At 27.5% G+C, this 57,671-nt stretch carries 47 protein-coding genes (1 of these 47 running past the window's edge); 4 read left to right on the plus strand and 43 right to left on the minus strand.

Annotation, left to right across the window (positions count from 1 at the left end; translation table 11 throughout):
* Positions 1–130: 130 nt before the first annotated feature.
* The 3 genes from pepT to I2E83_RS13700 all read right to left on the minus strand — a co-directional run bounded on the left by pepT (position 131) and on the right by I2E83_RS13700 (position 3,803).
* Entirely contained in the window at positions 131–1,363 is a 1,233-nt protein-coding gene (pepT, locus tag I2E83_RS13690; RefSeq protein WP_279325329.1) for a peptidase T, read from the minus strand.
* A 250-nt stretch (positions 1,364–1,613) separates the two neighbouring features.
* The gene (locus I2E83_RS13695) at positions 1,614–3,311 is read right to left on the minus strand and encodes an FAD-dependent oxidoreductase (protein ID WP_195430460.1); all 1,698 of its coding nucleotides are present in this window, start codon (positions 3,309–3,311) and stop codon (positions 1,614–1,616) included.
* Positions 3,312–3,482: 171 nt separating this feature from the next.
* Complete coding sequence (locus I2E83_RS13700; RefSeq protein WP_195430461.1) at positions 3,483–3,803, minus strand: rhodanese-like domain-containing protein; 321 nt, start codon at positions 3,801–3,803, stop codon at positions 3,483–3,485.
* 257 nt (positions 3,804–4,060) lie between these two features.
* On the opposite strand from I2E83_RS13700, the gene mnmH reads away from it, so the two are divergent.
* Positions 4,061–5,167 (plus strand): tRNA 2-selenouridine(34) synthase MnmH, encoded by a 1,107-nt coding sequence (gene mnmH, locus I2E83_RS13705; protein WP_195430462.1) that lies wholly within the window; start codon positions 4,061–4,063, stop codon positions 5,165–5,167.
* A gap of 74 nt (positions 5,168–5,241) precedes the next feature.
* Here the strand turns inward: mnmH and I2E83_RS13710 are convergent, their stop codons facing one another.
* The 6 genes from I2E83_RS13710 to I2E83_RS13735 all read right to left on the minus strand — a co-directional run bounded on the left by I2E83_RS13710 (position 5,242) and on the right by I2E83_RS13735 (position 13,171).
* Complete coding sequence (locus tag I2E83_RS13710; RefSeq protein ID WP_195430463.1) at positions 5,242–6,111, minus strand: 2-oxoacid:ferredoxin oxidoreductase subunit beta; 870 nt, start codon at positions 6,109–6,111, stop codon at positions 5,242–5,244.
* A complete protein-coding gene (locus tag I2E83_RS13715; protein ID WP_195430465.1) occupies positions 6,111–7,790 on the minus strand; it encodes a 2-oxoacid:acceptor oxidoreductase subunit alpha in 1,680 nt (559 codons plus the stop codon). The genes I2E83_RS13710 and I2E83_RS13715 overlap by 1 nt, the downstream gene beginning before the upstream one ends.
* Before the next feature lie 84 nt (positions 7,791–7,874).
* Positions 7,875–9,446, minus strand: a complete 1,572-nt coding sequence (locus I2E83_RS13720; protein WP_195430467.1) for a hypothetical protein — start codon at positions 9,444–9,446, stop codon at positions 7,875–7,877.
* On the minus strand, positions 9,439–10,941 hold the full coding sequence (locus I2E83_RS13725; RefSeq protein ID WP_347708068.1) for a YncE family protein: 1,503 nt from the start codon (positions 10,939–10,941) through the stop codon (positions 9,439–9,441). Before I2E83_RS13725 ends, I2E83_RS13720 begins: the two co-directional genes overlap by 8 nt.
* A gap of 62 nt (positions 10,942–11,003) precedes the next feature.
* Positions 11,004–11,273, minus strand: coding sequence for a DUF3343 domain-containing protein (locus I2E83_RS13730; protein ID WP_195263544.1), 270 nt, complete (start codon positions 11,271–11,273; stop codon positions 11,004–11,006).
* Positions 11,274–11,371: 98 nt separating this feature from the next.
* Positions 11,372–13,171 carry a hypothetical protein gene (locus I2E83_RS13735; RefSeq protein ID WP_195430470.1) on the minus strand — a complete coding sequence of 600 codons (1,800 nt, stop codon included), beginning with the start codon at positions 13,169–13,171 and terminating at the stop codon, positions 11,372–11,374.
* A 295-nt stretch (positions 13,172–13,466) separates the two neighbouring features.
* On the opposite strand from I2E83_RS13735, the gene I2E83_RS13740 reads away from it, so the two are divergent.
* Positions 13,467–14,231 carry a hypothetical protein gene (locus I2E83_RS13740; RefSeq protein ID WP_195263542.1) on the plus strand — a complete coding sequence of 255 codons (765 nt, stop codon included), beginning with the start codon at positions 13,467–13,469 and terminating at the stop codon, positions 14,229–14,231.
* A 257-nt stretch (positions 14,232–14,488) separates the two neighbouring features.
* Here the strand turns inward: I2E83_RS13740 and I2E83_RS13745 are convergent, their stop codons facing one another.
* The 10 genes from I2E83_RS13745 to I2E83_RS13790 form a co-directional block, all read right to left on the minus strand.
* A complete protein-coding gene (locus tag I2E83_RS13745) occupies positions 14,489–16,216 on the minus strand; it encodes an NAD(P)/FAD-dependent oxidoreductase (protein WP_195430473.1) in 1,728 nt (575 codons plus the stop codon).
* Between the two features lie 56 nt (positions 16,217–16,272).
* Positions 16,273–17,412 carry an aminotransferase class V-fold PLP-dependent enzyme gene (locus tag I2E83_RS13750; protein WP_195263540.1) on the minus strand — a complete coding sequence of 380 codons (1,140 nt, stop codon included), beginning with the start codon at positions 17,410–17,412 and terminating at the stop codon, positions 16,273–16,275.
* 344 nt (positions 17,413–17,756) lie between these two features.
* Positions 17,757–18,302 (minus strand): DUF4489 domain-containing protein, encoded by a 546-nt coding sequence (locus tag I2E83_RS13755; protein ID WP_195430475.1) that lies wholly within the window; start codon positions 18,300–18,302, stop codon positions 17,757–17,759.
* A 168-nt stretch (positions 18,303–18,470) separates the two neighbouring features.
* Entirely contained in the window at positions 18,471–19,082 is a 612-nt protein-coding gene (locus I2E83_RS13760) for a DUF4489 domain-containing protein (protein ID WP_195263538.1), read from the minus strand.
* A 208-nt stretch (positions 19,083–19,290) separates the two neighbouring features.
* A complete protein-coding gene (locus I2E83_RS13765) occupies positions 19,291–20,052 on the minus strand; it encodes a hypothetical protein (protein WP_195263537.1) in 762 nt (253 codons plus the stop codon).
* 214 nt (positions 20,053–20,266) lie between these two features.
* Positions 20,267–20,449 carry a DUF1858 domain-containing protein gene (locus I2E83_RS13770; protein ID WP_195263536.1) on the minus strand — a complete coding sequence of 61 codons (183 nt, stop codon included), beginning with the start codon at positions 20,447–20,449 and terminating at the stop codon, positions 20,267–20,269.
* A 63-nt stretch (positions 20,450–20,512) separates the two neighbouring features.
* Positions 20,513–21,064 carry a hemerythrin domain-containing protein gene (locus tag I2E83_RS13775; RefSeq protein WP_195430477.1) on the minus strand — a complete coding sequence of 184 codons (552 nt, stop codon included), beginning with the start codon at positions 21,062–21,064 and terminating at the stop codon, positions 20,513–20,515.
* Positions 21,065–21,075: 11 nt separating this feature from the next.
* Positions 21,076–21,711, minus strand: a complete 636-nt coding sequence (locus tag I2E83_RS13780; protein ID WP_195263534.1) for a hypothetical protein — start codon at positions 21,709–21,711, stop codon at positions 21,076–21,078.
* Positions 21,712–21,807: 96 nt separating this feature from the next.
* Positions 21,808–22,581 carry a histidinol-phosphatase gene (locus tag I2E83_RS13785; RefSeq protein WP_195263533.1) on the minus strand — a complete coding sequence of 258 codons (774 nt, stop codon included), beginning with the start codon at positions 22,579–22,581 and terminating at the stop codon, positions 21,808–21,810.
* 165 nt (positions 22,582–22,746) lie between these two features.
* A complete protein-coding gene (locus I2E83_RS13790; protein ID WP_195263532.1) occupies positions 22,747–23,643 on the minus strand; it encodes a hypothetical protein in 897 nt (298 codons plus the stop codon).
* A gap of 131 nt (positions 23,644–23,774) precedes the next feature.
* Here I2E83_RS13790 and ltaE point away from each other — a divergent pair, with 131 nt between their 5' ends.
* Positions 23,775–24,821, plus strand: coding sequence for a low-specificity L-threonine aldolase (gene ltaE, locus I2E83_RS13795; RefSeq protein ID WP_195430479.1), 1,047 nt, complete (start codon positions 23,775–23,777; stop codon positions 24,819–24,821).
* Positions 24,822–24,973: 152 nt separating this feature from the next.
* On the opposite strand, the gene I2E83_RS13800 is transcribed toward ltaE, so the two are convergent.
* The 14 genes from I2E83_RS13800 to I2E83_RS13865 all read right to left on the minus strand — a co-directional run bounded on the left by I2E83_RS13800 (position 24,974) and on the right by I2E83_RS13865 (position 40,690).
* Entirely contained in the window at positions 24,974–26,035 is a 1,062-nt protein-coding gene (locus I2E83_RS13800) for a HAMP domain-containing sensor histidine kinase (RefSeq protein ID WP_195430480.1), read from the minus strand.
* Positions 26,032–26,706 (minus strand): response regulator transcription factor, encoded by a 675-nt coding sequence (locus tag I2E83_RS13805; protein ID WP_195430482.1) that lies wholly within the window; start codon positions 26,704–26,706, stop codon positions 26,032–26,034. The genes I2E83_RS13800 and I2E83_RS13805 overlap by 4 nt, the downstream gene beginning before the upstream one ends.
* A gap of 116 nt (positions 26,707–26,822) precedes the next feature.
* A complete protein-coding gene (locus I2E83_RS13810) occupies positions 26,823–29,174 on the minus strand; it encodes an ABC transporter ATP-binding protein/permease (protein WP_195263528.1) in 2,352 nt (783 codons plus the stop codon).
* 207 nt (positions 29,175–29,381) lie between these two features.
* Entirely contained in the window at positions 29,382–29,900 is a 519-nt protein-coding gene (locus I2E83_RS13815; RefSeq protein ID WP_195263527.1) for a hypothetical protein, read from the minus strand.
* Between the two features lie 20 nt (positions 29,901–29,920).
* Positions 29,921–30,640: an ABC transporter ATP-binding protein gene (locus I2E83_RS13820; protein ID WP_195263526.1), complete on the minus strand. Its 720-nt coding sequence runs from the start codon at positions 30,638–30,640 to the stop codon at positions 29,921–29,923.
* 5 nt (positions 30,641–30,645) lie between these two features.
* Positions 30,646–31,020: a GntR family transcriptional regulator gene (locus tag I2E83_RS13825; RefSeq protein ID WP_195430485.1), complete on the minus strand. Its 375-nt coding sequence runs from the start codon at positions 31,018–31,020 to the stop codon at positions 30,646–30,648.
* Between the two features lie 2 nt (positions 31,021–31,022).
* The gene (locus tag I2E83_RS13830) at positions 31,023–31,796 is read right to left on the minus strand and encodes a hypothetical protein (RefSeq protein ID WP_195430488.1); all 774 of its coding nucleotides are present in this window, start codon (positions 31,794–31,796) and stop codon (positions 31,023–31,025) included.
* The gene (locus I2E83_RS13835; protein WP_195430491.1) at positions 31,790–32,650 is read right to left on the minus strand and encodes an ABC transporter ATP-binding protein; all 861 of its coding nucleotides are present in this window, start codon (positions 32,648–32,650) and stop codon (positions 31,790–31,792) included. Before I2E83_RS13835 ends, I2E83_RS13830 begins: the two co-directional genes overlap by 7 nt.
* Positions 32,651–33,140: 490 nt before the next feature.
* A complete protein-coding gene (dpaL, locus tag I2E83_RS13840) occupies positions 33,141–34,355 on the minus strand; it encodes a diaminopropionate ammonia-lyase (RefSeq protein ID WP_195430493.1) in 1,215 nt (404 codons plus the stop codon).
* A 15-nt stretch (positions 34,356–34,370) separates the two neighbouring features.
* Positions 34,371–35,303: a carbamate kinase gene (arcC, locus tag I2E83_RS13845; protein WP_195430495.1), complete on the minus strand. Its 933-nt coding sequence runs from the start codon at positions 35,301–35,303 to the stop codon at positions 34,371–34,373.
* Positions 35,304–35,426: 123 nt separating this feature from the next.
* Entirely contained in the window at positions 35,427–36,620 is a 1,194-nt protein-coding gene (gene ygeW / locus I2E83_RS13850; protein ID WP_195263520.1) for a knotted carbamoyltransferase YgeW, read from the minus strand.
* Positions 36,621–36,675: 55 nt separating this feature from the next.
* Positions 36,676–37,992, minus strand: coding sequence for a YgeY family selenium metabolism-linked hydrolase (locus I2E83_RS13855; RefSeq protein ID WP_195430496.1), 1,317 nt, complete (start codon positions 37,990–37,992; stop codon positions 36,676–36,678).
* Positions 37,993–38,290: 298 nt separating this feature from the next.
* Entirely contained in the window at positions 38,291–39,625 is a 1,335-nt protein-coding gene (locus I2E83_RS13860; protein WP_195430498.1) for an FAD-dependent oxidoreductase, read from the minus strand.
* Positions 39,626–39,709: 84 nt separating this feature from the next.
* Positions 39,710–40,690, minus strand: a complete 981-nt coding sequence (locus I2E83_RS13865) for an alpha/beta hydrolase (protein WP_195430500.1) — start codon at positions 40,688–40,690, stop codon at positions 39,710–39,712.
* Positions 40,691–40,852: 162 nt separating this feature from the next.
* Here I2E83_RS13865 and I2E83_RS13870 point away from each other — a divergent pair, with 162 nt between their 5' ends.
* Positions 40,853–41,962 carry a GerMN domain-containing protein gene (locus I2E83_RS13870; protein ID WP_195430501.1) on the plus strand — a complete coding sequence of 370 codons (1,110 nt, stop codon included), beginning with the start codon at positions 40,853–40,855 and terminating at the stop codon, positions 41,960–41,962.
* A 293-nt stretch (positions 41,963–42,255) separates the two neighbouring features.
* On the opposite strand, the gene I2E83_RS13875 is transcribed toward I2E83_RS13870, so the two are convergent.
* The 10 genes from I2E83_RS13875 to I2E83_RS13920 form a co-directional block, all read right to left on the minus strand.
* A complete protein-coding gene (locus I2E83_RS13875) occupies positions 42,256–45,630 on the minus strand; it encodes an AAA family ATPase (RefSeq protein WP_195430502.1) in 3,375 nt (1,124 codons plus the stop codon).
* Between the two features lie 126 nt (positions 45,631–45,756).
* Entirely contained in the window at positions 45,757–46,923 is a 1,167-nt protein-coding gene (locus tag I2E83_RS13880; RefSeq protein ID WP_195430503.1) for an SAM-dependent methyltransferase, read from the minus strand.
* 427 nt (positions 46,924–47,350) lie between these two features.
* Positions 47,351–48,184: a deoxyribonuclease IV gene (locus tag I2E83_RS13885; protein WP_195430505.1), complete on the minus strand. Its 834-nt coding sequence runs from the start codon at positions 48,182–48,184 to the stop codon at positions 47,351–47,353.
* Between the two features lie 511 nt (positions 48,185–48,695).
* Positions 48,696–49,067: a hypothetical protein gene (locus tag I2E83_RS13890; RefSeq protein WP_195430506.1), complete on the minus strand. Its 372-nt coding sequence runs from the start codon at positions 49,065–49,067 to the stop codon at positions 48,696–48,698.
* 82 nt (positions 49,068–49,149) lie between these two features.
* Positions 49,150–49,938 carry an SDR family NAD(P)-dependent oxidoreductase gene (locus I2E83_RS13895; protein WP_195430508.1) on the minus strand — a complete coding sequence of 263 codons (789 nt, stop codon included), beginning with the start codon at positions 49,936–49,938 and terminating at the stop codon, positions 49,150–49,152.
* A 70-nt stretch (positions 49,939–50,008) separates the two neighbouring features.
* On the minus strand, positions 50,009–51,976 hold the full coding sequence (locus I2E83_RS13900) for an acyltransferase family protein (protein ID WP_195430509.1): 1,968 nt from the start codon (positions 51,974–51,976) through the stop codon (positions 50,009–50,011).
* Positions 51,977–52,395: 419 nt separating this feature from the next.
* Positions 52,396–54,246 (minus strand): glycoside hydrolase family 13 protein, encoded by a 1,851-nt coding sequence (locus I2E83_RS13905; protein WP_195430510.1) that lies wholly within the window; start codon positions 54,244–54,246, stop codon positions 52,396–52,398.
* Positions 54,247–54,362: 116 nt separating this feature from the next.
* Complete coding sequence (locus I2E83_RS13910; RefSeq protein WP_195263508.1) at positions 54,363–55,643, minus strand: maltose ABC transporter substrate-binding protein; 1,281 nt, start codon at positions 55,641–55,643, stop codon at positions 54,363–54,365.
* 36 nt (positions 55,644–55,679) lie between these two features.
* Positions 55,680–56,504: a sugar ABC transporter permease gene (locus I2E83_RS13915; protein ID WP_195263507.1), complete on the minus strand. Its 825-nt coding sequence runs from the start codon at positions 56,502–56,504 to the stop codon at positions 55,680–55,682.
* Between the two features lie 5 nt (positions 56,505–56,509).
* Positions 56,510–57,671, minus strand: the 3' portion of a protein-coding gene (locus tag I2E83_RS13920; RefSeq protein WP_195430512.1) for a sugar ABC transporter permease. 176 nt of this gene lie beyond the right edge of the window; 1,162 of the gene's 1,338 nt are visible here — the last part of the coding sequence; the start codon falls outside the window, past its right edge — the gene reads right to left on this strand; it ends in the stop codon at positions 56,510–56,512.

Below are 57,671 nucleotides of genomic sequence, written 5' to 3' on the forward strand. Positions count from 1 at the left end.
TAAGACAATAAATCTTACTTGAAATTGAATAAATCTTATAATAATTATATTTATGAGACTATACCCTAATAAAAATTTTATTAGGATATTTTCATAAATTATATTAAAATATTTTACTTATAAATCTTAATTATTTACTGTATCTTTTTATTATATTAATTATAACCTCAACTGCCTTTTCCATTGATTCTATTGGAACATACTCATACTTTCCATGGAAATTTTCTCCACCTGCAAATATATTTGGAGTTGGTAATCCCATAAATGAAAGTCTTGCACCATCAGTACCGCCTCTTATTGGTCTAACATTTGGTACAACATTAGCTTCTATCATTGCTTCTTTTGCATTTTCTACTATATGCATAACAGGCTCAATTTTTTCTTTCATATTTTTATATTGATCCTTTATACTTACAACTACAGTTCCTTCTCCATATTTAGCATTTAATTCTTTTTCTATAGCTTTAAACTTTTCTTTTCTTGCTTCAAAAGAATCTGCAAAAAAATCTCTTACAATATAATTTAATGATGTATTTTCAACAGTTCCTTCTATATCTGCAAGATGTGAAAAACCTTCATATTTATCAGTTTTTTCTGGAACTTCATCTAAAGGAAGACTATTTATAAACTCATTAGCAACCATTATTGAATTCAACATCTTATTTTTAGCATAACCTGGATGAACATTAACTCCTTTTATTTGAACTTTTACTCCTGCAGCATTAAAGTTTTCATATTCAAGTTCTCCAATTCTTCCACCATCCATTGTATATGCAAAATCTGCACCAAACTCTTCAACATCAAAATGATCTGCACCTTCTCCAATTTCCTCATCAGGTGTAAAGCCTACTTTTATAGTTCCATGTTCAATTTCTGGGTGATTTACTAAGTACTCCATTGCAGTCATAATTTCTGCAAGTCCTGCTTTATCATCGGCACCTAAAAGTGTAGTTCCATCTGTAGTAATTAATGTTTTTCCTACATATTGTTTTAATTCAGGTGAAAACTTAGGAGATAATATTACTGAATCATTTAGCTTAATATCTTCGCCATCATAGTTTTCTACAATTTTAGGATTTACATTTTCTCCACTATAATCTGGAGCTGTATCCATATGAGCTATAAAGCCTATAATTGGTAAATCCTTATTACAGTTTTTTTCTAGTGTAGCATAAACATACCCATTTTCACTTATCTTTGCATCTTTTAGTCCTATTTCTTTTAACTCATTACATAGTTTTTCTGCTAAAGTTAATTGTCCTTTCGTACTTGGAGTTACTCTAGTTGTTTCATCTGATTTTGTATTTATTTTTACATATTCTAAAAATCTTTCTTCTACTCTTTTCATAACTTCACTCTCCATTCTTATATTGTTTTTTTACTTATTAAAATAAAATATACTATATATAAAGTTAATTTAATATAAATTATTTTTACATATTTTATCTCATACTCTATATTTTAACACATATAACTTTAAACTCTATAATTTTTAAATTTTATATGTATAAGTTTATATTAAATACACAAAATAACTATGTGATTTATCCCTTTATCTACTAAAACCTACTAATAGAAAAAGACTTCAAGAAATTTTCCTGAAGTCTTTTGAATTATTTAAAATTATATTGTGTAACTATACTTTCTCTTTCTGTTGTTTTATCATTAAAATATTCATAAAATGATACACCTAGAAAACTTCCAGTTATATTATGGACATTTCTATATCCTAAATTTTGTAATGCTAATACTGCATTATAACTTCTTTGACCAGTCCTACAATGTATGTAAACTGGTATATCCTTTGGTATTTCATTTATTCTTTCTCTAAGCTGACTAAGAGGAATATTCTTAGCCCCTTTTATATGTCCATTTTCATATTCTCTAATTTCTCTAGCATCTATTATATAAGCTCCACTTTCAACTAAATCTCTTATCTTATCAACATTAACTTGTTTAAAATCTCCATTTAATAAATTTGATGCTACATATCCAGCATAGTTAACTACATCCTTTGCTGTACTATATGGTGGCGCATAACATAGTTCCAAGTCTTTTAAGTCTTCGACAGTTCCTCCAAGTTTTATAATAGTAGCTATTATATCAACCCTTTTGGCAACATCACCTCTACCTATTGCTTGTGCTCCTAACACCTTACCTGTTGGAACTTCAAATATAAGTTTAAAATGAACTGGTGATGCATCAGGCATTATTCCAACTTTATCATTAGTTATAAGTCTTACAATATCATATTTTATATTCAGATTTAAAACTTTAATTAAGGACTCATTTAATCCTGTTGCAGCAGCATTATAATCGAATACCTTTATAGCAGATGATCCAATATAACCGTTATTTATTCCTCTTTTACCATTTATATGATCTGCAACTGATCTAGCTTCTTTTAGAGCTGGACCTGCAAGTGATAATTTTGTCATAGAATGTGTTAATGCATTATATACTTCAATTGCATCTCCTACAGCATAAATATCATCATCATTAGTTTTATAATTTCTATCAGTCTTAATAGCTCCAGTTTCACCAAGTTCTAAGCCTGCCTCTTTAGCTAATGATACTTCTGGAGAAACACCAATTGCCATAACTACTGCCTTTGCATTAATCTTCTTACCTGAAGCTAATACTACTTTACCTTCTTCAAAGCTTGAAACCTTATCTCCAACAATTAAATTTATACCATTATCATAAATTTCTTTATGTAATATTTGAACCATATCGTAATCAAATGGCTTTAATATTTGATCCATAGCTTCTATTAAAGAAACTTCATATCCTGCTTCTCTTAAGTTTTCAGCAGCTTCCACTCCTATATATCCACCGCCAATTACCGCTACTTCCTTTGTATTAAGCTCTTTAACAAATTTATTTAATCTATCTATATCTACAACATTTCTAATAGTAAAAATATTTACATTTTCAATTCCTGGAATATTAGGTACTATCGGTTTTGCTCCTGGTGATAAAATTAATTTATCATAATTTTCTCTATAAATTTCTCCTGTCTGTGCATTTTTTATTTCAAGTTCTTTATTTTTTCTATCTATTGATATTACTTCACTATTTACTCTAGCTTCTATATTATATTGAGCTTTAAACTTTTCTGGACTCATTAATACAAGTTTATCTGCTTCATCAATAATTCCACTTAAGTGATAAGGTAATGAACAATTAGAAAAGGATACATGAGGACCTTTTTCAAACATTATTATTTCATCTTCTTCACTTAATCTTCTTAATCTTGCTGCAGCTGAAGCTCCTCCAGCTACTCCACCAACTATTAATATCTTCTTCATACAAAATCCTCCTAGTGGCTGCTACGCAGCCAAATTGATACTTAACAATTAATAATGGATAATTTTTGTAAAAATTCATCGATTTTAGTTTTTATAATTAATACTTTTTATAATTCAGCATAGCTGAATTTTTTCCTTAATTATTCATTATCCATTAGAAAATAGCATTTGCTATTTTCTTTTGCTCCCAACATATGATCCAACTCCACCAGCAACATTAACTACATCAAATCCAAGGCTTCTTAGCTTATTACATGCAGTTGAACTTCTTCCTCCTGATTGGCATACTATATGATATTCTTTGTCCTTATTTAAATATTTCTCTGGATCGTTTAGAAGATCCCCCATTGGAATATTTTTTGCACTTTTTATACTTCCAGTTCTATATTCGTATGGTTCTCTTATATCAATTAAATCTATTTTACCAATTAAATTATCAATATCATTTACATTTATAACTTTTCCTGAATTTTTATTAAATAAACCAAACATTCTACATTCACTCCTATTAATAAATTTTACTATTTTGATTATGTGACTATTCTACAGTATATAAAACAATTTTTATGTGACTATGTCACATAACTCAATATATACTGTAATCATATTATTTATTTTTCTCACTTTAAACAAAATTTATTAAATTCAAAATCTTTATTGCAAATTATATACATAAAATTTTATAATATTGAATAAAGCCTACCAAAAATAGTAATAATTAATAAATATCAAAAATAAAAGGAAGAATTATGATTAATATGAAATATCCATTAATAAATGATTTTAAAAAAATAGTATTAGAAGACATACCACTTATAGATGTACGAGCACCTATTGAATATGAAAAAGGAGCATTTTTAAATTCTTTTAATTCACCAATTTTAAATAATGAAGAAAGACATATTATAGGAATTTGTTATAAAGAAAATGGAAATGAAGAAGCTACAAAACTTGGATATAAATTAGTATCAGGTAAAATCAAAGAAGATAGATTAAATTCTTGGATTGAATTTATAAAATCTAATCCATCTACTATGTTATATTGCTTTAGGGGTGGCTCACGCTCAAGGATTGCTCAAGAATGGATTACAGATGCTTTAGGCAGAGAAATTTATAGATTAGATGGTGGGTATAAGGCATTTCGTAATTATCTTATAGATTCGTTATCTAAAGAAAATCAAAAATATAAACCTATTGTTTTAACAGGCTTCACAGGTTCTGGAAAGACTATAGTTTTAAAAACAATAGAAAATTCAATAGACTTAGAAGGAATAGCTAATCATAGGGGATCCTCTTTTGGTTCCCATGCAGATCCTCAACCTACACAAATTAACTTTGAAAATAATTTAGCATATTCTTTAATTAAATGCACAGAACATGAATTTAAGCACATAATTTTTGAGGACGAAGGAAAAAACATCGGAAAGAATTTTATTCCTCAGGACTTTTTTAACTACTTTCATAGCGGAAGTGTAGTATTTTTGGAGGCATCACTAGAAGAACGTGTAGAAAATACATTAAAAGAATATGTTATAGACTCTCAAATAGAATATATCAACAAATTCGGTAATGAGTTGGGATTAAGCGAATGGTTCAATTACATATACTCAAGCATGGATAGATTAAAGAAAAGGCTTGGTGGAGATAGATTTAAAGAAGTTCTAAACGAACTTAATTTAGCCTATAAAAATCAATTATCTACTAATAATATTGATTCACATAAAGGTTGGATAGAAGTATTCCTTAAAGAATACTATGATCCTCTTTATAAATACTCTTTAGAAAAAATGAAAGATAAAATTATTTTTAGAGGTAACTCCAAAGAAGTTACAGAATTTTTGCAAACCTTAAAATAATTTACATAAAAAAATAGTAAGTAAAACTTAAATTTACTTACTATTTTAAAAAATTAATTTACTACTCATATCTTTTAATTATATAAAAACTCATCTATAAACTTTTCAGTATCTTTAACAGCCCATTTTCTATCTATTAAATTTACTCCACTCTTTAATACTGGATGCACTTCATGGTAACTTTCTTTAGTATCATCTTTGTATATTATACCTATTGGAATTCCTTCGTCACCAAATTCCTCAGCCTTTTTAAGCGCTTCTATTTTATTACTTTTATCATAGTTATCATCTAACTTATATATTCTATCCTTATACCATTTAAATGTATTTACTTTATTAAATACAACACATGGCTGCATTATATCTACTAATGCATATCCATTATGATTCATTGCTGCTTTTATCATCGATTTCAAATGCTCTTTATCACCTGAAAAGCTTCTAGCTACAAAGGTTGCTCCAGCACTGATAGCTACAGCTAAAGGATTTATTGGCTCTAAATATACACCTTCAAATTGCATAGAAGTAACCTGACCTTTTGCAGTTGTAGGAGAACCTTGTCCTTTTGTTAATCCATAAATTTGATTATCGTGAACAAGGTGGACCATATCTACATTTCTTCTTATATTATGAATAAAATGATTACCTCCTTCACCATATGAATCTCCATCACCACTATTTATAATTACTTTAAGATTCTTATTAACCATTTTTATAGCTTGTGCTGGTGGTAAAGCTCTACCATGAAGTCCATTAAATCCATTTACTTTTAAATAGTGAGGAGTTTTAGCGGCTTGTCCAATTCCTGATACTATAACTATATCTTCTGGTTTTAATTCAAGTTCTGCCAAAGTTTCTTTTAATGCTGCTAATATACCAAAATTTCCACAACCTGGGCACCAAGCAATCTCGTCATTACTCTTATACAAATTTAAATCTAACATTAAAGCTCCTCCTCTCTTAGTTTCATTACTATATCACTTCCACATATTTGTCTTCCATCATATCTCAAGATACTATTGGTCATTAATATTCCAGTTTCTTGAGTTACTAACTTACCTAATTGTCCTGTAAAGTTTTGCTCAACATTTATAATTTCTTTAGCTTGTTTTGAATATTTTTTTAATCTTTCTTGTGGTAATGGATATATGTCTCCAAAACTCAAAGCCCCAACCCTTTTACCTTGGCTATTTAATTCATCAACTGCATCTTTTAATGCTCCATAAGTTGATCCAAAACCTAATAATAAAATTTCTAAATCTTCCTTACCCATAAATTCTGGTTCTTCAATATCTTTTTTAATAAGTTCTAGCTTTTTCATTCTTTTTTCCATTTGCAAATTTCTAACTTCTGCTGATTCTGTTATATGTGCTTCTTCGGTATGCTCATCACTATCTACTAAAACTACTTGATGTTTAGAATTACCTGGAATCATTCTAGGAGATATTCCACTTTGAGTTACCTTATATCTCTTATATTCCTCACCTTCTTTTAGGTATTCTCCATTTGAAATATATCTTTCTATTTCAATATTATTTAAATCATATTTAGGAATTGTTATATTTGCATCAGCTAAATATTGGTCTGTCAATAAGATTACAACAGTTTGATATTTATCAGCTAAATTTAATGCTTTAACAGTTTTATAAAATGCATCTTCAGCATTTCTAACACTTATTAATATTCTTGGAAATTCACCTTGAGATGCTGTTAATAAAAAGCTTAAATCACTTTGCTCTGTTCTTGTTGGAAGCCCAGTTGCTGGCCCTGGTCTTTGTGAATCTATTATAACTATTGGTGTTTCTGTTATACCTGAAAGGCCAAAAGCCTCTACCATTAATGAAACTCCACCACCAGAACTTCCAGTCATAGCTCTTGCTCCTGCATATGAAGCCCCAATTGCAAAATTTATAGCTGCTATTTCATCTTCTGCTTGATCAACAACTATTCCTGTTTCTAGTTGTTTTTTAGATAAATAAGTCATTATACTAGTTGCTGGTGTCATTGGATATGCAGAGTAAAAATCTAATCCTCCTGCAATAGCCCCTAATGCAATAGCATTATTACCATTTATTAATATATAATTACTTAAATCATTTCCTTGCATTTTATACTTTGAGTCAATTAAATCATATCCTAATCTAACTGCTTCTATATTTTTATTTCTTATATCTTCTGATAACTTATTACTAAAGTATTTATCAATATTTTCTAAACCTATTGAAAAATACTTTAATATGACTCCTGCTGCTACTGATGTAAATGCCTTTGATAAGCTTAATCCCTTAGCAGTTTCTATCAGAGGCAACTTTATAACTTTTTCATCTTCAATTTTTATACTCTTATCTGATATTATAATCCCATCATTTTTTAATTTATATTTATGATATAAAATTGTATTTTCATCTAAAGCAAGTATTAAATCTACCTCATTCTTATGTGAAAATATTTTATTTTCTCCAAATCTTATTTGTATAAAGTTGTGTCCGCCTCTAACCCTTGACATATAATCCTTATTTGAAAAAACATAAAATCCAAACTTCTTTATTGATTTTTCTAAAAAATCGCTTAATGTATCAAGCCCTTGCCCAGCACTTCCACCAATTAAAATATTATATTCCACTCAATTCCCTCCTTTTTATTTTTTATATATTAGTTTTCTCAATTTCATACTTTATTCTTTAAATTTAAATATTGTTACTATATTTTATCCTTTATTATCAAAAATCCATTTTTTTATTGAGAATTTTTCTTCCCTAGTTTTATCTTTATTGTTAGAGTTTTTTTCATTTATTTCTTGTTTTAGATTTTCATTTTCCTTATTCTTTTCTATTAATCTCTTTTCAAGTGATAGTTTTTCTTTATCTTTTAATAATAATTTCTTTTCTAAAAACTCATTTTTTTCTTTTAAAATATTATTATCTTTATTAATTCTATAAGCTTTTTCCTTTTCTTTATTAAGGGTATATCTTAGACTTGCTAATTCATTCTTTTGTTTACCTATGGTATTATTTAATATTTTTATTTTATTATCTAACTTTATTATTTTTTCATTTTGACATTTAATTTCATTTTGTAATTTTTCTGTACTAGAAACTTCAATATGTTCATAATTATCTTTTACTTCTTTATCTAAACTAATTAAACCTCTGCTTTTACTATCTATATCTTTGTAACTTATTTCTATATTTCCATAAAGTATATCTTCAAAGCCTACATCTAGCTTGTTGCTATCTATATCTAAATCCACTTTAGCAATCAAAAGTTCATCTAAAAATAAATTCACTTCATTATTATAATTAATAATATATATTTCATTATCTATATATCTATTTTCTTCTATAAACTCTTTATAATAAGCTTTCGTAGGCATTATATCCTCAAAAATTTTGTATACTGCTGGATTACTAAAGTCTTGTCCATTGTTTTTAGAAAAACATCCATATAACTTTTTGTCACTTATCCATAATGCCCATAATACTTTATCTAAAGTTAGTATTGTACATGAATCAACTTTTTCATTTTCAAATAATATTAAATTTTTTTGTAACTCTTTTTGTTTGTCACTTAATATATCTTTATATTGATAAATTAATACATTAAGATTATTCTCTTCAGTAACAATAAGGTAATGACATCTATTTTCTAATATGCAAAAAGAAAAATCTTTATAAGGTAATCTAGATATATATATAATCATTTCTTTTTCCCAAAGATCTTTAGATATATTAAATACTCTTGAGCTCAGTTTATATATACCATATGACATAGTATTTATTAAAACTACACAATAATTGTAACTTTGAGAAATATAATAAGATAGATTTGAGTAACAGTCTAAGGTAATAAGAACCTCTGATGGTGCTAGATCATTTAATCTCTTATTATGTTGATGTATTATCATTTGAGTTTCATCATTTTCATTTATTAAATTATATAAAAGATGTATCTTTTTCCCTATAAAAAAAGCTTTTAATTCTATGGGCATTATTTCATTATATTTCATATGAAGTAGAGTTTTATACTTCCACCTACTATCATCTAATGTACATAAAACAACATCTCCACAAACATCCTGACATAGTACATTTACATTACCATTAAAATCTTCTATAACATAAAAAGTTTCAAAACTTTCTTTATAAATAATATCTTTTTCTTGCCATTTCCCATTTCTAAATGTCTGATAATATATTCCAAGACTATTGCTATATGAAAATCTTAGTAAACTGTTCATTTTATTTCTTACTAAAAAGCAATCACATTTTTTTTCATTCATAACTAATATCTCCCTTAAATTCCATACACCGATTACAAAATGGTATGACTACTAGATCCTCTATAATTGCATGTGTGGAAATTATAGAGCTAACATCAAACGTAATAAGGTTATCTTTTTTTATTGGAGAACTTATTAGCTTAGTTAATGATTTTACTACATATTCTACTCCGTTACCTTCCTTATAATCTGAAACATATAATCTGGCTTTTTGTTTTCCTTTAAGCTTTCCTTCAATTATATATTTTTCTTCATTTTGATTTTTACATTTTATATAGTATGGAATATAAAAGTCATACTCTAGTATTAAATACTTCTCTTTACTCTCTAAAATTTTTCTACTTTTGCTTTCTTCTATAACATTACAATTTTCAAAAATAATATCTTCTATCCTTAGACTTTCATCATCTTTCAATGATACTTCCATACATACTTTGGTAAAATTTATCTTTTCTTTGTAAGTTGATAAAACTTTTCTTGCTAATATAGTGCTTCCATTTTCATATTGCAACTTATCATTTGAATTCATAGAAATATAATTTTTTTCTTCTATCTTTTTATTTTCTATAACAATACCTATATCATATGGAACTATATTCTTTTCATCAAAAATGAAAGTATCTAAAATAACATTTTTAGAAATATCTATTCTATCAAGTACTCCTTTTCCTTCACTATTTTTACTAGTTACTAAAAGTAGTTTTTCATCAGGAGATAGCCTAATCCTCTGTAATTCTGGCAAAGTTGTACTAATACTCGCTATACATTTTTTATTTATTATATCTATAACTTCAATTCTATGTAATCCATTATTTGCTGCATATAAAAAATTTTCATTTCCATCTAAATCAATAATACTTGATCCTTCTTGGAAATTTATATATGAAATTTTTCCAGTTTCAAGATCTAATATAGAGATATTTCCACTATAAGAACCTCTATTTAATCCTTTATTTGAAATATATAAATATCGTTCGTTTTCTCCCATAAAAATATAGCTTGGAGTATTTCCAACTTCCTTGTATTCTTTAATTAATTTAAAATCTGTAGTATCATAAACTTTTATTTCATTTTGAAAAATATCAAGTACAAATAATTTTTTTCTACTCTTATCAAGTTCCATGCTATCTGCAGCAATAAATCCTGTTATTCTTCCAAGTATTTCTCCACTACTTATATTATAAATACATATTTCTTCTGTATTACAAACATAAATTTTTTGAGAAATGGAATCCAATTTTATACTTCCATTATTAGGCATACTCCAAGTTTTATTAGTATTATATAAATGGTCAATAAGTGTAACTTTACTATTTCTATCTGTTGCAATATAAACATTATTTTTTTCATCTACAACAATATCTTGAGGCCTAGAACCAACTTCAACTTCTTTTATAACACTATAACTATTTCCATCAATTATAGATACTTTATCAGCACCTAAGTTAGATACATAATAGATAATCTTTTTACTTACATTAACCAAGGATTCCACTTCCCCCCCTTTTAATTGCTTAATAATACTTAATTCTCTAGTTAAATAAAGTTATTTTCTCCTTATTCAATTAACTCATAAGTTTCTTTTTTTCCTTCTTTTATTACCTTAAATACTGCAGTTGGATATATATTATTCTTTGCTAATTCTTTTTCTATTTCCTCTTTATCTTTTTCTTTAAACTTTAATGCTTGTGTACAGCTAATATTAACCTTATTTGGTGCCGTAACTAATTTTACTTCTATTTTCTTTTGAGTTAATCTATCATACATATATACAGCTCTATAATGAGATGTAAATGCCATTACATAATCATAGTCTTCCAATCTCATAATTTTCTCCTTTAACTTCCTAGATTTTCATCGATTTTTCCTTATATTGTATGCTCTAAAATACTCTAGGTTACTCAGCGCTAATTTGCGCCATATATTTAAAAATTATTTTGATTACTACTAGCTCTTCTTCTTAGTAGCCTATCCATAACCGATTGGTTTCTCTCTAGATCTAATTCTACTTTTAATCTATTATTTTCTTCAGTTATTACCCTAGCTTCTTCTTTTATTAACAGATTTTCTTCTTCCAAGTATTTTAATTGATTTTCTATTTGCAGCTTATACTCCTTTTCTTCTATTAATTGTTTATTTTTATCTACTAATTCAGAGATTATTTTTTTATTTTCTTCCTTCACTAAAGTTATTTCTATCATGATTGAAGCATTTTCTTTTAGAATTCCCTTTAAATTATCTTCTACTATTAACCTAGCGTCTTTTTCTTCTTGATTTTTTTTATTTATTTCCTTAAGCTCAAATGATAATTTATAAATCTTATCATTTGCTAATTCTAATTGATTTTTAAGTGATATAATTTCATCTTCATAATCTTTCATACTTTCCTCAAGTTTTTCTTTTGATTCCCTCATCTCTAATAACTGACTATTTGTATTTTCAAGATCCTTTTGAATCTTTTTTTGTAGCTCCAAAAATACATTACAATTTTCTTCTGCCTTCCTTTTTTGCTCTATTGTTCTAGCTATTTGTTGTTCATATTCCTCCATAAACTTTTGATTTTTTTGCAACCTCAAATTTAGATGCGCTATTCTATTCACTAGGTTATTATTTTCTACTTTTTCTTTAGATAGTTCCGACTTTAAGCTTTCAACTAGTTCATTTTCAGAATAAGAATTTCCTTCATATTTACTTCTATCGTGTCTTAATGAATCTTTCATAGTAATTAAAAATTCACTTGGATCATATATCTTCATATCTAAATTATCAGTTCCATAAACCTTTTTTTCTTTAATATACCTATCATTATCAGTACAAATAAAAGCATTATATTTTCCCAATGTATCATTATTCCCTCTATCAAAGTAAACAGGATCTTCCCATTTATCTTTATTGAAAATCGAATAAAAAATCTTATCATTTTCTAACCAACAAGAACATAATTTATTACTTTCAATAAATAATAAAGGTTCTAATAAATTACTTTTAATTTCATATATTTTAAAGTCCTTCACATTCCCAATAGAGTCTATGTAAACATGATCTAAAGAATATATTAAACCTTCTCTGGATTTATTTAATATATGAATATCATGCTTATCAATAACAACTTCAAATCCTATATCTTCTCCCTGAATTCCATAGAGCCTTTTTGATTGTATCCATCTATTATTTTCAAAAGTACAATAATTTAAAGATATTTCATCTCCTTCATCTGAAAGGAAGAATACATAAATATCGCCCTTATAGTTTGTATTTATAGAATAGTATTCCTTTAGATTAGAAATTAAGATAATATCTGCTAATCTATTAATAGTTGTTTCTTGTCCACTCCATACGCAATGCATTAATACTCCATGATCACTTCCATCATTACCTACCAATAAATAGAAGATATGCATATTAGATCCTATAATTTCAACTTTCAAGTTTTCTATTTCAAAATCTTTATTATCTAATTGATATATAGTTTTTCCTACCCATTGTTTATTCTTCATTGTACAATATCTTAGTTCGCCTTTAGTATTGCTATAAACCAAATGTATTCCTTCATTTTCATCAATATAAATAGCAAATCCAAGAACCTTTGTATCAATTAAAATTTCCTTAGTCCATTTTCCTTCCTTATACATAATCCCATAGCTTAACTCTTTATTATTGTTTAAAGAAAACTTCCACAAGTTCTCTTTACAATCTAAATATATCCATGGATATATATCCCTCATATTCACTCTCCCCTTTATAGAATTCTAATACAAATCTATTTATTCTATTATCTTCGTATATAATAAGGTTTAATAATTATAGTTATAAAATGTAGCCAATTAATTCGTTTATTTTCTCTCTTACTTATACTATCTATAAGATTATATTTAAAATAAGCAATTATTATGCAATTTTATGGAGTAAAAAATTTATTTTATATATATTTTTTAATATCACCTCTTTTATCTTCTTACATATCATGTAATGTGAGTAAATAAATTTTTGTTTTTTATTATTTTAAAAGGAGGATATTATATGTCCATTAACTTCAAAAAATTCGTACCACGTCCAGGTCTAGTAAATAAGCAAGGACGTTTACCTGATCCTGCGGAGTTAGTTTGTATTGAAGTACCTAAGGTGTTTGATCAATGTTTAATTAAAAAATGTCTTGTATATTGTGGAGGTCCAGACACAAATACAACTGATTGTGAATTAAGAAGTGATCCCCTAGTTGCTCCTAAGAGATATATTTCTAGTAGAGACTTCAATGTAACACTTCTTTCAGTAGAAAAAATACCACTTAAAGGTAAACGTGGATTTAAAAAAGTAGTGCTTAAATACATGATTTCTTTCTATGCTGATTATCTTGATTGTGATGGTAAAACTAAGAGTGAATTTTATGAGATTAATAGAACTGATGTAATTGGAAAGTTCTATTGTCCTGATTCAATCGCTCAAATTTCAGCTAGTACTGACCTAGAAGAAGACTCTAACATTATAAGACTTGAAATGGTTGCAGAAGCACTACACGGCGAAATACTTAAAGATAAAAACGGGGATGAAGTTTTAGATATCACTTTAGGTTACTATATTGTAGTAAAATGTGAACTTCTTGTACAACTACTAATTCCTGCATATGATTATTGTCCTGTTCCTAAAGTTATTTGTGAGGATGAACCAGATGAAGATCCATGCGAAATATTCGATAAAGCTCCTATTCCTAAGTTCTATCCAGATCAAAATTTAGAACCACTATTCCCTGACTGCTATGATGATGACGATGATGATGTTGATGAATAAAAATTGTTCTCTTCAATATAACTAAAAGTGTTTAGTATGTCTACTAAATTTAGTAGTTATAAATGGTGATGACAGCTTAAATATCTTTATATATCTATTTAGTTTTATCTATCATCACCTTTTACAATATTTATATACTTTAATAAAAGTACTTAATAAATAGAAATAAAGTAAATTATTTATTATAAAAATAATGACCTTCACTCAAAGATGTAGGTCATTATTTTTATGATAAATATCAAAATTAATTAAAAAAACTATACTTTATCATTTAACAATATTTTTTCAGCAACTTCATTGGCTGCAATCATACCACTTTGAAGAGAACCTTGTTGAGTTCCATGTTTTTGAGATATATGCTCTCCTGCAAAAAATACTCTATTATTCATTTCTGGCATTTTTGCTCCATAAGAATATAATATTTTATCTTCAGGTTTTGATAATGCCCCTGATCCCCATATATATTGAACATCAGACCATATCAATGACTTATAGTCAATTAAATTATCATCAATATAATGTAATGGTAGATCATGAATTTTTTCTATATATCTTATAGCGTCACTAATTTGTAGTTCTGTGTTTTCACTTCCAAGCAACATTGATTCTTTACCCCAACTATAGCTTACAAGTAATACCCCAGGTTCCTTAGGACTTGTACCTGGTTTTAGTATATAGCTGCCAATCTTATCACTTACAGATTCTGAATGATCTGATGGATAATAAATAGAAACTAGTGGAATATCAGTAAATGTTCTTCCTCCTACTATTCCTTTTGATTTACCTCCCATCTCCCAAAACCTTTCCTTGAGATAAAAATATATTTTTTCTGATGTTTCATAATTCATTTCATTTATTGCACGTATTTTTTTAGAACTAAAACTCGGCTCTATATCCATACGTCTTAAACTTTGAAAAGGTGCTGTGCATATTACATAATCAAAACTTTCTAAAACTTCCCTATTCATTTCTCTTTCTACATACTTAAGAACAATTCTATCTTCTATTTCTAAACCATATATTCCTTCAACTGGTGTTCTCATTTTCACTTTTACTTTTCCTAATTTATCTTTATCAATATTCTTGTATATTTTCTCATTTTCATCGAACAGAGCTTCATATAAGGAAAGAGGTAAATTTATCATTCCATCTTTAATATAATAATTAAATTCTGAATCTGCTGTATAATATCTTTGTAACATTTCCATAAGACCAAGTTGAAAAAATTGTTTACTTACATCAAGATATCCTAGCATTGATATTGCTTCTTCACTAAATCCAGCATTTTCATATGCTTTTCTATAACTTAATTTATCTATTTTCACTATTTTTTCTGAATATTTATCTTTAATTTCTAGTAATTCTCTTCTCTCTTCAGGGGTAAGAGATTCTAAATACTCTTTATAAAATTCTTTATCTACTTGTTCTTTTAACTTCTTTTTATCACTATTTGATAACTCAAACTTTGGATATATATTTTTTGATACTTGTTTTCCCTTTTGATCATTTAATGCCTTTTCTCCTCTAATATAAAATAAAGAATTATTATTATTATTTACAAAAGGTTTAGTCTCAAGATTGAAAAGATTAATATAATGCCATGTTGTATAATGTGATATTGGTATGCTAAATTCTCCAAGTTCACCATATTTTCTATTTTTTCTATCAAAATAATAAGTGTAAACTTTCCCTCCTATTCTCTGGCTCGCTTCAAATAATGTAATATCACATCCTATCTTCCTTAATTCAAATGCAGCTGATAAACCTGCTTCTCCTGCACCAATTATTGCTACTTTTATGCCTTTTGCATAACCACTTGGGCATATATTAGTTATATCTGTAGGTGGGCTCATTAATTCGACTATATTATCTATATCATTTACTCTTTTTTGATTCTTTAGTATATATTCAAGCATATTATATCTTTCATCATCGCTAGGATTGTCTACTTGATTAATATACATTGAGTTATTGCAAGATTCCATAACTTTCACATCCTAATGTTTATTACATATATAATCATATATGTATTAGTTTTTTATTAATGTGACTTATATATTTTTCTAATAGCTTCTAATAATTCATCTATATCTTGAAGAATATTAAAACATCCCGGACTTACCCTAACTGTACCTGCATATTCAGTTCCAATAATATCATGTATTAATGGAGTGCAATGATATCCTGTTCTAACAGCAATTCCATACTCATTCAATTCTTCACCCACAACAGATGCATCAATTCCATCTATATTAAAAGAAATTACAGCACTTCTTTCATTTAAAGAATCACTTCCATATATTTTAATATAAGAAAGCTTTTTTATTTCCTTTAGAAAATATTCCATCAACTCATCTTCTGATTTTTTTATATTATCTATACCAACTCTTTGTATGAATTTTAATCCTTCACATAATCCTGCGATACCTGGAGTATTTAAAGTTCCACTTTCGAACTTATCAGGCATAAAATCTGGCTGAATCATAAAATGTGAATTACTCCCTGTTCCCCCTTCCTTAAAATTACTTAACTTTACTCCATCCCTTATAAATAATCCTCCTGTTCCTTGTGGACCAAGCAATCCCTTATGTCCAGGAAAAGCCAATAAATCTATACATGAATCTTCTACATCAATTGGTATAATTCCAGCACTTTGAGATGCATCTACCATAAATATAACTTCTTTTTCTCTTGATATCTTACCTATAGCAGTAATATCTTGAATACTACCTAATACATTAGAAATATGATTAATTATTATTAATTTAGTATTCTTTTTTATTTCATTTTTAATATCTAAAGGGTTTACATAGCCAGCTTTATCTACTCCAACTAAAGTTATTTCTACACCTTGCTTTTCCATTGAATTAAGGGGTCTTAAAACAGAATTATGTTCTATAACTGTACTAATAACATGATCTCCATTTTTTAAGATTCCCTTAATAGCTATATTTAAAGCTTCTGTTGCATTACTTGTAAAAATCAAATTAAATGGATCTTTTATATTGAATATTTCACAAATTAGTCTTCTTGTTTCAGTAATTTTTAAAGCTGATTTAATTGCCATATCATGAGAGCCTCGACCTGGATTTGCACAATAATTTTTCATGCAATTTAATACTTCTTCATAAACTTTAGATGGCTTTGGAAATGATGTAGCTGCATTATCTAAATAAATCATTTTACCCTCCTTATAAATGTGCTATATTTTTGCACATTTTGATTTTTAATTATATTTATCTTCTTCATTCTTTAATAATATAGGTTGATATACTTTATATATTATAAAGTCACTTACTATTCATTATATTAAAATAAAGAAAATTTCGTGCTTGCTAATATAAATATAAGATTACACTGATATAAACAAATTATAATTAATACTACAATAATCAACCCATAGGGTTTAAATATAAATAAAGCCCGGTATGGAAAAGCCATATCCGGAGCTTATTTAACTTTATATAATTATCTTATACCCTCTAATCAAAACATATTAAATCATATTTTATAATAATATCTTCATTATTTAGTACAATTTTTCCTACATTTATTTGAATGACATGTTGCTATTGCTCCAAGTGTAGCATTATAAATATTAATGTTTCCAAGAATTATAGCCCTTGTAACTGTTGCAACTACCGTATAAACACAGCATTCATCGCTACATAAGTTATCATCACAAATAAAAAATGATAAAGTACTAGAACCAGCTCTTGCATCTGTTGCTATTAACGCTGATATAAATGTCCATTCTGGCCCAACAGGAATAGGAGCTAATTGATTTCTACATTGTTTAAATATCCTTAAAGAAAATGCTCCTGCAGCTGAAACAGGAATAACAACATTACTTGCAAATTCCAACTTAATGATTGGATTGCATAAACAAGAAGTGTCTAGAGTAAGAGCTGCAAGTGTAAAAGTATCTCCTACTAAAGCACCTATTGGGAGAGTAATAGAACTTGGACAACTACATTTTATAATAGTTGGGCACGTTTCTTTCATTTTATAATTAGCAGTTTCATTACTTCCTACAAATAAATCATAAGATTCTTTTGATATTGAATCCATGAATTTTATACTTCCTTTCCAAACTATATATTATATAATTTTTTATTAGTTATCATAATAAATTTAATTTAAATAAATCCTGGAATGAAAAACTCATATCCAGGATTCATCTTAATTTATAAATTTAGTTTATATTATTTATAGTAAGCTTTTATTACTCAGCTTATTTTAATAAAAATCTCTTTCACATTTTCTATGACATTCTCTAGTGCATTCATTTGATTTACAAGTTATAGTTGCAGTTAATCTTGAGTTATTAAATGCAGCTCCAACTGCAGCAGTAAGAGGTCCAGTAACTGTTGCAACTACTGTATAAGTGCAGCAATCTCTATTTAAACAAGTATCTTCATCACAAATAGTAAATGAAGTAAATACTGATGGAATAACAAGTGCAACGGCTATAGCTGGAAGTACAGTGTATGAAGGTCCTATTGGAACTGGAGTTACTTGATTTCTGCATTGCTTAAATACTTGGACACTTAATCCGCCTATAGTAATAGCAGCTATTGTAGTAAATACACTTGAAAAATCTAACTTAATAATAGGATCACAAATGCAAGAAGTGTCTACAGTAAGTGATGTAAGTGTTACTGTAGCAGGTCCTACTGCTGCAAGAACTGGCAATGGAGTAGAAGAAGGACATCCACATTTTATAATAGTTGGGCACTTTTCTTCTTCTTTTTCATGATCTTTTCTATAATCTTTTTCACAATCTCTTCTATAATCTTTTTCACAATCTCTTCTATATTGTTCTTGATATCTTCTAGACATTGAATTCATAAATTGAATCCTCCCTTTCATATCTATCTTTTATAAAATCTTCTTTTATTAATTTAGTATCAGTTAGTTTTTAGTCTTATATTATTTTTTATCACAAAAATTATACTTAATTAATATAATATTACTATTAATAATTATTCTATTGATAATATTTGTGAACATTGTTTTTTTAAACTTCTTTTGTAGTAACTGAATTTTTTTAACTACTTTATCTCTCAGGCTCATCAGTTTCTGGGAATAATGGATCTAAATTTTGGTCTGGATAGAACTTAGGAACTGGAGCTCTATCAAATCTTTCACATGGATCTTCTTCAGGTTCTTCTTCACATGCTTCTCTAGGAACTGGACAATAATCATAAGCAGGAATTAATAATTGTACAATAAGTTCACACTTTACAACTATATAGTAACCTAAAGTTATATCTAGAACTTCGTTTCCTTCTTCATCTTCAACTATTTGACCATCTAGTGCCTCTGCTACCATTTCAAGTTTTATAATATTACTATCCTCACCTTCACATTCTTCTGCTTCAGTAGTTGCTGAAATTTGAACTATAGAATCAGGACAATAGAATTTACCAATTATATCTGTTCTATGGATTTCATAAAATTCACTTCTATTTACACCATTGTCATCAATATAATCAGAATAGAAAGAGATAACGTAATTAAGAATTATTTTTTTGAAATTAGGGTTGCCTTTAACAGGTATTTTATCTACTGAAGTTAATGTTACACTGAAATCCCTACTAGAAATATATCTCTTAGGTTCAATTAGTGGATCACTTCTTAATTCACTATCTGTCGTATTTGTATCTGGACCTTCCCCGTACACAAGACATCTCTTTATTAAGCATTGATCAAATACCTTAGGTACTTCTATGCAAACTAACTCCGATGGATCTGGTAAACGCCCTTGTTTATTAACAAGGCCTGGGCGTGGCACGAATTTTTTGAAGTTAATGGACATAAACTCTCCTTTCCTTAAAACTACGATACTCTAAATTAATTTAATATTTATTTATAATACATGTTATGTTGAAATATAAAAGTGGTGCTATTAAAAGGTCTTATAATGTAACTTTTTTTTACATATAAATTGCTTATAATCAAAGGTCTCTTGAACTTTTAGAGTAAAAAAAGACACTGAACTTAATATGTTCAGTGTCTTTTTAATTTATATATTATTTATTTAATGCTTCAAGTAATGATTCTAAATCTAATCCATGCACCTTTGCTGCATCTTCTATTGTTTCTGCTTGAGCTGATGGACAACCTACGCATCCCATACCAAAATCCATTAAAATTTGTGGTGCATTTTCCTTTACCTTTATAACTTCTCCAATAGTCATGTCCTTAGTTATCATAATATCACCTATCCTTAATATTTTTTAATTTAATACCATATTAATTTTAATTTATCTTAACTACTAAATGCAATATTTTTCCTTTAAATTTTTAAGTATAGCTAGATTTTCATCTTTAACACTATTATATTCATCTTCAAAGCTTACACATTCTTCATTAATTACATCCATAGTTTCTTCTTTTAATTCTCTTTCTGCAAACTTATAAATTACATTATCTTCTTTATGAATATGTCTTTCTAAAAGATTTGTATAAGAAACAGCATTTGCTATTACGTCTAATTTAGCTTCAGCATTTCCATTTTTTAAAGATTCTAATGCTTCATTTAAATTGGTTACATATAATCTACCAAGATCATGCTCTACCAACATTCCGTATTTAACTACCTTTTCTGCTGTTTCACCAATTTCATCAACCATTCTATTAAATAGCATTATCTCCTCTTTTTTATGATGATGAGAATCTGCATAATTTCTTATAAAATGTATCATATTATAGAAATCTTCATAGTTAACTTCTCCACCTTCTAAAACAGAAAAACAAGCTTTTCTAACTACTTTTAGCATTTCTTTTATATTTTTATGCTCTTCCATCATTAATTCTATTGCATTCATTTTCTCATCCCCTATACTCTTTCTATTGAAAATTCATCATTTTCACATACACTATATTTAAAATCTTTGTTAACTTCATTAACAAAAGCTTTTATCCATAAGTTTCTTAAAGTATAAAAATAATTTACATCTCCGTTTGCGGCATCCCATATATCTTTATGAACGCAAATTCTTCTCTTCCAAACAACTTTATTTTCATCTTGTGAAATTACTTCATTTACTCTATCACAAGGCATTCCATCTAATATATAATCATTTACTGCATTGAATATTTCAACAGCATTACTTACAGGCTTTCCTTCTTCTTTTGCTTCTTTTGCAGCCTTTATACCTTGATTCATATATAAACCTTCTAGCTTAGAAGTTGTGTTTTCTTTTTCTAAAAGCTTACCAGTCCATGTTGCAAGTCTTCCTTCTGCAGAATGAATCTTGTCTTGTAACCATCCGTGAATATTTGATGTATCAATCATTTGCTCAAGAGGAAGATTAGGTAACTTTTCTCCATATTTATTATTTATTTCTTTTGATAAATTTTCTATATCTAATCCTTCATTTTTTGCTAAAGCAATTATTTCTTCTTCAAGTCCTTCAAACCAAACTATTTTATTAAATAACCAATAGTGAATTTTTCCTAAATATAAGCTCATCTATTTTTTCCTCCAATATCCATTACTAATTTTATAATGATAGTGTAACATAGGATCATAATATTTTTCGGTAACATTTGTTACTTTTAATTTATTTTATATTTTATCTATAATTTCTAAGTTTAATTTTTTTGCAAATTCTTCTCCCCTAAATCTAAATCTTAAATCTTCAGGTTCATGTGCATCTACCCCAAGTATTCTTTTAACATTATATTCTTTTGATAAATTCCAAAACTCTTCTACAGGATAAAAATATCTTTCACCTAAGTTATATTTAACTTTCCCTCTTTTAAATCCATTTATGTTGATTTCAAGAGGCATATTTAATCTTTCTGCTGCTTCTAAAATTCTTCTTGATGCTTTAATTGAGTGTTCATCCCAATTTCTATATGATACTGCAAATAAATCTGGATGAGCTATGTAAGCAAAATATCCACTTTCCATAGACTTTATTACATAGTCTATATAGCATTCCAAAATTTCTGGAGTTAATTTAACTCCACCTACATAAAGCCATTCACCTTTATATGGGAAAAAATGTACTCCTAATAATAAATAGTCAACTTTATATTTTTCTTTAAATTCATCATATAACCAATGATAATCTTCAAAATACTCACATTCTATTGCTTTTTTTACTGATATCTTATCTCCATATTTCTCTTTAGCATCATCTATTTCCTTAAAATAAATATCTAAGTCCTCATATGACATTCTATTTCCATTATCTATATTTTTGCCTGGATGAGGTAGATGGTCTGATATTCCTATTTCATCATAACCTTCCTTTATTGCTTCCTCTACATAATCCTCTATTGTTCCAATAGCATGGTTACATCTATAATTATGTGTATGATAATTAGTTTTCATTTTCTTCACCTATCCTTTTCCGTCATTTAAGTATTTATTACATAAATAATATAATAACATATATCTAAAGTAACTTCTATTTTCAAACTTTAAATGAAAAGGCTATCATAAATTAATTATAAAAAATTTATTAATAATTAATTTATGATAGCCTAATTTATTATTTTATAAAATATCCATTCTTATTCCTTGAACCTCTATAACTCGCTTCGTTATCATACTATGAACTACAACTACTTCATCTCTCTCAGCAATATAGCAATAATCTCTAACGCTAAATGATATTTCATATTCATTTTCATAATCAGTAATATAGATTCTATAAACCGGTATTTTAGTAGATCCTTTTGTAGTTTCTACAACTCCTGTACATATTCCACTAGTTTTAGTATACAATCCAAATAAAACTTCAAAAAAGTATATAAAATCTGGAATAAATAATATTAAAAATATATAAAACTCTTTATCGAAATATCCTGATAATAAAAATATAATTAATAATAACTTTATCCACCTAACCCTATTGATTCTATCTTTCCATTTAACTTTAATATGGGGCGAAAACTTAGATTTCATTCTCCAAAATATATTGCTTTCCTTATTATAACTACCTGGATACTCATAATCCCTCTTCCATTTTAATTGCCTATCGGTAATTTGTAATAATTTTATCTTTCTTTCAATTATATATATTAAAATTAAAATTATTTCAGCTAATATTTCTATTCTAACTAAAGCTGGATCTTTAGATAATATGGCTATAATCATTGAATAAACAACAAAAAGAATACATACTATCTTTAAGATAATTGTTTTCTTTTTAACTTCTATAAGTATATCCTCTTCTGCATTTAACTTAATATTACTTATAGAAAAAATTCCTAATGCTATTATAGAAAATATCATCATTATACTTATAGAATTTATATCTATATTATTAAAAAATGGAATTTTAATTCCTTTGTATTTAAAATAGTAATCTAAATTAGCTATAAATCCTAAAACTAATCCGAAAGCTCCAAATATTCTCATGTTCTCTAGGCTTCTTTTTTCTGATCCCATAACAACAACTCCTTTATTGCTTTAAAATAAATAATATCTATATTATTTATAAATTAGTTTTATTATCTACTTCTATTATATTATAATAGTGTTAATAATTGTTATAAATTTATGTAAATGAGGTGTTTTGATTGAAAAATTTTATAGATTTAAGAAGTGATACAGTAACTAAGCAACCAGATTTTATGAAAGAAGCTATGATTAATGCTGAAGTAGGTGATGACGTTTATGGAGATGATCCTACTGTTATAAAGCTTGAAGCTCTTGCTGCAGAAATAGTTGGTAAGGAAGCTGCCCTTTTTGTTCCAAGTGGTACTTTTGGTAATCAACTTGCTTTATTTACTCATTGTAAAAGAGGTAGTGAGGTAATTATAGCTGATTCTAATCATATAGTTGCTCATGAAGTTGGGGCAAGCTCTGTAATTGCTGGTGTACAGCTAAGAACTATAGATTCCCCAAATGGTATTATAAATTCTCACGATATAGAAAAAAGAATTCGTTTTGAAGATGATGATATACACTTTCCTTCTACATCTTTAATTTGTATTGAAAATGCTCATTCAAGTGGTAATGTGTTAACTCTTGAAAATATGGAGGATGTATTTAATACAGCAAAAAAATACAATTTACCTGTTCATCTAGATGGAGCAAGAGTATTTAATGCCTCTACAGCCCTTGGAGTTGATGTAAAAGAAATTACTAAATATTGTGATTCAGTTATGTTTTGCTTATCAAAAGGACTATGTGCCCCTGTTGGTTCAATTTTAGCTGGAAGCAAAGATTTTATAACTAAAGCTAGAAAAAAGAGAAAGCTTATGGGTGGTGGTCTAAGACAAGCTGGTTTCCTTGCAGCTGCAGGAATTGTTGCACTGAATGATATGTCTAAAAGATTAGAAGATGACCATGAAAATGCTAAGCTTTTAGCTAGTGAATTAAATAAAATCCCTGAACTTAGTGTTGATTTAGATAATGTTAAAATAAATATGGTATTTTTCAGTTTTAAAAATTCTAATATAGATACTAAAGCATTAGTAAATTACTTTTTAGAAAATAATATTAAAATAAATGATGTTGAAAATGGTCAAATGAGATTTGTAACTCATTATTGGGTTACTAAAGAAGATATATCAAAAATAGTTGATACATTAAAAACATACTTAAATAAAAACAGAAATTAATATTCTTATAAATAGGAATATCTCACAATTAAATATTTATACTTAATGTAAAAATTACTGAAAGCAATTCAAAAAAAATGTAAGTAGTATTCCAGTCTGAAATACTACTTACATTTAAATCTTTAAATTAAATAATTGCTTGCCAAAGCCTATCATTCTCTACTTAAATTTATAATAAAAGTACTTCCTTTATTTAACTCACTTTCTACAACAATATTTCCTTTTGAAATTTCAACTATTCTTTTAGCTATTGTAAGTCCTAATCCATAACCCAAATCATTTCTAGAGTTATCTTCTTGATAAAATTTATCAAATATATGACTTACTGTCTCTTTATTCATACCTATCCCTTCATCTTGTATATAAACTTTTATAAAATCAAGACTTTTTTCTATTTTAATATTGATTTCTCCATTTTCATATGAAAACTTAATTGCATTTTCTATAATATTGCTCCAAACCTGTAAAAATAGCTCTTCATCACCATAATAATAAGTGGTTGCCAAATCTAAATTAAATTTAATATTCTTTTCAATCCACTTGCTTTGCAATAAAAGTATTGCTCTTCTTATATTTTCATCTAATGCAAACTTACTTTGATTTTCTAAAGCATCTTGATTTTCTAGTTTAGATATTTTTAATATATTACTTGATAAGTTTTCAAGTCTTTTGGATTCTTCAATTATAATATTTAGGTATTCTTCTCTTTCATCATCATTTAAGTTATTATTCTTGAGAATCTTAGCAAATCCCTGGATAGATGCAATGGGAGTCTTTAACTCATGTGAAATATTATTTATAAAATCCTTTTGAATATAAGCTGTATTTTTTAGTTTCTTTGTCATATCATTAAAATGAAAAATCAATTGAGCTATTTCATCTTTTTCTTTTGTTTCTAATTTAATATCAAAATTTCCTTCTGCAACTTCATTAGTTGCCTTAGTCAATTTTTGTATTTGCTTAACTACTATTCTAGAAATAAAGCATAACAATGTTAAACAAACTATAAAGCTTATCACTAAAATTATAAACTTCAATCCATGAAACTCTTTCATAATAGGAATTAAGTATTGACTATGTTTTGAAATTTTACTATTTACTATTGGAGATACGATAAAAAATGTAACTATATTACTTAAAAGAATTGTTGTAAAAAAATATACTATTATTTTTCCTTGTAAAGTATGTCTAAAATAATTATATATCTTATTCATATATTTCTTTCCGCCTTATAACCAAGCCCTCTCACAGTTACAATTCTAAACTCATTAAAATCACTAAGCTTTTCTCTTATTCTCTTAATGTGGACATCTACTGTTCTTTCGTCACTTTCAATATCTATACCCCAAATTGCCTCCATAAGTTGATTTCTAGTGAAAATTTGTTTAGGATAGCTAAGTAATTTAAATAATAAATAAAACTCTTTTTTAGCTAGTTCTACTACCTTTGATCCTTTTTTTATTGTTAACGCATCGTAATCCAAAACTACATCACCAATTACTAACTTATGTTCATTGGATATTCTTGATCTTCTTAAAAGTGCATTTATTCTAAGAAGCATTTCATCTAAATCAATTGGTTTTACCATATAATCGTCTGCCCCAACTAAAAATCCTTTTTTCTTATCTTCTATAGTTTCTTTGGCTGTAACCATTAAAATTGGGAGTTCATAATTTGAATTACGTAAATCTTTTACTAATTCATATCCATTTATCTTTGGCATCATAATATCACAAATTACTAAATCAATATGCTTATCTTCAAATATTTCAATAGCTTTTTCTCCATCCGCTGCTAAATATATTTCATATCCATTTTGCTTTAAAAATACTTCCATTAATCTTCTTAAGCTTTTGTCATCTTCAACAATTAATATGTTTATCATTATATTCTCCTCAAAATTTACCTCTTAACTAAAAAACTATCTCTTAACTAAATATTATAGTATAGTTAAAAACATAGGCAAATACCTTAATAGATATTTGCCTATTACTTTTAAAATTATTCTGTTCTTAAAGCTTCAACTGGATCTTTCTTAGATGCCATTTTAGCTGGTATAGATCCCCCTAGCATAGTTAAACATACACTTATAACTATTAATATAATAGCGTGAACTGGATCTAAAACTGCTACACCCTTTAAATCTGTTATCTTATATAATATATTATTTGTTGGGAATGTTAATAGCCAAGCAATTATTATTCCTAGAATACCAGAACAACTTCCAACAATAAATGTTTCTGCATTAAACACGCGAGTTATATCTTTTTTTCTAGCTCCTAAAGCTCTCAATACTCCTATTTCCTTTGTTCTTTCAAGAACTGAAATATAAGTTATTATTCCAACCATTATTAATGAAACTACTAAAGATATTGCAGCAAATGCTATTAAAACCATTGTTATAGCATCCATTATTCCACCTGATAAACTTACAAATGTACTTGCCATATCATTGTATATAACAACATCTTCTTTTTCTTTCCCTTCATTCCAATCATCTAAATAGTCAGTTACAGCTTCTTTTGTTGTAAAATCTTTTGGATATAAAGTAATCATATATGGAGTACCAACTGCCCCTATTGAAGAAAGTATATTTTCCTTAGTATTTTGATTATTGCTATCTGGTCTATCACTTACTTTATCAAATCTTTCTCCTGTGAATACATTATAATCAACTGCTTGCTGAGCTTTTGCTACTTCTGAATTTTTAGCATCTTCTATAAAGTGCTTACTTAATTCATCTGAATAAGCAAGACCTGAGGATAAAACAGGAATAGTCACATCTTTCTTTAATCTTAAGATTCCAGTTATCTTAAGTGGAATTGCTCTTTCATTATTATATATTTCACTCATGTCACTAGGATTTCCTGCTAGTGTAAAGTAATTTCCAACCTTAGTATAGTAATCATTATTTAATATAGCTCTTAATTCATGACCTATAATATCATTAAAGTTAATTTCTTCTTTATTGCTATCAATTCCAAGTGCATCTAAAATTGCTGTATCTATTTTATTATATTCATCTACAACTAAAACTAAATCTGTCATTTCTTTTGGATATTCACCTGAAAGTAAGTCATATGATGTCTCTAAATATCCTTCTGTACTATTATCTAGCTTTATTGGATAAGATGATAAATTTAAATCTGAAACACTTACTGGAGTTGCAACATTACCATCACTTTTTAAAAGATTCATGTTGACTAAGCGAGTATATGATACTCCTGAAAGTAAATTGCTATCTATTTTTTCAACATAGTCTACATATTCTTCTGTTAGCTTATTATTGTGCATAAATGTATTTTCTTTAGTGTTATATGGATAAATAACATCTGTTTCTGGATACTTTCCATCTTCCTCACCATCTCCAGACATCTCTTTTCTCATTTCTTTGCTATGTTCCATCATACTATTTATATCAACTTCAGCAGCTTTTTGAGTTATCATAATTGGAAATCCTGATAAGGTATCTGATTCAAAAATATCTATTTGCTTATCAAATCCATTTGAAAGTGATAAAATTAATGCTATTCCTATAATACCTATACTTGATGCAAATGCTGTTAAGAAAGTTCTCCATTTTTTAGTTCTTATATTCATTCCTGATAACTTTAATGCTGTAAAGAAACTCATACTTGTCTTTTTAAGGCTATACGAATTATTACTTTTTTCCTCTTCTAATGGATTAGTATCTGAAATAACATTACCATCTCTAAATTCAACTATTCTATCTGCATATTCTTTAGCTAGTTCTGGATTGTGAGTTACCATTATAACTAGCTTATCTTTTGCTATATCTTTTATAAGATCCATTATTTGAATACTAGTCTTAGTATCAAGAGCTCCTGTTGGTTCATCTGCTAGTATTATATCTGGATCATTTGCAAGCGCTCTTGCAATAGCAACTCTTTGCATTTGTCCACCTGAAAGCTGATTAGGTCTTTTGTGAACGTGGTCTTTAAGTCCAACTCTTTCTAAAGATTCTAAAGCTTTTTTATGTTTTTCAGCAGATGAAACTCCACTTAATGTCATTCCCATTTCTACATTGTCTAAAATACTTAAGTGGCTTATTAAATTATAACTTTGAAAAATAAATCCTATACTATTATTACGATAAGCATCCCAATCTGAATCCTTAAATTCTCTAGTGGATTTCCCATTTATAATTAAATCTCCACTATCATATTTATCTAATCCTCCAATAATATTTAGGCAAGTAGTTTTTCCTGAACCACTTGGTCCAAGTATTGCTACAAATTCATTTTGTCTAAAGTTTAAGCTTACCCCACCTAAAGCAACTTGTTTAAATTCGCCTGTTACATATGATTTTTTTATATTTTTTAGCGATAACATACTTTTCCTCCTGCAATAAATTTTACTACGGTAGTTTAAATAATATTTTAGTTTTATGAACTAAATATGAACTTAGTAAAATTATTATATATATGATTATAGCCATCTTTAAGTAAACTTAACTAAAAAATTCCCAATAAAGTATGTTAAATAAAGAAGTTTTCAATCTAACATACTTTATTGGGAATAGTATCTACTACTCTTTACTTAAGCTTCTTTTTTCGTTTTATTATCCTGAATAAGATTTATTATTAAAAGAAACCCTATTAAAATTGCTGAAGCTGATAGCACTTGTAATATTTCCATAACATTCATCCAAATATCAATTTCTAAATAAGAATTAAACATCATAGTTCCTGCATAAATTATGATATCCCCTAACAAAAAAGTTAGTAAATTATTAATTATTATTTTTAATTTTGAACTATACATTTCCTTTTTACTAAGAGGTATAGTATCATATTTCCTTAATATAAAAACTCGTTTTCCTTGCTCCTTTATCCAAAATAAATGATTATTAAGATATAGTATCAATATAATCACTCCAAAAACTAATATAGGATTTATAAAAGAAATAGGTTTAGGATCCAACCCCTTCCCCCATATAACTTTATGAGAAGAAACATCTGATTGAATTACTACAAAGTAGAAAAATAATAATACTCCAAGCACTAATTTTTGATAATGATACTTTATTCTTTCTTTTTCATTTTCTAAATAGCTCATTTTGCTATACCTCCTTATTTTTAAAGTAAATCACTTATGTGAAATTTTTTATTTAAGGAATCTTCTAATTGCTTTCTTTTAAAATTATCTTCAAGAGCTTCTTTAGTATCATTTATTTTAATTTCACCATTATCAAGTAAGATAATATAATCTGCAATCTTATCAAGATCGCTAGTTATATGAGTTGACATAAGAATTCCAATATCTTTATTTAATATATCTTGTAGCATATTTAAAAAATCTTTTCTAAAAACAGGATCAAATCCCGCTGTTGGTTCATCTAAAAGAAGAAATTTGGGACTATGTGCCATAGCAAAACATACTTGAAATTTCATTTTCATTCCTTTAGAAAATTGATATAATGGTTGCCCCTTAGGAATATTCATTTTATCTAGCCATATATAATAATCTTCCATACTCCAATTATTAAAATATTCTCCAAGAAGTACTCCATTTTCATATGCTGTCTTATCCATAAAAAATGAAAGTTTTTCAGAAATTAGACCAATTTCTTGCTTTGCTTCAGAAGTATTCTTTTTTATATCAATTCCATTTATATTTACTTTCCCTTCAAAGTCAGTATCTAATCCAGATATAATATTAATAAGTGTAGTTTTACCTGCGCCATTTATTCCAATAAGCCCTGTAAGATATCCTGGTTTAATTGTTAAAGAAACTGATTTAAGTGAAAAATCTTTATATTTTTTTACTATATTTTCACATTGTATACTATTTGTCATAAAGGCTATCTCCCTTCATATAGAGTCTTTAAAATATCTTGCATATCTTCAAGTGTAAGTTCTAATTTTTTACCCTCACTAATTAAACTTTCAAAATTATTTTCAAAATCTTTAAGCTGCTCCTCTCGAAGCTTTTGACGATTTGGCTCTTTTACGTAAAACCCCTTACCTTGAACTGAATAAATTAACCCTTCCTTTTCAAGTTCCTCATATGCACGTTTTGTTGTGATTACACTTATTTGTAGATCTCTAGCAAGAGATCTAATGGATGGTAATAAATCTCCTGGCATTATAGATTCTTGTATGATTGAATTTTTTATAGATTTAACTATTTGCTCATAAATTGAAATATTACTATCTGTATCTAAAATAATATTCATTATTAACCTTCTTTCGTATCTGGTATTTGCCTATAAACATCTTCATATGAAAGAGATTTCTTTAAAATTGGATTTATACAATGGTAAGCAATGTATGCATTTACTATAAGAGCTATAATCCAGCCTATTCCCCCTAAAAAATTTAATTGTATATTAAGAATAGACAATGAATAAAAAACTATAGCCTCCAGCATTAATAAACAAATCCAATAATAATTAACTATTTCTTCCTCTTTAGAATATATTATATATCCTTCTTTATCTTTCTTTTTTAATCCTTGTTCACCTATACCTATTTTTAAATTAATATCTAATATAATAAAAAACCATAAAATAAGCTCTATTAAATTTAATATTATACCTTTATTAAGAAATATTTTACCTATATAACTATAACTTGCTATAAAAATAAACATAAATCCAAAAATAATCTTTATATATAACTGTAAGTACATATATTTCATTTTTTCCTTTTCACCTGCTGCACATACAAACATTGCTTTACTAAGCCTTAATGGAATTTTTTTTGTTATATCAAACATTGTAATAAATGCCATACTATATATAACAGGGAAAATAAGCCTTATCATATGCTCTTCCAATAATAATTTACTTACAGCTTCTTTTGTTCTAGGAATATCCGCTGGTATATTTGTAGCCAATACAAAAGATGGTATATAAATAGTTATTAAAATAAATAAAATAATATTGAGTACTACACTTACCCAAGACCTTTTTAAGTTTACTAATAAATCACTTATAATAATTTTTAGCATTTAGAGTACCCTCCTTTTTCTAAATAATACATGACCTCTTCTATTATTGGAACTTTAACTTCCATATCTAAATAATCTTCGCCCTCTACCTTTTCAATAAAAGCACAATTATGATATTCTCCATATTCTCGATAAATAATATTAGAGACCTTAAGATTTTGAATTTGCTCTTTACTACCTTTAATAATTAAATACTTCTCCTGAAGCTCTTCTTTACTTAAATAGAAAAATATTTCCCCATCATGAAGTAAAGCTATATAATCTCCAACTTGATCAAGATCTTCTGTAATATGAGTGGAAAATAACACACTTCTAGTTCCATCTTCTACAATTTCCTGCATACAATTTATAAGCTCTTTTCTAAATAGAGGGTTTAACCCTGCTGCTGGTTCATCCATTATAAATAGTTTTGCATCATGAGATAAAGCAAAGGCTAACTGGAATCTAACCTTTAAACCTGTAGATAACTTACCTACTTTCTTCTTAAGAGGTACTTCAAAACGCTGACAAAATTTACGGAATAAATTTTCATCAAACTTACTATAAAGACTTCCATAAATTTTTCCATTACTTATTACACTCATAGTATCCTCAAACATATTTTCATCAAGAACAAAACCAATTTGATCTTTTGCATCTTTTTCATTAGCATCCATAGAAATGCCATTAATTTTTACACTTCCACTATCTTTCTTATATAAATTTAACATTGTATTAATAAGTGTTGTTTTACCTGAACCATTTACACCTACTAATCCAACTATATAACCAGGCTCTATTTTAAAATTAACTCCTCTTAAATGTAAATTTCCTATATTCTTCTCTAAGTTTTCTATCTCCATTAAAGCAGTCATAAAAGTTCCTCCTTATAAATAACAGTATATATACTGTTTATATCTATATATACAGTATATATACTAATGGAATCAATTTCAAGTATTTTCCTATTTTTATTATTAATATTTTATTTAAATAGTTTTAAATAAAATAGATGCAGTCTCAGAAATCTATTTAATATAAAATTTATTTAATTTTAAGTAATCTTTATTGCATTAGAAAAGTTGATTTCTTATTTTTATAAAGGGGCTCGCGTTTCGCGAGCCCCTTTCAAACCATTGATTTTACTTGCTTAAAGGCGTTTTTGAACTTAAACAGAAATTTTTCTGTTATTTGTATATACGCAAAAAGGGAAGTTCGAATCTAATCAGAACTTCCCTTTTTATCGGCTAATATCAAAATTTATTTTGATACAGACCCTTTTTACACATTTATACTATCTAAATTTCTAGACCTAAAATTCCTAAAAAGATGCTTAATTATCAATTATGCACTATCAACTGTCAATTATCTATTATAGCTTCCTTCCCAAACAATTTCTCTATACTTATCTGGATCAGTATCTCCTTCTGTACTAAATAAAAGAACTCTTGAATTTTCATCTAGTCCAATACTTTCTTTTAAATCCTTGTATTTTGGATTAGTCATTAATTCATAAACTAACCCTAAAGTAACTGCCCCTGATTCTCCAGAAACAACTTTCTTATCTCCATTAAGTGGGTTTCCTAAAACTCTCATTCCATTTGCTGCAACATAATTTGGAGCTGATACAAAAACTTTAGAATGATTCTTTAAAACTTCAAATCCTGTTATATTAACTTCACCACATGCAAGTCCAGCCATTATTGTTGGCATATCTCCACCAACAGCTCTTGGTTTTCCATCATTCGCCATAGCTGATTCATAGTAGCATGCTGCTTCTTTAGCTTCAACTACAATGGTAGTTGGGCAATCTTCACCAAATACAGAAGCAAAAAATCCTTGTATTCCACCAGCTAGTGAACCAACCCCTGCTTGTAAGAATATATGCGTTGGTCTTTCTACTTTATAATCATTTCTTAATTGCTCTAATGCTTCAAGTCCCATGGTTCCATATCCTTGCATTATCCATGCTGGAATTTCTTCATATCCTTCCCAAGCAGTATCTTGAACTACTACTCCATTATGATCTTCTGCATATTTAGCTGCAAGTCTTACAGCATCATCATAATTCATATCTGTGATTGAAGCCTCTGCTCCTTCTTTTCTGATATTTTCAAGCCTTATTAAGGAAGATCCCTTTGGCATATAAACTACTGACTTTTGTTTTAATCTATTAGCTGTCCATGCAACTCCTCTTCCATGATTTCCATCTGTTGCAGTAACAAAAGTAATATCACCAAGTTTTTCTCTAACTTCATCTGAAGTTAATTTTTCATATGGCAATTCTGATATATCCATACTTAACCTTTGTGCTAAGTATTTTCCCATTGAATAAGATCCACCTAGAACTTTAAAAGCATTTAAACCAAATCTATATGATTCATCTTTTAAATAAATTCCTCCAAGTCCTAATCTTTCACTTAAATTTTCTAAGTTAATTAATGGTGTAACACTATATTCTGGAAAACTCTTATGAAAGTTTCTAGCTTTATTTATTTCATCCATACTTAAAAAATCCAAATCACCATCTTTTTTACTTTTTGGCATGGTATTTTCTTTCCACAGTATATTTTCCCCCATTATTAAACCTCCTAATTATCTAATAATCCTTGTTCCAGTCTTTCCTTGAATTCCTTCTTTAGCTTTTTCTAATAATGTTATAAGAGCATATCTTCCTTCTTTTGACTCTGCAAACTCTATTCCAGCTTCTACCTTTGGTTTCATTGATCCTGGAGCAAAATGCCCTTCTTCAACATATTTTTTCATTTCTTCAACTGTAACATTATCTAACCATTTTTCATTTTCCTTACCATAGTTTATAGCAGCCTTTTCTACAGCTGTTAATATAATTAGAAAATCAGCATCTAACTCTTTTGCTAATGTAGAACTAGCAAAATCTTTATCTATAACTGCACTAGCTCCTTTTAAGTGATTTCCTTCTTTAATTACTGGAATTCCACCACCACCACAGGCTATAACAACTTGTCCAGCATCTACTAAACTTCTAATTGTATTAATTTCTATAATACTCTTTGGCCTTGGAGATGCAACTACTCTTCTATATCCTCTTCCTGCATCTTCTACTACACTTTCACCTTTTGCAATTAACATATCTGCCTCTTCTTTAGTCATAAAACTTCCAATAGGTTTAGTTGGATTATCAAATGCTTTATCATTCTTATCTACTTCAACTTGAGTAATAATTGTTGCTACTGATTTATCTATCTTTCTACTTAATAGCTCTTCTCTAAGTGCATTTTGCAAATCATACCCTACATATCCTTGACTCATTGCAACACATACAGACATTGGAATAGATGAATATTTGTGATTTGACTTAGTTAATGCATCCATAGCAAGGTTTATCATACCAACTTGAGGTCCATTTCCATGAGATATAACGACATCATGTCCTTCTTCAATTAAATCTACTATAGCCTTTGCAGTTGACTTAACTGCACCCATTTGCTCTTCTAAATTATTTCCTAATGCATTCCCACCTAATGCTATTACAATTTTCTTTTTCATAATTTCTCTCCCTATATACTCCCTTAGAATTTATGATTTAAATTTTGAGTTTTTCTAAATATTTTAGAGGCTTTTATCCATCTTTTTCTATTCTAGGATAAAAGCCTATTTATAGTGTTAAGCTTATTTAAATTGACGTTCTTTCTTAGCTGACTCTAATTTATCTAAAACTTCTTGTGGATTTTTAACCTTACTTAAGAAAATCATAGCTGCTATAACATATGGCTTATAACTAGCTTCTTTATATAGAGGTTTTCTATATCTATCAAATACTGAAGCATCAACTTCTCCAGTTTCACAACTAACTCCTGTAATATCCGCTGGTAAGCAATGTAAATATAATGCCTTTCCATCCTTAGTTGTCTTCATTAACTCTTCAGTACATTGCCAATCTTTATGTTCAGCATTTTGTGCTAATAATTCCTTTTCTAATTCCTTTATTCCATCAAAATCTCCATTTCCATATAAATCTGTTCTCTTTTCCATAGCAACAAATGGAGCCCAGCTCTTTGGATATACGATATCAGCATCTTTAAATGCTTCTTCCATTGAATTAGTTTTTGTAAATGATCCACCTGAAATATTAGCATTTTCTTTAGCAATTTCTTCAACTTCTGGCATTACTTCATATCCTTCTGGATGAGCTAAAACAACGTCCATTCCAAATCTTGTTAATAGTCCAATAATACCTTGAGGAACTGATAATGGCTTTCCATAGGATGGTGAATATGCCCAAGTCATAGCTACTTTTTTACCTTTTAGGTTTTCTATTCCACCAAATTCATTAATTAAATGAAGAGCATCTGCCATAGCTTGTGTTGGATGATCAATATCACATTGTAAATCTACTAAAGTTGGAATTTGTTCTAATGTTCCTTCTTCATATCCTTCTCTTACAGCCTTTGATACTTCTCTCATATAAGTATTTCCTTTACCTATATACATATCATCTCTTATCCCTATAACGTCAGCCATAAATGAAACCATATTAGCTGTTTCTCTAACAGTTTCTCCATGTGCTACTTGTGATTTTCCTTCATCTAAATCTTGTACTTCTAATCCTAAAAGATTACAAGCTGATGCAAAGCTAAATCTTGTACGAGTTGAATTATCTCTAAATAAAGAAATTCCAAGTCCACTATCAAATATTTTTGTAGAAATATTATTTTTTCTTAAATCTCTTAAAGCTTCTGCAACTGTAAAGACAGCTTTTAATTCATCGTCACTTTTTTTCCAAGTCTCCATAAAGTCATCATTATACATTTTTGAAAAATCTAATTGATTAAGTTCATTAATATACTTGTCCATTAAAGCCATTTTAAAATTCCTACCCTTCATTATTTTGATTTTTATTTATTCAATTATTAATTTATTATTTTTCTTTATTAGCACAATAAATTGTTGGTAATGCAGCATATACAGCAGCACACTTAACTAAATCTTCTTTCCAAGTCTTTTCATTTGGAGCATGTGCTTCTGCTTCTGCACCTGGTCCAAATCCTATTACAGGAATTCCATTACGTCCCATTATTGATACTCCATTTGTTGAGAATGTCCATTTGTCAGTAAGTGGACGAGCTTTTCTCATTTCTTCAGTTACAGCAGCACCACTTCTTGTTGTTCCATAAAGTCCTTTGTATGATTCTTCCATTGCTTTTGTTACAATATGATCTTCTGGAATTACCCAAGTTGGGAAGTAGCATTCAATTGGATATACTAATCCAGTATAGCTTGGTCTATCATAGTTATACATACTTACTGTTGCATTGTACTTCTTAACAGCTGGAAGATTACGGATTTCTTCTAAACAACTTTCCCAAGTTTCACCTGCAGTCATACGACGATCTAAAGATACTGAGCATGAATCAGCAACGGCACAACGACTTGGAGAAGTATAGAATATTTGAGAAGTTGTAACTGTACCTCTTCCTAAGAAATTAGCTTCTTTCCATTCCTTATTATATTTTTCATCTAACATTTTTACTAATCCTTTGATTTCTTTATCATCAGCTGCATCATTTTCATTAAGGTCACGAATATTCATTAATATTTCAGCCATTTTATAAATTGCATTATCTCCTCTTTCCGGGGCTGAACCATGGCATGAAACTCCTTGAACATCAACACGAATTTCCATACGACCTCTTTGTCCTCTATAGATTCCTCCATCTGTTGGCTCTGTAGAAACTACAAATTCTGGTCTTATATTATCTTCTTTAATTATATATTCCCAGCAAAGTCCATCACAGTCTTCTTCTTGAACTGAACCTACAACTAAAGCTGTATATTTTTCACTTAAAAGATTTAAATCTTTCATTATTTTTGCACCATAAACAGCTGAAACTATTCCACCTAATTGATCTGAAGTACCACGTCCACCTATTTCAGTTTCACTTTCATATCCTTCATATGGATCAAAGTTCCAGTTTGCTCTATTTCCTATACCAACAGTATCAATATGTGCATCAAATCCTATTAATGTCTCACCAGTTCCCATATATCCTAGCACATTACCTTGTGGGTCTATTTCAACTTTATTAAAACCTAATAATCTCATTTCCTCTGCTATACGGTTAACAACACCTTTTTCTTCACAGCTTTCTCCAGGAATAGCTACTAAATCTCTTAAAAATTTAGTCATTTGAACTTTATATCCCTCTGCTTGTGATTTAATATTCGTAAAATCCATATTCTTTTCCCCCTTATAGTTTTAATATATTAAATTTTTAATATTATTATTAAAATCATCATTTATATTTTAAGCAAAACCCATGCCAACTTTTTCTTTAATTATTAATATGATTTCTTAATATTTTTATGATTTTAAGGCCTTTTTAAAGACTATTTTATTAAAAAAATAAAGGATTATCATTTTGATAATCCTTTATCACTTTGGTTAAATCCAGTATTTTATAAGCTTTTTAGTGCTATTTTTTTATTTTTATCATTTTGATAAGCTATAATTTTATAAACTCTATTTTCAACCTTTATTTTAATGCTTTTAATGCTACAGAGTTTAAAATACTCCAAGGTTTATTAAAATGTGGTTGGAAGAAGAAATCTGTCATTGCAAGTTCTTCAACAGTCATTTCATTTTGAACTACAACTGAAAGAGTATTCATAAATTCAGTCATATCTACTTTGGAAGCAATTTGTCCCCCAACAATTCTTTTTGTAGTTTTTTCATAAACTAATTTTAACATAACATCTTCAAACGTAGGCATAAATTCAGGTCTATTTTTTTCATTTATTGTTACACTTTCTACTTCAAAATTTGTAGTAAGTTTTGCTCCTTCTTCTGTTAACCCTGTAGATGCAATACACTCATCATAAATCTTTATTCCTGATGTTCCTTGTGTTCCCATATACCTTAATTTTGGCTCTTTTATATTTCTAGCAATTAACATTCCCATTCTAACTGCATTTGTTGCAAGAGGAATATATCTACTATCTTTTGCTGGATTATATCTTACCATACAACAATCTCCTGCTGCAAAAACATCTTCCCTACTAGTTCTCATATAATCATCTATTATTATTGCACCATTTTTTAAAGTTTCTAATTTTCCTTTTACTAATTTTGTGCTTGGAGCAAATCCTATGCAAAGTACTACTAAGTCACCTTCGTATTCTCCTTTATCAGTAACTACCTTTTGAACTTTTCCATTATCGCCGCTAAACTTTACTACTTTTTCTCCTAGAACTAATTTAATTCCTCTATTAGTAAACTCTTTTTCTGCAATATCAGAAAATTCCTTATCTAAATACTTAGACATAATTCTATCTTCTGCATCAATCAATGTTACTTTTTTTCCTAACATTTCAAATGACTCAGCTAACTCCACACCTATATATCCAGCTCCAATTATAACAACATTTTTTGCTGAATCTTTCTTTTCATCAATTATCTTAGCATGATTATAATTTTTACATAATAATATATTTTCAAGATCTAGTCCTTCTAAATTTGGAACTATTGGCCAAGAACCTAAAGTTAAAATAAGTTTATCATAATTATCTTCAAATTCTTCTGAACTTACTAAATTCTTAACTTTAATCCTTTTATTATCAAAATCTATATCTAACACTTCATGCTTCATTTTTGCAACTATTCCACTGCAAGATAAGTTTTCAGGAGAATTATAAAAAAGCTTTTCTGGCTCTGTAACTACTCCTCCAACACTTAAAGCTATTCCACATGATAAAAATGAAATATTATCATTTTTTTCATATACTACTACTTCTGAATCTGGATATAATTCTTTTAAATTTACAACAGCTGATGTACCAGCATGAGTGCATCCTATTACAATTACTTTCATAAATATTCTCCTTTATATAATTAGTTTAACTATTATATAAATAGAGTTTGCTAAAAATTATTTAATATTCATTTATAATGTAGTCTACATATTTTTTGCAATAAATTCTAACATTTTTATGCCAACTGATACAATTTCATCTATATTTATTTGTGAAAAATCATGGCTAGCTCCTTCTAATGTTATAAGTTCTGTTTTATTTCCTTTTTCTTTAAGCTCATTATATAATATTTCTGCATTTTCATAAGGTACTGTATTATCTTGTTTACTATGAACTATTAACGTATTTGGCTCATTTTTATCTACATAATTCACTGGACTATAAAGTTTTAAAATATCTTCCTTTTGTTCTCCTACTGAATTTATTATTTGTTCTAAATCCCATTGAACATTGCTAGTATCTAAAGTTGTTAAATCTGTTGGTCCAAAAAAATCTATTAAATACTTTATATTTGATGGATAACCTTGTAGTTCCTGTGAATCAACAAATTCATCTTCGCTACTATATGCAGCCATTAATGCTAAGTGTGCTCCAGATGATGCACCTATAACACCTATCCTATCAGCATTAAATCCATAATCATCTTTATTCTTATGTATCCATCTTATTGTATCTTTTACATCACTAATTTGTTTACTGAAATTTTCCTCACCTTTCATAAGCTCATAGCTAGTACTTATTATTGTAAAGCCTTCTTCTCTAAATGCATCTAAAAGTGGTGATATTGCTTCTGGTATTTCATTATTTCCATACACCCAGCTTCCACCATGCACATATAATATTACTGGTGAACCACCCTTAACACTTTTCTTTGGTCCATAAATATCAAGAGTTAATGGAACTCCATTAGTGTTTTTATATATAATATCATCATAATCAATAGAATCTATAGATTTTAACGACAAATTTTCTGTTAAACTTTTTTCATTTTCTACAAACTCACTATATTTCTTTAATACACTTGTATATAAAGATATTCTATCTCTTATAGAATATAGAAAAATTCCACCTACTAAAACTACTACTAAAATTATTATCCCTAAAACTTTTAAAAATTTCTTCATTGTTTCTCCTTCCATTAATATAATAGTCCCTTACTATTTTAATTTATATTATATTTCAAATATTTATACAATAAATTAAACTTTTATTAATTTTATATTTTTGTCAATAATACTTATGTATAATAATACACTATATTGATATTAAATTTAGGAAGTGATTCTATGAAAAAAAGATTATTTCTATTAATATTTTCATTAGTATTTTCACTTATTTTAATTGGATGTAATAAAAGTAAAGATGAGCCAGTATCTACTCCTTCAAAAAATATTGTTGATGAAGAAAAAAATCCAAATGATGATAAGGATAAGGATAATCCATCTGATGATAAACCATCAAATAATAACTCTAATGAAAATAAATCAATTACTAATACTAAAGTTCGTTTATTTTATTTCGATTCTTCAAAATTGAAACTTTATTATATAGATAAAGAAATTCAAATATCAGACAAAGCTATAGTAAAAGCTTTAACCAAAGAGCTTCAAAACTATTCCCCTAACAACAATTTTTTAAATTTAACTAACGAAGTAGAAATCACTTCTGCTAAATTAGATGAAAATAAAAAACTTCTAACTGTAGTATTTTCTTCTTCGTATGTTGATAAAATGACTCTTGGATCTTCAACAGAAAGCGGATTATTATCTTCATTAATATCCACCTATGCTTATAATTTAAATGTTGATAAAGTTGCCATTTATTTTGGAGATAAGCTATATACTTCTTTAAAAGGTGATCTTCCTAATGGGTATTTTAATGTAGATTATAGCTCTGCTATCCCTTATTCTAAAACTTCTTACAATAATTCTAATACTGGTAATAATAGCGAAACTAATGCTGTAAAAAAGACTATAAATTCAAGAATATATTACTACAATTGCGTTGACGATGTATTTTATTATAAAGATAAACCTATTGAAGTTATAGATGGTGCCTTAGTAACTGCATTATCAAATGAACTAAAAAATCCTCCAGATAAAAATTTATTTAATTTTGGCGATAGCTTATCTATTCGTTCAGCTAAGCTAGATAGAGAAAATAATACACTAACTGTTGACTTGTCAAAATCTTATTATAATTTATTAAGTAATCTTGGTTCTGGAAGTGAAGCCGCTGCTTTAAAATCATTAGCATTAACTTATGGATATAATTATGGCGTAGATAAAGTTATAATATTAGTAAATGGCAAACCTTATTCAGGTAGCCATATAATTTTAGAAGTAAATGAATGTATTAATATAGATGTAGATAATATCAAGCCTTTAAATATCTAATAAATTATTTTATTAGATTGATAATTAATTTAGATACTAGTACCTTCACACTATTCCAATTTATTTATATAAATAAGTTCATAATCTTTTATTAAAAAAGTAGTTAGTTTTGTTTTCATACAAAACTAACTACTATATCTATTAACCCAAATTCTAAATTTCAAATATATGTAGTTACTATAAAGAAATTAATAGTAACTACAAACAATGAATAAATAAAATATATAAATATTCTATTGCCCCTATTGCTTTTCTATTTTCATATATATCTTCTACGCTTATATTTAAAACCATCAATCAAAAATATTCTTTAATAAAAATTGATTCTTACTCTTAGTAATATCACTTGAGATTATTGTATTCATTTCTTTAGGATTTATTTTAGAATCGCAAATTCTAATACTTTGTTCTCTAATAAGAATATCTAAATATTGTTTTATCATTAAGCCATTTCTTAAACTTAAATTTCTATTATCATCTAATTCTATTATTGTCTTGTTTAAAGTTTCTTTAGATTCATCATCTATAACATATTTCTTATTTTCTAAAATGCTTAGTGCCATATTAAATAATTCATCTTTGTTATAATCTTTAAAGTTTAACATTGATGGAAACCTATAATTTAATTCTGGATTTAACTGCATAAGACTTTTAATATCTTTACTTTTTCCTGATAAAGTTATAACTATTCTATTACTATTCTTGTCTATAAATTTGATTAAGTCCTTTATTATTCTATTTGATGTATCTTCTAATAAGAACTCCGCACTATCTATATAAACTACTTTGCCAATTTGCTTATTTAAAATATCTTCAAAAGATATTCCATCTTTTATATTATCTATAATTTCTTCTTTATTGAGCTCTACTATACTTTTAGCTTTTACAACACCCATACTATATAATGTTTCAGATAATATATTTAACACAGTTTTTTTACCCGTTCCAATATCTCCAGTAAAAATTATGTTCATATATCTATTTATATCAGTAGATAATCCTAATCTCTTTCGTCTTTCCTTTACTCTCATTAATTTATATTGATTTCTTAAAAATTCTTTGGCTTCTTCATTTCCAATTAAATCCTTTAATCTTTTTTCTAAATCAAATTCATTGTCATATTGAGAAGTATTAAGCTTTTCAACATCCTTAGAAGTTATTAAATTCATTTCATAAACGCTTATATCTTCTTCTGCAATTCTTATGCTTTGAATTCTTATTAAATTTTCAACATAATTTCTTACCATTCTACCATTTCCTGATTGAGCATCAGAATTTTCATATATATCAACAAAACTCTTTTTAAGTGCTGTATATCCATTCTTAGATAGCTTAAATCCTTTTGATTCAACTAGTCTTATAGACATTTCTAAAAGTTCATTTGGATTATAATCTTCAAAATTAGTCCACAATGGGAATCTTGATCTAAGTCCTATATTTACATCAAAGAATTCTTCCATTTCTTGCTCATATCCAGCTAAAATAACTATTACTTCTTTTGAATAATCTTCTATTAATTTAAGGAGTGTTTCTATAGCTTCTCTTCCTAAACTATCATTAGCAAGAGTATAAGCTTCATCTATAAATAGTACACCACCTAAAGCTTCTTTAAATTTTTCTTCTGTCTTTTTAGAGGTTTCTCCTTGCACATTAGAAACAAAACTAGATCTATCTGTTTCTACCAACTGACCTACTTTTAATAATCCCATGCTATTAAGCATCTCTGCAACTAACCTTGCTATGCTTGTTTTTCCCGTACCAGGATTACCTGCAAATACCATATTTAAATTTTGATCTATTTTTGTATTTACTCCAACAGACTTTCTTTTTTCCTGAGCAATTAAAAGCTTATATTGACTTCTTAAAAGATTTTTAACTTCTTCTAAACCTATTATATCTTTTAATTTTTCTTCTAAATCAAATTTAGCACTAGCCTTAAAGTTAAAATCTTCTCTTTCTAATAAATCTATTTCACCTTTATTACTATTTAAATATTTTCTTGAAGAATATATAATTGCATTTTCTATTATATTTCTTACAAACCTCGCATTCCCCAAATCATTTTTTCCTGTAAGTTGATTTCTTGTAAACAAATCTATCAAATCATTTTTAACATTTTTTGCAATTCTATATCCCTTAGCTTTTGCAATTTGCTTTGCAATTTCATACATTTCTTTTGGATTATAATCTTCAAAATGAATTGTATTAGGAAATCTAGATTTAAGTCCTTGATTAAAGCTTAAAAATTCTTCCATATCTTTTTCATATCCAGCCAATATAACTGTTAAATTATTTCTATTATCCTCAATTCCTTTTAATAAAGCATCTACTATTTCCTTTCCAACCTTATCATCTTCGCTTTCACACAAAGCATATGCTTCGTCGATAAATAGTACTCCTCCTATTGCTGAACTTATTATATCATTTGTTCTTTTAGCAGTTTCATTAATATTTTCTGTTATAAAATCTGCCTTGCTAACCTCAACAAATACTCCCTTTGATAATAATCCTAAAGCATTTAAATATTCATAAGTTATCCTTGCTGCATTTGTCTTTCCAGTACCTGCATTTCCTGCAAATATCATATTTAAAGATATTCTAGATGTTCTCATTCCTAGCTTTTCTCTTATTTTTTGTACCTTATAATTATTTTCTATATTTATTAAAAATTCTTTTAGATCCTTAACCCCTATTATAGATTCTAATTTATATCTAACCTCATCTAAAGTAGGGGTGGAATATTTATTTAATCTATATATCTCATTATTCACCTTACAATGTATTTTATTATAATCTACATATACTAGTATCTTTTCTCCCTCTTCTATTGATTCTTTTAATATTAAATTTCTTAAAGGATCACTCAATTTATAATATATATATTCTGTAATATCAAAACCACTATTTTTACTAAAGTTCTTTTGAAGATATTCACAAACACTAAATTTTTCTTTTTCGTTACCACTGTCCTTAAATCCTAATAGAATTTGTATCCCAAAATCATCTTTTATCTTTTCAATCTCATTTGTTAATTTTTTTCTTATAATTATATTCTTTTCTTTTTCAGTAAGCTCTCTAGTATAAAAAATTCTATCACTATTTTTTAATGATACCTGTAAAAAATCTTCAAATTCATTCTTATCTTCATAGTTATAAATAAATATAAAAAACTTATTATGACACACTATCTTATTAATTTTATTTTTATCTTGCTCTTTAGCTTCTACTAAAAATTTGTTCTTAATTACATAATCATGTTTTAATTGAATACAAGTATTAGGATATATATTTGATAATATCTTCATTATTTCCTTTGATGCTTTTTCTGCATTTTTAAACATTACACCTTCTGATTTATTATTACCTAACTTTTCATATAGGTCTGTTAAAAAAGCATTATATCCCAAATTAAAATTATAAGATGCTAAATCAATTTCATCTAAATTTTTATTTCTTATTAGTTTATTTTTATATAACTCCTCAAAAATACATCTTATACTCACCTTTTTAAATGTATTTTTATGTCCTGCTACAATTAAAATCCCTTTATCTTCATTTTCTATTTTATTTATAAAATATTCTGATATTTCTTTAAAAAATTCTCTTTGACCTATGAATTCTTTATTCAATTTCTTTTCTATATATAATTTCAATTCATTCATCTCCATATATGTCCTCCCATTCATTTTATAGTTTGCTGTCATTGAACTATTCCATATTATTTTTATCAAAGTTAGTGTAACTTAATCATTAATATAAAAAAACGCTGTACTTTAAAAGTACAGCATTGTAATTTATATTAAATCATCTTTTTTCAATAAATTTAATAATGTTGGATTAAAATTAAATTCACTTATAAGTGAATCAACTTCCTTTAAAGCTTTTTCCTTTTTCTCAATTGAAATTTTAGATTTTGAAGCTCTTATTAATATATTTTTAGGTGAGTGAGCGATATCAATAAATTCTAAAAGCTGTGTCTTATAGCCAGCTGCTTCTAAAAGATTTGCCCTTACTGCATCAGTCATTAATGCTGCTACTCTTTCCTGAATTATACCATATTTAATTAATATAGATAATGTGTTTGCTTCCATTTGATGATTAAACTCATGTTGGCAACATGGTACAGAGAAAATCATCTTTGCATTCCATTTTATTGCGTTATATAATGCATAATCTGTTGCTGTATCACAAGCATGTAGTGTTATTACCATATCAACATTATTTTCATATTTATAACCATTTATATCACCAAGTTCAAAATGTAAATTATCATATTTATATCTTTTAGCTATTTCATTACATTTTTTAATAACATCAGCTTTAAGATCTAAACCTATCATTTTAACATTTATCTTTTTTATCTCTACAAAATAATAATATAAAACAAATGTTAAATATGATTTTCCACAACCAAAATCTAATATAGTAAGCTCTTTATATTCATTTTTCTTTATTTCATCATCTATTATCTCAATAAACCTATTTATTTGCTTATACTTATCATATTTAGAATTTATGACCTTACCTTCTTTAGTAAAAACCCCCAAATCTATTAAAGGTTCTATTATCATACCTTCCTTTAATATATAGTTTTTTTCTTTATTATGGCTCTTATTAGAAAGATTTGAGTTATTACTCTTTTTCTTTCCTAAAAAAACTTTTCCCTTTTTTGATATTTTTAAATCAAAAGAGGTTTCATTAGACCATGCTGATAATTGCTTATAATTTTCATATAAAGCATTAAATAATGATTTTTCTAATTGATTAATTTCAATATTTTCATGAAAAACTTGCTTATCAGTAAATTTTTCTATTTGATAATATTTTTTCCCCTTATTATTTTCCTTAAGTAAAAAATTTATTTTATTATATTCAACTTCTTTATTTGCTTTATTACTAATAACTATCTTTATAATTTCTTCTTTTAACATTTCACAAATAGCATTTTTTAAATCTTCCATATCTAAAACAACTCCTTGCTATAAATTGCAAATTAAACATAATGATATGTATTAACTTTCCGATTTTTATATAATATCTCCAATTTAAACATAGCATTAATGAGGCTAATTCTTCGTTTAATGGTTTAAAGTGGCAAAATATAAGTTGGCGAAGATAAATAGATTGTGGAATAAGCATATAGCGAGCAATTAGAAGTGCTTGGCGTTAGAAGAACTACTAGGCCTTAGTGTTGCTTAATTGTTTGAGCTCAGCGAGTTAACCAAAACTCTTGGCATAGTAGCTTTTCCAAGCCTAGAACTTCTTTGCGTAGCTATTTAGCTTATGGAACATATCTAGTTATCGTAGCCTTTATATTTACAATTTATAAAAATTCCGTATTGATAAGTAAATATTACACAAGAAATTACTAGATAGCAAGAAATTTTATTATTCTACATAATTACTTCTTAATAGTTCTATTTCTTTGGCGTAACCATCTAATTCATTTGGAGTTTCCAAGAAAAATGGTAAATGTTTAAGCTTTGGATGATTAATTATTCTTGTTATAGCTTCTAATCCTAAAGAACCTTCTCCAATTTTTTCATGTCTATCTTTATGACTTTTAAATGGATTTTTGCTATCATTTAAGTGAATTGCTTTTAATCTATCTAATCCTATTATTCTATCAAACTCTTCTAAAACCCCATCTAAATCATTTACTATATCATATCCTGCATCATAAATATGGCAAGTATCAAGGCAAACTCCCATTTTTTCTTTTAATTCAACTCTTGATATTATTTCTGCTATTTCTTCAAAAGTTCTTCCAACTTCTGAACCTTTTCCAGCCATTGTTTCTAATAAAACTGTTGTAGTTTGCTCTTTACTTAATACAGAGTTAAGTAAATCTACTATGTAATTAATTCCTACCTCTACCCCTTGCTTTACATGACTTCCTGGATGAAAGTTATATAAATTATTTGGCATAAGTTCCATTCTATTTAAATCATCTGCCATCATTTCTCTTGCAAATTCTCTTGTTCTTTCATCTGCGGAACATGCATTTAATGTATATGGAGCATGTGCTAAAATAGTTGCAAAGTTATTTTCCCTTGCAATTTTTAAAAGACCTTCCATATCATCCATATCTATTTCTTTTGCTTTACCACCTCTTGGATTACGAGTGAAGAACTGAAATGTATTTGCTCCAATTTGTAGTGCTTCTTTTCCCATATTTTCAAAACCTTTTGTAGTTGATAAATGACATCCTATATTTAACATAATTCCCTCCAAAGCATAGTCTTATTTCAATTTTATTAATTTTATAATTTTTACAAAATAATATTAACATATCTTATTTTTATTTCTAAATTGCAAACTAATTATTTTAAATATTAGTTTCTGCTAGTTATATAAAATAATACTATAATAGTCTATACTAAATCAAGACTAATTAATAATATTTATTACTTAATAAATATATCTAAATATAATATTTAAAACTAAATAAAGTTGCTATAATTTAAATAGCAACTCTATTATAAAAACATAAATTCTAATTTACATTATAAAAGTTAATGCAGTAGATAAAATTCCACCAATTATTAAAGATAAACTACTAAAAGCAAATGAGATATCTATTTCTGCTCTATAGCTTCTACCCCCTCCCATTAGTGAAAGGGCAATTGAATCTGCTGATATTGATGAAAAAATTTAATTATATATTTTTATAAATAATACTAATAAAAAGCTTTATACTAATTTCTATAACTCCTAATAGCTTTCTATAAAACTAGATAATAAAAGTTACACCTGCGCTAAACAAGCCACCTAATATTAAAGAAAATGTACTAACTGCTAGTGCTACATCTAACTTTCTATTAGATTTTTCTTTTTCCCTTTTAGTAGTTTCTAAATTTGCAATAGCTGCATATTGAGCACTATTCTGTCCAAGCCCTTGCATAGAAAGTCCCATTGGATCACCCGATATTGATGCAAAGATTCCTACAAAAACTAATATGATACCTTCTATAAATAAGATATTTTCAAAGTTTTTATAAGGTGTTACTTTAGTTATTATAAATCCTATTAATGCTGCTACCCCAAGCCAAGCTATACCCCAAAGTAAAGATTTTATAACTAAGTTAATTCTATTATCTTTCATATTAAATCCCCCTTTTTTACTATTATAACATTAATTTCCTTTACAGTATATATTACTACATAAAACAATTATACATTCTCTCTTATTTTGTGATAGAATCCCCATACAATGGAGTTGGAAGTCCGAATCCTCCTGCAACTTCAATTAAATCTCCAGTAATAAAAGATGATTCATCACTAGCATAAAATACTACTGCATTTGCTATATCTTCTGGCTTTCCAATTCTATTTAATGGAACATGTCGTAAAAACCCTTTTATAAATTCCTCTGACATATTGTCCATAGCAGCATCAGTTGCTATAAGACCTGGTAATATCGCATTGCACCTAACCCCTTGCCTTGCATATTGAACTGCTATATTTTGTGTTAAAGAGTTAATTGCTGCCTTTGATACAACATAAGCTACACGGGATAAATCAGGAATTACTGATCCTATAGTCGATATATTAATTATACTTCCACCTCCATTTTTTATCATATGAGGTATTACTTCTTTACAAGGTAAGTATACACTTTGCAAGTTATCTTGTACGATTCTAAAAAAATCTTCTGTAGTTCCTGTAACTACATCAAAATCTGCTTTTACATCAGTTCCTCCATAGTTATTTACTAATACATCCAATTTTTTCTCTTTATTAATGACTTCTTCTATCATAGTTTTATATGTTTCTGGCTTACTTGCATCAAAATATACTACATCTGCTTTACCACCATTTGCAATAATTTCATTTCCAATCTTTTTACCTGCATCTAACCTCCTTACAGCGAGATAAACCTTTGACCCATTATCACCTAATTTTTTAGCTATTTCTAATCCTATTCCTCTTGTTGATGAAGTTACTAAAGAAATTTTATTATCTAATCTTTTCATAGGGCACCTCCAAAATATAATATCAATGTATCAAATTATATTTTGCCCATAAGGTCAAATTTTTAAATCATCATTTTTTCTCAACCTTTTCTACTTTATATCCTTCTTTAATTAATCTCTCTAATATACCATTTTCTCCTCCCATAAAATCATAGGAAATTGATACAAAATAATTTTTATCTTCTTTCATAAAGTCTTTTAATTTATCTAAGTAAATTTCATAATATTTGTTGTTTAACTCGCCATTACGCTTTTTATATACATCATTGATCTTTTGATACTCTTTCTTTTCACTATCATTTAAGCTTTCTTCCACTACATCAAATTTATTAAAGGCTTCTAAGTCACCATTTTTCCATAATTCTAATGACTTTATTAAATTTTCCGGCTTTATTTCTTTATAATATTTTATTAGCTTAATACTTGCATCCTCTACTTCATTAGATACAGATACCATATCAGTTAGAAGTTCATAAATATCCATCATTGGTATTTTATCTTTTTCATATTTTGATGCAAAGGCCTCTACAAAACCTTGTGGTGAATAATTCATTGAATACCCTTCTACCTCTGAATATAACATTTGAAATATTGAACCTATTACCATAGCTCTATAACTTTTAACTTGATCAAATTTCATATTTTTTCCTGATAAAACCTCTTTCAACATTTCTAAAGCTTCACTACTTATATGATTTTCAATACTGTCATCTTTAGCATAAGTGCTTAATTCAATATACCTATTGTCTGATGGATTAGGTTGATTTGTCTCAACAACTATTCCATCACTATTTTTTATTGCTTCTTGTACTGCTTCGTTCAATGGATACATATCTTCAGTACCTGCTATAAAATTACCATAAATATATAAACTGCTATTTTCATCACTTATTTTATATAATGGTCCAACTATATCAGTTGCTTCTCCATCTAAATTAAAGGCAGTTGAAGAATTATTTACAGATTTACTACCTTTAATTGAGTTAGTAGCTAAAATAATTATAGCTAAAGCTAAAAATGACCATGCTATCACTCTTTCTTTTTTAATATTAACTGCAGGTATTTTTACTTTTTTTGCTGAAATTAAATATGCAATAAATATTGAAATAGATGATACAATTAAAAACATCATTATAGTATTAAAATTCCCAACATATATTAGTAACATAAGCATTATTGTTTCATGTACACAATATACCCATAAGCTCATTTCTCTTAGTATATTAGAAGTTCTTTCACTTATTTCAAATTTTAAATTTAGAAGGCATAGAAATATTGCTGGAACTAGCAAAATAAGTGATATATACATATTTGTATCAATAGCTATATTATTAGCATTCAATAAATATGCTTCTATTCCAAGTAAAATAGAAAATCCTAAAACAGCATATTTTATATTCTTTATACTATTTGCTATATTACCTTTTGCCATTAAAGCTCCTATTGCAACAAAAGGTACACTAAAGGTTATTCCATTTCTTGTATTTATAAATATCGTTTTATAAATATCAACTATTTTTTCTAATGGTGTATTTACAATTAACCCATAGTAACTATCCCCTAGTAGTCCTATTATATATAATAAAATACTTACTATTACTAATGGTTTTACCCAATTTTTCTTAATAAAAACACTTACAACTAATACTGATAATATTATTGCAGGTACATACCATAAACTTTCAGTAATACCTCCTATTAATATAACTTGTAATGCTTTAATGAAACCACCTTGTAACCTTACAGAAACATATGGCATAATTAATAAAACATCAATTACACCTATTATTAGATATATTTTTACTAGCCTTTTTATAAAGCTCTTAATATACCCTTGTCTATTAATATTTTTAAACATAAAATACCCAGTAGAAATAAAGAAAAACGGAACTGCAATTCTAGATATGCTCTTAGTAACAATGTCATTAGCTGTCTGATTGATACTTCCAAATATTGAAGTATGAATGGCGATAACTAGTAAAGCACTTACCATCCTCATAATATTAACTGAATCATACCTTTGTTTAATTTCCTCCATTATTATCTCCCCTTATATTCATTAATAATATTTATTTAATATGTATATTATAGCACCTTTGTAATTATTTAACATATATTGTGATTATTTAATATATGTTTTAATTTTTAGATAAAACGATGTAGTTTCAGAACTCTATTTAATATAAAATTTATTCAATTTCGAGTAAGCTTTATTGCCTTTAAAAATTTAATCTCTCATTTTTATAAAGGATCTCACGAAACGTGAGACCCTTTATAAACCATTGATTTTACTTGATTAAAAATATTTTTGAACTCAAATGGAGATCTTTGTCTATTATTTACACTAAAAAAGGAAAGTTTGTATTATAACTTTCCTTTTTATTTGCTAATATACTTATTTTAAATAATTTTAAATAGAGATATCTAATTTTAAATCATATATTATATAATTTTAAATTAAATATTCAATAGGATCCTAAAACTATAAGACTTTAACGATATTTCTTCTTTAAGATCTATATTTACATCTTCATAAATATCATTATATCTATTAAATTTCATTTCATCAGGTAAGATTATGTCAACATCATTACTTGAGTTATTAATAATGATAAATAATTTTTCATCCATACTTTCCTTTTTATATATTATGCAATTCTTATCATCATCTACATATAGCCATTCTAAATCAACAGATTTAAAAGATTTATATTTCCCTCTTAGGATTATTAATTTTTTTATAGTTTCAAGAAGATTTTTATCTTGTTTGTCTTCTTCCCAAATCATACACCTACGATTACTATTTGTTCCTCCAGCCATTCCAACTTCGCTACCATAATAAATACTTGGTGCTCCAGAAAAAGTCATTTGAAATACATATGCTAACTTTAATATTTCTACATTATCATAGCATAATGTAAGTATTCTGGAAGTATCATGACTATCCAATAAGTTAAACATATTTTCAGCAACATTTTTAGGGTACATGAACAGTAAATTATTAATTGCATTTTTAAATTGACTAGAGTTATATTTAGGGCTATTTTCTTCGCCTTTTCCAAAATAACTCCATATAGAGCTAGTAAATTCATAATTCATCACAGCATCAAGCTGATCTCCTTTAAGCCATGGATATGAATTATCCCAATTTTCACCTAATATATATACTTCTGGATTTATGTCTTTTACAACTTTTCGGAACTCTCTCCAAAAGTCATGGGAAACCTCATTAGATACATCTAATCTCCATCCATCTATTTTATATTCTTCAGTCCAGTACCTAGTTACATCTAAAAGATAATTTCTTGCAATTTCACTTGATAAATTCCACTTAGGCATAATTTGTGTAAAGGCAAAGGTTCTGTAATTTAAATCTTCCTTTAAACAATCCTTTGGAAGTCCATTTATTAAATCTCCCTGAACAATAGGTTTGTTTTCGTCTAAAACATAAAAGCACTCATAATACTTTGAGTTCACTCCATTTTTTACTACATCTTGCCAAAATGGATGTAAAAAACCACAATGATTAAATACTGCATCAATCATTATTTTCATTCCTCTTTTATGTGCTTCTTCAACTAATAATTTGAATGTTTCATTATTCCCAAATTCAGGATCTATCTTCAAGTAATCCGTAGTATCATATTTGTGTGAGCTAGGTGATTCAAAAATTGGAGTAAAATATATTCCTGTAAAACCACATTCCTTTATATAATCTAACTTTTCAATTACTCCTTGAAGATCTCCTCCAAATTTTTTACCATATCCATCTATATCATCGCTTCCCCAAGGCAAAATATCTTTCTTATTGATAGTTGAACTATTATGAAATCTTTCAGGGAAAATTTGATACCAAACAGTATCCTTAACCCATTCTGGTGAAGAATATATATCTTCTTCATTAATGTAAGGGAAGTTGTAGTAATTTCTTAAATTATCTAAAGCTTTTTCATTTTCATTATATTTTATTATATCTCTGCACCCAACTACGTACTTTTCAGTAGAGTTCTCCAATATAAAGCAATACTTTATTCTAAGCCATGGAAAATTCTTTACTTCCGCAAACCAACAATCATATAAATCAGTAGTATATTCCTTTTCCATATTTATATATTGAACTTCATCATATCTAAACTCATATATCGTTGGATCATCCTTTTTAGGAGCCCAATTAAATGGCTCAAGTGCAATTAATGTAACTTTCGTAACATCATCCTTTGCTGTTTTAATCCTTACATGTAATGTATCTTTATCATAAGCATATGATAGTGAACTTTTTGATTCATGTATAACTGCAGCTAAATTCATAATATTTTCTCCTTTATTTCTATATCTCAGTTTTATAAATTTAGCTGTCGCACAATTTAACTTTTACTTATTCCACTTTTCATTAAATTGCTATTTGCGACAGCTCATTAAATTATTTATTCACTTTGTACAAGTGCTTCAAAATCTGCTTGTGCCTTCTTAGCTCCATCTTCAGGTGTTAATGCACCATCAAATACTGCACTTAATAATCCATCTGATATTGTCCAATAATATGATATTCTTTTTGAAGCTGGCATTGGAACTGCATTCTTAAATTGTTCAACGAATACGCTTAAATCTTTATCTTCTGCAAGCCCCTTCACATCTGATATATCTGCTCTTGAAGTAACCTTACTAGCTTTGCTATATAGAATTTCAGCACCTTCTTTAGATGCTAAGAACTTTGCAAACAATTGGGCAGCTTTTGGATATTTAGAATAAGCTGATACGTGAGCATTTTGAACTCCACCAAAAGCTTTCATAGATTTTCCATTAATAGTTGGAAGTGTTGTTACACCAAAATTTACTCCTGCATCTTTCATTTTCTTTATAGCCCATGGACCACTTGGGTAATAAGCTGTTTTACCATTAATAAAGTTTTCATCTATAAATGTTTCTGCATTTGTCTTTAAATCTTCTGATTTCATTGGAATTATTTCTTTTAAAGCTGCTACATTAGCAAGTCCATTTTCAAAAGCTTTTGTATTAAAACCAGGATTATCATCATCATTACCATCATTTCCAAACAATTGGAATCCATCTGCACCTAAAAATGGGTACGCATTATATCCATTATTAGCTATAGTTAAAAACCAGAATTTATTTTCTGAACTATTATTAAATTCCTTAGCTTCCTTAACTATTTGTTCAAACTCCTTAGCTGGTTCTCCTTTTACTAAATCTTTATTGTATAAAAGAGCTGTTGTTTCAACTGAATAAGGAACTCCATACATTTTTCCATCATACATGGCTGCCTTAACAGCTACTGGATTCAATTCTTTTTCTAAATCTTTTACAATACTTTCATCTAATTCTGCAAATATTCCTGCTGTTCTTCCAGTATTCATAGCATCATGAGGCGCAATAAATATATCGGCTCCCTTTCCTGCTGGACCATCTAGCATAATTTTTCCCATACCATCAAGACCTATTTGCTCAACGTTTACTTTTACTCCATACTTTGTTTCAAAAGAAGATGCTACATCTTTTCCATATTCTATATCGTTTGTCCAAAAAAGAAGTTCTGCTCCATCTTCTGGTTTCATTTCTTCTGATGAACTAACTGATTCATTACTTTCTCCTTCCTCTAATTTTGAAACATCTTTACAACCTGCTAGTGAAAATAGCATCGTACTCATTAATACTAATGCTGATAATTTTTTTGATATACTCTTCATAATAAATTCCTCCATTTTATATTTAATTATTTTTTATTAACCTTTGTCAGCTCCTGAGGCAATGCCTTGAACTAAATATTTTTGGAAAATCATATATAGGATAGTAATTGGAATAGCAACTAAAACTGAACCAGCTGCAAACATTGTAAAATGTGAACTTTCTTTACCTACTATCATAGAAAATAATCCTACAGCAAGTGTCCTACTCTTATCACTTGAAAGTAATATATTTGGTAAAACGTAATCCATCCAAGGCATCATAAATTGTGAAACTGCACAATAAGTTATTATAGGCCTTGCCATAGGAAGTATTATTTTAAAGAAAGATCTAAATCTACTGCAGCCATCAATATATGCTGCTTCATCTATAGACATTGGTATTCCATCTAGATATCCTTTAACTAGCCAAGTATTGTAAGGAATAGCCCCTACTGCATAAATAATTATCAATGATATTGGCTTTCCGACTAATCCTAAAGTTAAAAACAAAGTGTATATTGCTGTCATAGATAAGAATGTTGGAAACATTGATACTATTAATATTGTCATAAGGCTTGTCTTTTTTCCTTTAAATTTAAATCTAGACATAATCCATGCCGTAATCATTATCAAAGTAACTGAACAAACTGTATTTGCTATTGCAATTTTTAATGTATTAAAGAACCAAACTGGATAATTAGTTTGAGTGAATAAATTTTTATAATTTTCTAAGCTTAATTCTTTCGGAATTAATGTTGCAGATGATAATCCAGCCCCTTTATTAAAAGATGACATCACAATCCAAATTACTGGAACCAACACTATTATAGACATTAAAATAAGTTCAAGATGCAATAATATCGATGTTATTTTTTTTCTCATTTTTCTTAAACCTCCTTAAATGACGTAGTGTTTTTAAATTGCCAGAAAGAGAATCCACCAATTATGATAAAAATCAACACACTCATAACTGCTGCCATATTATACATTTGCTGGTCAAGTGTTAATTTATATATCCATGAAATTAAAATATCTGTATCTCCAGCAAATTGATATGAAGTATTCGCTGGTCCACCCTGTGTTAGGAAATAAATAGAGCCAAAGTTATTAAAATTTGAAGCTAAATTCATAACAAGTGGTGGTGCTGTAGCAAGCATAACTAATGGCAAGGTAATATGTTTAAATATTTGAAATTTACTTGCTCCATCTATAGCTGCTGCTTCATATAGACTTTCATCTAAATTTGCAAATACTCCAAGCATCATAACCATAAACATAGGAAATCCAAGCCAAAGGTTTACTACTATAACAGTTATCTTTGCAATTATTGGATCTGTTAAAAAAGGTATCCTTTCAGATATAAGCCCAATATCTAACAAAAATTGATTTATAGGTCCAAATTGTCCATTTAATAAATTCCTAAATACCATAAGTGATATTATTTGAGGAATTGCCCACGGCAAAATTAAAACTGTTCTAAAAAATTTTTTGAATTTAATAGACTTATGATTTAATATTATTGCTTGTAGCATTCCTAAAAAATACGTTGAAAACGTTGCCGTAAAGGCCCAAACTATAGTCCAAATTAAAACATGAAAAAATGTATTAGACCAAACTGGCACTCTAAATAACTTAATAAAATTATCAAAACCAACCCAATCTATTAAATTTCCTGGTGGAAGATGATCTCTATTATAATTTAAAAATGCTGTTAATATTGAAAATATAATTGGCATAACTACTACAAAAATAAATGCTACAGCTATAGGACTAAGAATTATATAAGGAAACTTTTTTTCAAATATTTTCTTACCATAATCTTTTGAACTTATATATATTCCTGTTTCATCAATCTTTTTTCCAGTTTCATATGCATCTTTTGCATTTAAAAAATAAATAACTGCAAAAATAAAAATCAATATAACTGAAATTATTCCATTTATTAATAAAAGGGTTGAATGATCTCCATTTTTTACTCCTACTTTTTCTCCTAAAGTTATTAGTCCCCAAATTCCTTTAGTAAAAAAACCTCCATGTAATCTAATTTGA

It is taken from the genome of Clostridium sp. D46t1_190503_E9, from assembly GCF_015555225.1.
GTDB lineage: Bacteria > Bacillota > Clostridia > Clostridiales > Clostridiaceae > Clostridium.

Excerpts from the sequence above, each read along its gene's own strand:
- pepT (WP_279325329.1), bottom strand. The coding sequence starts at position 1,363 with ATGGAGAGTGAAGTTATGAAAAGAGTAGAAGAAAGATTTTTAGAATAT.
- I2E83_RS13695 (WP_195430460.1), bottom strand. The coding sequence starts at position 3,311 with ATGAAGAAGATATTAATAGTTGGTGGAGTAGCTGGAGGAGCTTCAGCT.
- I2E83_RS13700 (WP_195430461.1), bottom strand. The coding sequence starts at position 3,803 with ATGTTTGGTTTATTTAATAAAAATTCAGGAAAAGTTATAAATGTAAAT.
- mnmH (WP_195430462.1), top strand. The coding sequence starts at position 4,061 with ATGATTAATATGAAATATCCATTAATAAATGATTTTAAAAAAATAGTA.
- I2E83_RS13710 (WP_195430463.1), bottom strand. The coding sequence starts at position 6,111 with ATGTTAGATTTAAATTTGTATAAGAGTAATGACGAGATTGCTTGGTGC.
- I2E83_RS13720 (WP_195430467.1), bottom strand. The coding sequence starts at position 9,446 with ATGAATGAAAAAAAATGTGATTGCTTTTTAGTAAGAAATAAAATGAAC.
- I2E83_RS13730 (WP_195263544.1), bottom strand. The coding sequence starts at position 11,273 with ATGAGATTGGAAGACTATGATTATGTAATGGCATTTACATCTCATTAT.
- I2E83_RS13735 (WP_195430470.1), bottom strand. The coding sequence starts at position 13,171 with ATGAGGGATATATATCCATGGATATATTTAGATTGTAAAGAGAACTTG.
- I2E83_RS13740 (WP_195263542.1), top strand. The coding sequence starts at position 13,467 with ATGTCCATTAACTTCAAAAAATTCGTACCACGTCCAGGTCTAGTAAAT.
- I2E83_RS13745 (WP_195430473.1), bottom strand. The coding sequence starts at position 16,216 with ATGGAATCTTGCAATAACTCAATGTATATTAATCAAGTAGACAATCCT.
- I2E83_RS13750 (WP_195263540.1), bottom strand. The coding sequence starts at position 17,412 with ATGATTTATTTAGATAATGCAGCTACATCATTTCCAAAGCCATCTAAA.
- I2E83_RS13755 (WP_195430475.1), bottom strand. The coding sequence starts at position 18,302 with ATGGATTCAATATCAAAAGAATCTTATGATTTATTTGTAGGAAGTAAT.
- I2E83_RS13760 (WP_195263538.1), bottom strand. The coding sequence starts at position 19,082 with ATGAATTCAATGTCTAGAAGATATCAAGAACAATATAGAAGAGATTGT.
- I2E83_RS13765 (WP_195263537.1), bottom strand. The coding sequence starts at position 20,052 with ATGTCCATTAACTTCAAAAAATTCGTGCCACGCCCAGGCCTTGTTAAT.
- I2E83_RS13770 (WP_195263536.1), bottom strand. The coding sequence starts at position 20,449 with ATGATAACTAAGGACATGACTATTGGAGAAGTTATAAAGGTAAAGGAA.
- I2E83_RS13775 (WP_195430477.1), bottom strand. The coding sequence starts at position 21,064 with ATGAATGCAATAGAATTAATGATGGAAGAGCATAAAAATATAAAAGAA.
- I2E83_RS13780 (WP_195263534.1), bottom strand. The coding sequence starts at position 21,711 with ATGAGCTTATATTTAGGAAAAATTCACTATTGGTTATTTAATAAAATA.
- I2E83_RS13785 (WP_195263533.1), bottom strand. The coding sequence starts at position 22,581 with ATGAAAACTAATTATCATACACATAATTATAGATGTAACCATGCTATT.
- I2E83_RS13790 (WP_195263532.1), bottom strand. The coding sequence starts at position 23,643 with ATGGGATCAGAAAAAAGAAGCCTAGAGAACATGAGAATATTTGGAGCT.
- I2E83_RS13800 (WP_195430480.1), bottom strand. The coding sequence starts at position 26,035 with ATGAATAAGATATATAATTATTTTAGACATACTTTACAAGGAAAAATA.
- I2E83_RS13805 (WP_195430482.1), bottom strand. The coding sequence starts at position 26,706 with ATGATAAACATATTAATTGTTGAAGATGACAAAAGCTTAAGAAGATTA.
- I2E83_RS13810 (WP_195263528.1), bottom strand. The coding sequence starts at position 29,174 with ATGTTATCGCTAAAAAATATAAAAAAATCATATGTAACAGGCGAATTT.
- I2E83_RS13815 (WP_195263527.1), bottom strand. The coding sequence starts at position 29,900 with ATGAGCTATTTAGAAAATGAAAAAGAAAGAATAAAGTATCATTATCAA.
- I2E83_RS13820 (WP_195263526.1), bottom strand. The coding sequence starts at position 30,640 with ATGACAAATAGTATACAATGTGAAAATATAGTAAAAAAATATAAAGAT.
- I2E83_RS13825 (WP_195430485.1), bottom strand. The coding sequence starts at position 31,020 with ATGAATATTATTTTAGATACAGATAGTAATATTTCAATTTATGAGCAA.
- I2E83_RS13830 (WP_195430488.1), bottom strand. The coding sequence starts at position 31,796 with ATGCTAAAAATTATTATAAGTGATTTATTAGTAAACTTAAAAAGGTCT.
- I2E83_RS13835 (WP_195430491.1), bottom strand. The coding sequence starts at position 32,650 with ATGACTGCTTTAATGGAGATAGAAAACTTAGAGAAGAATATAGGAAAT.
- dpaL (WP_195430493.1), bottom strand. The coding sequence starts at position 34,355 with ATGGGGGAAAATATACTGTGGAAAGAAAATACCATGCCAAAAAGTAAA.
- arcC (WP_195430495.1), bottom strand. The coding sequence starts at position 35,303 with ATGAAAAAGAAAATTGTAATAGCATTAGGTGGGAATGCATTAGGAAAT.
- ygeW (WP_195263520.1), bottom strand. The coding sequence starts at position 36,620 with ATGGCTTTAATGGACAAGTATATTAATGAACTTAATCAATTAGATTTT.
- I2E83_RS13855 (WP_195430496.1), bottom strand. The coding sequence starts at position 37,992 with ATGGATTTTACGAATATTAAATCACAAGCAGAGGGATATAAAGTTCAA.
- I2E83_RS13860 (WP_195430498.1), bottom strand. The coding sequence starts at position 39,625 with ATGAAAGTAATTGTAATAGGATGCACTCATGCTGGTACATCAGCTGTT.
- I2E83_RS13865 (WP_195430500.1), bottom strand. The coding sequence starts at position 40,690 with ATGAAGAAATTTTTAAAAGTTTTAGGGATAATAATTTTAGTAGTAGTT.
- I2E83_RS13870 (WP_195430501.1), top strand. The coding sequence starts at position 40,853 with ATGAAAAAAAGATTATTTCTATTAATATTTTCATTAGTATTTTCACTT.
- I2E83_RS13875 (WP_195430502.1), bottom strand. The coding sequence starts at position 45,630 with ATGGAGATGAATGAATTGAAATTATATATAGAAAAGAAATTGAATAAA.
- I2E83_RS13880 (WP_195430503.1), bottom strand. The coding sequence starts at position 46,923 with ATGGAAGATTTAAAAAATGCTATTTGTGAAATGTTAAAAGAAGAAATT.
- I2E83_RS13885 (WP_195430505.1), bottom strand. The coding sequence starts at position 48,184 with ATGTTAAATATAGGATGTCATTTATCAACTACAAAAGGTTTTGAAAAT.
- I2E83_RS13890 (WP_195430506.1), bottom strand. The coding sequence starts at position 49,067 with ATGAAAGATAATAGAATTAACTTAGTTATAAAATCTTTACTTTGGGGT.
- I2E83_RS13895 (WP_195430508.1), bottom strand. The coding sequence starts at position 49,938 with ATGAAAAGATTAGATAATAAAATTTCTTTAGTAACTTCATCAACAAGA.
- I2E83_RS13900 (WP_195430509.1), bottom strand. The coding sequence starts at position 51,976 with ATGGAGGAAATTAAACAAAGGTATGATTCAGTTAATATTATGAGGATG.
- I2E83_RS13905 (WP_195430510.1), bottom strand. The coding sequence starts at position 54,246 with ATGAATTTAGCTGCAGTTATACATGAATCAAAAAGTTCACTATCATAT.
- I2E83_RS13910 (WP_195263508.1), bottom strand. The coding sequence starts at position 55,643 with ATGAAGAGTATATCAAAAAAATTATCAGCATTAGTATTAATGAGTACG.
- I2E83_RS13915 (WP_195263507.1), bottom strand. The coding sequence starts at position 56,504 with ATGAGAAAAAAAATAACATCGATATTATTGCATCTTGAACTTATTTTA.